Annotated in this window: 51 protein-coding genes, 1 tRNA gene and 1 pseudogene (2 of these 53 only partly in view); 34 read left to right on the forward strand and 19 right to left on the reverse strand. The window is 52.0% G+C overall.

Going from position 1 to position 57671, the window contains the following annotated elements; genetic code table 11:
• On the reverse strand, positions 1-1408 hold the 5' portion of the coding sequence (gene cimA / locus VK70_RS06730) for a citramalate synthase (RefSeq protein ID WP_046723032.1). The gene continues 212 nt to the left of window position 1, outside the view; the window shows 1408 of its 1620 coding nt (coding positions 1-1408); the start codon lies at positions 1406-1408; its stop codon lies off the left edge, out of view.
• Between the two features lie 289 nt (positions 1409-1697).
• On the opposite strand from cimA, the gene VK70_RS06735 reads away from it, so the two are divergent.
• From VK70_RS06735 to VK70_RS06745, 3 genes are all read left to right on the forward strand, one after another.
• Positions 1698-2993, forward strand: a complete 1296-nt coding sequence (locus VK70_RS06735) for a DNA polymerase IV (protein WP_025694965.1) — start codon at positions 1698-1700, stop codon at positions 2991-2993.
• A gap of 167 nt (positions 2994-3160) precedes the next feature.
• Complete coding sequence (locus VK70_RS06740) at positions 3161-3403, forward strand: ferredoxin (protein ID WP_025694964.1); 243 nt, start codon at positions 3161-3163, stop codon at positions 3401-3403.
• Positions 3404-3549: 146 nt separating this feature from the next.
• Positions 3550-4998 carry a L,D-transpeptidase gene (locus VK70_RS06745; protein ID WP_046723034.1) on the forward strand — a complete coding sequence of 483 codons (1449 nt, stop codon included), beginning with the start codon at positions 3550-3552 and terminating at the stop codon, positions 4996-4998.
• Here VK70_RS06745 and VK70_RS28505 read toward each other — a convergent pair.
• Complete coding sequence (locus tag VK70_RS28505) at positions 4995-5132, reverse strand: hypothetical protein (protein ID WP_169733328.1); 138 nt, start codon at positions 5130-5132, stop codon at positions 4995-4997. The two genes, VK70_RS06745 and VK70_RS28505, sit on opposite strands and share 4 nt — an antisense overlap.
• A gap of 183 nt (positions 5133-5315) precedes the next feature.
• Here VK70_RS28505 and VK70_RS06750 point away from each other — a divergent pair, with 183 nt between their 5' ends.
• The 6 genes from VK70_RS06750 to VK70_RS06775 all read left to right on the forward strand — a co-directional run bounded on the left by VK70_RS06750 (position 5316) and on the right by VK70_RS06775 (position 11085).
• Positions 5316-6413, forward strand: a complete 1098-nt coding sequence (locus tag VK70_RS06750; RefSeq protein WP_025694317.1) for a quinone-dependent dihydroorotate dehydrogenase — start codon at positions 5316-5318, stop codon at positions 6411-6413.
• A 132-nt stretch (positions 6414-6545) separates the two neighbouring features.
• The gene (locus VK70_RS06755) at positions 6546-7358 is read left to right on the forward strand and encodes a GTP diphosphokinase (protein ID WP_025694316.1); all 813 of its coding nucleotides are present in this window, start codon (positions 6546-6548) and stop codon (positions 7356-7358) included.
• A complete protein-coding gene (locus tag VK70_RS06760; protein ID WP_025694315.1) occupies positions 7348-7788 on the forward strand; it encodes a DUF309 domain-containing protein in 441 nt (146 codons plus the stop codon). Before VK70_RS06755 ends, VK70_RS06760 begins: the two co-directional genes overlap by 11 nt.
• Before the next feature lie 99 nt (positions 7789-7887).
• Positions 7888-9447 carry an RsmB/NOP family class I SAM-dependent RNA methyltransferase gene (locus tag VK70_RS06765; RefSeq protein ID WP_046723036.1) on the forward strand — a complete coding sequence of 520 codons (1560 nt, stop codon included), beginning with the start codon at positions 7888-7890 and terminating at the stop codon, positions 9445-9447.
• Positions 9448-10206, forward strand: coding sequence for a pseudouridine synthase (locus tag VK70_RS06770; RefSeq protein ID WP_025700186.1), 759 nt, complete (start codon positions 9448-9450; stop codon positions 10204-10206).
• A gap of 78 nt (positions 10207-10284) precedes the next feature.
• Positions 10285-11085, forward strand: a complete 801-nt coding sequence (locus tag VK70_RS06775; RefSeq protein WP_025700185.1) for a Cof-type HAD-IIB family hydrolase — start codon at positions 10285-10287, stop codon at positions 11083-11085.
• Between the two features lie 85 nt (positions 11086-11170).
• On the opposite strand, the gene VK70_RS06780 is transcribed toward VK70_RS06775, so the two are convergent.
• Positions 11171-12565: an RsmF rRNA methyltransferase first C-terminal domain-containing protein gene (locus VK70_RS06780; RefSeq protein ID WP_025700183.1), complete on the reverse strand. Its 1395-nt coding sequence runs from the start codon at positions 12563-12565 to the stop codon at positions 11171-11173.
• 326 nt (positions 12566-12891) lie between these two features.
• On the opposite strand from VK70_RS06780, the gene VK70_RS06785 reads away from it, so the two are divergent.
• Genes VK70_RS06785 through VK70_RS06795 form a run of 3 tightly spaced genes read left to right on the forward strand, consistent with a single transcriptional unit; the run spans position 12892 to position 18804 of the window.
• Entirely contained in the window at positions 12892-14028 is a 1137-nt protein-coding gene (locus tag VK70_RS06785) for a glycosyltransferase family 4 protein (RefSeq protein ID WP_025700181.1), read from the forward strand.
• Between the two features lie 5 nt (positions 14029-14033).
• Complete coding sequence (locus tag VK70_RS06790; protein WP_025700179.1) at positions 14034-15374, forward strand: metallophosphoesterase family protein; 1341 nt, start codon at positions 14034-14036, stop codon at positions 15372-15374.
• Between the two features lies 1 nt (position 15375).
• Positions 15376-18804 (forward strand): AAA family ATPase, encoded by a 3429-nt coding sequence (locus tag VK70_RS06795; protein ID WP_052755985.1) that lies wholly within the window; start codon positions 15376-15378, stop codon positions 18802-18804.
• On the opposite strand, the gene VK70_RS06800 is transcribed toward VK70_RS06795, so the two are convergent.
• Positions 18791-19900 carry a YkvI family membrane protein gene (locus VK70_RS06800; RefSeq protein ID WP_025699906.1) on the reverse strand — a complete coding sequence of 370 codons (1110 nt, stop codon included), beginning with the start codon at positions 19898-19900 and terminating at the stop codon, positions 18791-18793. The two genes, VK70_RS06795 and VK70_RS06800, sit on opposite strands and share 14 nt — an antisense overlap.
• 388 nt (positions 19901-20288) lie before the next feature.
• Between VK70_RS06800 and VK70_RS06805 the strand changes: the two genes are divergently transcribed.
• From VK70_RS06805 to VK70_RS06815, 3 genes are all read left to right on the forward strand, one after another.
• Positions 20289-20861 carry a xanthine phosphoribosyltransferase gene (locus VK70_RS06805; RefSeq protein WP_025699904.1) on the forward strand — a complete coding sequence of 191 codons (573 nt, stop codon included), beginning with the start codon at positions 20289-20291 and terminating at the stop codon, positions 20859-20861.
• A gap of 118 nt (positions 20862-20979) precedes the next feature.
• On the forward strand, positions 20980-21297 hold the full coding sequence (locus VK70_RS06810; RefSeq protein ID WP_025699902.1) for a hypothetical protein: 318 nt from the start codon (positions 20980-20982) through the stop codon (positions 21295-21297).
• A 141-nt stretch (positions 21298-21438) separates the two neighbouring features.
• A complete protein-coding gene (locus tag VK70_RS06815) occupies positions 21439-21654 on the forward strand; it encodes a hypothetical protein (RefSeq protein ID WP_025699900.1) in 216 nt (71 codons plus the stop codon).
• Positions 21655-21756: 102 nt separating this feature from the next.
• Here the strand turns inward: VK70_RS06815 and hisC (VK70_RS06820) are convergent, their stop codons facing one another.
• Together hisC (VK70_RS06820) and VK70_RS06825 are read right to left on the reverse strand one after the other, a co-directional pair.
• Complete coding sequence (gene hisC, locus VK70_RS06820; protein ID WP_025699898.1) at positions 21757-22872, reverse strand: histidinol-phosphate transaminase; 1116 nt, start codon at positions 22870-22872, stop codon at positions 21757-21759.
• Between the two features lie 192 nt (positions 22873-23064).
• Positions 23065-23499 (reverse strand): YhjD family protein, encoded by a 435-nt coding sequence (locus tag VK70_RS06825; protein ID WP_025693749.1) that lies wholly within the window; start codon positions 23497-23499, stop codon positions 23065-23067.
• A gap of 181 nt (positions 23500-23680) precedes the next feature.
• Here VK70_RS06825 and VK70_RS06830 point away from each other — a divergent pair.
• Positions 23681-23765, forward strand: a tRNA-Leu gene (locus tag VK70_RS06830).
• Between the two features lie 244 nt (positions 23766-24009).
• Positions 24010-25020 carry a hypothetical protein gene (locus VK70_RS06835; RefSeq protein ID WP_025693748.1) on the forward strand — a complete coding sequence of 337 codons (1011 nt, stop codon included), beginning with the start codon at positions 24010-24012 and terminating at the stop codon, positions 25018-25020.
• Here VK70_RS06835 and VK70_RS06840 read toward each other — a convergent pair.
• The 4 genes from VK70_RS06840 to VK70_RS06855 form a co-directional block, all read right to left on the reverse strand.
• Positions 25017-25730, reverse strand: coding sequence for a class I SAM-dependent methyltransferase (locus VK70_RS06840; RefSeq protein ID WP_025693747.1), 714 nt, complete (start codon positions 25728-25730; stop codon positions 25017-25019). The two genes, VK70_RS06835 and VK70_RS06840, sit on opposite strands and share 4 nt — an antisense overlap.
• Positions 25731-25777: 47 nt before the next feature.
• Complete coding sequence (locus VK70_RS06845; RefSeq protein ID WP_025693746.1) at positions 25778-26716, reverse strand: tyrosine-type recombinase/integrase; 939 nt, start codon at positions 26714-26716, stop codon at positions 25778-25780.
• A 471-nt stretch (positions 26717-27187) separates the two neighbouring features.
• On the reverse strand, positions 27188-28147 hold the full coding sequence (locus VK70_RS06850) for a TIGR03571 family LLM class oxidoreductase (protein ID WP_025693745.1): 960 nt from the start codon (positions 28145-28147) through the stop codon (positions 27188-27190).
• A gap of 14 nt (positions 28148-28161) precedes the next feature.
• Positions 28162-29367 carry an MFS transporter gene (locus VK70_RS06855; RefSeq protein ID WP_036637967.1) on the reverse strand — a complete coding sequence of 402 codons (1206 nt, stop codon included), beginning with the start codon at positions 29365-29367 and terminating at the stop codon, positions 28162-28164.
• A gap of 167 nt (positions 29368-29534) precedes the next feature.
• Between VK70_RS06855 and VK70_RS06860 the strand changes: the two genes are divergently transcribed.
• From VK70_RS06860 to VK70_RS06890, 7 genes are all read left to right on the forward strand, one after another.
• The gene (locus VK70_RS06860; RefSeq protein ID WP_036637964.1) at positions 29535-29870 is read left to right on the forward strand and encodes a winged helix-turn-helix transcriptional regulator; all 336 of its coding nucleotides are present in this window, start codon (positions 29535-29537) and stop codon (positions 29868-29870) included.
• A gap of 314 nt (positions 29871-30184) precedes the next feature.
• On the forward strand, positions 30185-31027 hold the full coding sequence (locus VK70_RS06865; protein WP_025693743.1) for an aldo/keto reductase: 843 nt from the start codon (positions 30185-30187) through the stop codon (positions 31025-31027).
• A 38-nt stretch (positions 31028-31065) separates the two neighbouring features.
• Positions 31066-32019 (forward strand): NADP-dependent oxidoreductase, encoded by a 954-nt coding sequence (locus VK70_RS06870; RefSeq protein WP_025693742.1) that lies wholly within the window; start codon positions 31066-31068, stop codon positions 32017-32019.
• Positions 32020-32095: 76 nt separating this feature from the next.
• On the forward strand, positions 32096-34012 hold the full coding sequence (locus VK70_RS06875; RefSeq protein WP_025693741.1) for an oxidoreductase: 1917 nt from the start codon (positions 32096-32098) through the stop codon (positions 34010-34012).
• A 279-nt stretch (positions 34013-34291) separates the two neighbouring features.
• On the forward strand, positions 34292-35419 hold the full coding sequence (hisC, locus tag VK70_RS06880) for a histidinol-phosphate transaminase (protein WP_025693740.1): 1128 nt from the start codon (positions 34292-34294) through the stop codon (positions 35417-35419).
• A 40-nt stretch (positions 35420-35459) separates the two neighbouring features.
• Positions 35460-36587, forward strand: coding sequence for an iron-containing alcohol dehydrogenase family protein (locus VK70_RS06885; protein ID WP_046723041.1), 1128 nt, complete (start codon positions 35460-35462; stop codon positions 36585-36587).
• On the forward strand, positions 36584-37780 hold the full coding sequence (locus VK70_RS06890) for a MalY/PatB family protein (RefSeq protein ID WP_025694612.1): 1197 nt from the start codon (positions 36584-36586) through the stop codon (positions 37778-37780). The genes VK70_RS06885 and VK70_RS06890 overlap by 4 nt, the downstream gene beginning before the upstream one ends.
• A gap of 102 nt (positions 37781-37882) precedes the next feature.
• On the opposite strand, the gene VK70_RS06895 is transcribed toward VK70_RS06890, so the two are convergent.
• From VK70_RS06895 to VK70_RS06915, 5 genes are all read right to left on the reverse strand, one after another.
• Entirely contained in the window at positions 37883-38269 is a 387-nt protein-coding gene (locus VK70_RS06895; protein ID WP_025694611.1) for a hypothetical protein, read from the reverse strand.
• 145 nt (positions 38270-38414) lie between these two features.
• Positions 38415-39587, reverse strand: a complete 1173-nt coding sequence (locus VK70_RS06900) for a serine hydrolase domain-containing protein (RefSeq protein WP_324607990.1) — start codon at positions 39585-39587, stop codon at positions 38415-38417.
• A gap of 111 nt (positions 39588-39698) precedes the next feature.
• Positions 39699-40832, reverse strand: coding sequence for an MFS transporter (locus VK70_RS06905; RefSeq protein WP_036639566.1), 1134 nt, complete (start codon positions 40830-40832; stop codon positions 39699-39701).
• A gap of 114 nt (positions 40833-40946) precedes the next feature.
• On the reverse strand, positions 40947-41258 hold the full coding sequence (locus VK70_RS06910) for an ArsR/SmtB family transcription factor (protein WP_025694933.1): 312 nt from the start codon (positions 41256-41258) through the stop codon (positions 40947-40949).
• A gap of 72 nt (positions 41259-41330) precedes the next feature.
• Entirely contained in the window at positions 41331-41729 is a 399-nt protein-coding gene (locus VK70_RS06915) for a carboxymuconolactone decarboxylase family protein (protein ID WP_025694932.1), read from the reverse strand.
• Positions 41730-41813: 84 nt separating this feature from the next.
• Between VK70_RS06915 and VK70_RS28855 the strand changes: the two genes are divergently transcribed.
• The 3 genes from VK70_RS28855 (at position 41814) to VK70_RS06925 (ending at position 43241) form a co-directional block, all read left to right on the forward strand.
• Positions 41814-41912, forward strand: a complete 99-nt coding sequence (locus tag VK70_RS28855; protein WP_233277777.1) for a MerR family DNA-binding transcriptional regulator — start codon at positions 41814-41816, stop codon at positions 41910-41912.
• Entirely contained in the window at positions 41902-42201 is a 300-nt protein-coding gene (locus VK70_RS06920; protein ID WP_248628187.1) for a MerR family transcriptional regulator, read from the forward strand. The genes VK70_RS28855 and VK70_RS06920 overlap by 11 nt, the downstream gene beginning before the upstream one ends.
• Before the next feature lie 149 nt (positions 42202-42350).
• The gene (locus tag VK70_RS06925; protein WP_082210212.1) at positions 42351-43241 is read left to right on the forward strand and encodes a divergent polysaccharide deacetylase family protein; all 891 of its coding nucleotides are present in this window, start codon (positions 42351-42353) and stop codon (positions 43239-43241) included.
• Here VK70_RS06925 and VK70_RS06930 read toward each other — a convergent pair.
• Positions 43228-43953: an N-acetylmuramoyl-L-alanine amidase gene (locus VK70_RS06930; RefSeq protein ID WP_025695122.1), complete on the reverse strand. Its 726-nt coding sequence runs from the start codon at positions 43951-43953 to the stop codon at positions 43228-43230. The genes VK70_RS06925 and VK70_RS06930 overlap by 14 nt on opposite strands.
• A gap of 177 nt (positions 43954-44130) precedes the next feature.
• Between VK70_RS06930 and VK70_RS06935 the strand changes: the two genes are divergently transcribed.
• Entirely contained in the window at positions 44131-44319 is a 189-nt protein-coding gene (locus VK70_RS06935) for a YqzE family protein (protein WP_046723044.1), read from the forward strand.
• A gap of 92 nt (positions 44320-44411) precedes the next feature.
• Here the strand turns inward: VK70_RS06935 and VK70_RS06940 are convergent, their stop codons facing one another.
• The 3 genes from VK70_RS06940 to VK70_RS06950 form a co-directional block, all read right to left on the reverse strand.
• Positions 44412-45482, reverse strand: a complete 1071-nt coding sequence (locus tag VK70_RS06940) for a hypothetical protein (protein ID WP_046723046.1) — start codon at positions 45480-45482, stop codon at positions 44412-44414.
• A 187-nt stretch (positions 45483-45669) separates the two neighbouring features.
• Complete coding sequence (locus VK70_RS06945; RefSeq protein WP_025696617.1) at positions 45670-46800, reverse strand: YqhG family protein; 1131 nt, start codon at positions 46798-46800, stop codon at positions 45670-45672.
• Positions 46797-48539, reverse strand: a complete 1743-nt coding sequence (locus VK70_RS06950; protein ID WP_025696616.1) for a DEAD/DEAH box helicase — start codon at positions 48537-48539, stop codon at positions 46797-46799. The genes VK70_RS06945 and VK70_RS06950 overlap by 4 nt, the downstream gene beginning before the upstream one ends.
• Before the next feature lie 539 nt (positions 48540-49078).
• On the opposite strand from VK70_RS06950, the gene VK70_RS06955 reads away from it, so the two are divergent.
• From VK70_RS06955 to VK70_RS27075, 6 genes and pseudogenes are all read left to right on the forward strand, one after another.
• A complete protein-coding gene (locus VK70_RS06955; protein WP_046723050.1) occupies positions 49079-51778 on the forward strand; it encodes an adenosylcobalamin-dependent ribonucleoside-diphosphate reductase in 2700 nt (899 codons plus the stop codon).
• A gap of 368 nt (positions 51779-52146) precedes the next feature.
• A complete protein-coding gene (locus VK70_RS06960; protein ID WP_144415194.1) occupies positions 52147-52704 on the forward strand; it encodes a DUF4256 domain-containing protein in 558 nt (185 codons plus the stop codon).
• A 71-nt stretch (positions 52705-52775) separates the two neighbouring features.
• Positions 52776-52939: pseudogene (locus VK70_RS28860) on the forward strand (DNA alkylation repair protein); the annotation flags it as partial.
• A 48-nt stretch (positions 52940-52987) separates the two neighbouring features.
• Positions 52988-53629, forward strand: coding sequence for a hypothetical protein (locus VK70_RS06965; RefSeq protein ID WP_155986959.1), 642 nt, complete (start codon positions 52988-52990; stop codon positions 53627-53629).
• Positions 53630-54407: 778 nt separating this feature from the next.
• The gene (locus VK70_RS06970) at positions 54408-54602 is read left to right on the forward strand and encodes a hypothetical protein (protein WP_025698517.1); all 195 of its coding nucleotides are present in this window, start codon (positions 54408-54410) and stop codon (positions 54600-54602) included.
• 430 nt (positions 54603-55032) lie between these two features.
• On the forward strand, positions 55033-57671 hold the 5' portion of the coding sequence (locus VK70_RS27075) for an S-layer homology domain-containing protein (protein WP_046723051.1). It continues 769 nt past the right edge of the window; only the first 2639 of its 3408 coding nucleotides appear in the window; it begins with the start codon at positions 55033-55035; its stop codon lies beyond the right edge, outside the window.

Raw genomic sequence — 57671 nt, forward strand, 5'->3', positions numbered from 1 at the left:
CCAGCACACGGACCTTATAGTCGGACAAGTGCATGTCTTTCAGCTGCGGGAAATGAGCCAGAAGCGCCTTGCGCAGCGCATTATCCAGAGCATTGACAGGGCCGTTGCCTTCACCGGCGGTATAAAGAGTTTCGCCGCCAACCTTCAGCTTGACGAAGGCTTCCGAGACAACCGGCTTTCCGGCGGATTTCTCTACGAGCATCTTGAACGACTCGAAGGTGAATAGTTCATTCATTTCGCCCGTCGCTTCACGGAGCAGCAGTTCGAGCGAAGCATCGGCGCCTTCGAACTGGTAGCCCTGATGCTCTAAATCTTTGATCTTGTCAATCACTTTGCGCGCCTGCTCGCTGCTAGGGTCAAGATTCAGGCCCATATCCTGCGCTTTGGACAGTACATTGCTCTGACCGGCCAGTTCAGAGACCAGCACGCGCTGCTTGTTGCCGACCAATTCGGGAGCGATATGCTCGTAGGTGCGGGAGTCACGCAGAATGGCGGAGACGTGAATGCCTCCCTTATGCGCAAACGCCGCACTTCCCACATAAGGCTGATTTACCGGCATATTAACATTGGCGACCTCGCTGACGAAGCGGGCCGTATTCGTAAGCTGCGGCAGAGAATCCGCGGGAATGCAGCTGTATCCCATCTTGAGCTGCAGTGTCGGAATGATGGAACAGAGGTTGGCGTTGCCGCAGCGCTCACCGTATCCGTTGATCGTTCCCTGCACCTGCCGGGCACCGGCCTCTATTGCGCTGAGCGCGTTGGCTACAGCAAGCTCGCAGTCGTTATGGGTATGGATACCAAGCGGCGCGCCGGGCAATTGAAGGGCCAAAGAAGAGATGATATCCCGGATCTCATGCGGCAGCGTTCCTCCATTGGTATCGCACATTACGAGCCAATCGGCTCCCGCTTCGCGAGCGCGCGACATGACTGCCGCAGCATACTCGGGATTATTCTTATATCCGTCGAAGAAATGCTCGCCGTCAAAAATGACTTCAAGCCCTTTGCTTTTTAAATATGCGATGGAATCGCCGATCATGGCGAGATTTTCCTCTAGACTGGTTTGCAGGGCGGTGTGAACATGGAAGTCCCATGATTTTCCGACCAGTGTCGCTGCCGGTACGCCTGCTGCCAGTATACGCTGAAGATTGTCATCTTGGTCCGCCTGCGTGTTCTTGCGGCGCGTGCTGCCGAATGCGGTGATTTTAGCGTTCAAATGAAGATCTTTCACTCTTTTGAAAAATTCGATATCCTTCATGTTGCTTCCCGGAATGCCACCTTCAATGTAGTGCACACCCAGATCGTCGAGCTTCTTGGCAATTTTCAGCTTGTCGTCCGCCGACAGACTGATTCCTTCGCCTTGGGTGCCGTCGCGCAGCGTTGTATCGAAGATGGAGATGGACTTAGACATGTGCGTCCTCCTAAAAGTTTTGATAACATAACTTCCGTGAGTGTACTTCGCCAAACTGGCATCGGAAGCATAAACTTAGCGGGAATGAATTTTTATATTATAGCATTTTTACGCTGGAATGTAACAGAGAACCTACACATTAATATTTAATTTTAGTAAAAAAGAGCGGAAAATTCCCGGCGGGCAGGCCTTTCAAACCGGATTGACCTGTTAAGCGGAGAGCGGTATGCTAAAAATTAGCAAGGAAATGGGCGCAGCATCAGTATGACTATGAAGGAAGAGGGCTGAAATGAGCGATAAGGTAGACCGGTATTATCCCGCCAGCGGCCGGGTTATACTGCATGTGGATATGAATGCGTTCTACTGTTCTGTCCATGAGGCCGAGAATCCGGAAGCCTATAAAGGCAAGCCGACCGCGGTGGCCGGAAGCGTGGAGCTGCGCAAAGGAATAATCGTCACCTGCTCCTATCCTGCAAGACGGCGCGGCGTATCTACGGGCATGCAGGTGCAGAGGGCCCTACGCGTGTGTCCGGAACTCATTGTCATCAAGCCCGATTTCCATCTCTACCGCCGTTATTCGGCAGCCTTCATGCAGATTGCCTACAGCTATACGCCATTGCTGGAAGCGGTATCCATTGACGAGTGTTATCTCGATATAACGGGGTCGCGCCAGTTTGGCACACCGCTGGAGATTGCCGGGACCATACAGAACCGCATCATGGATGAGCTTGGATTGCCATGCTCCATCGGAATCGCGCCCAACAAGCTGCTGGCCAAGATGGCCTCTGATCTCAAGAAACCGAGCGGTATTTCTATCTTAAGACTGCGGGATGTACCGAAGGTGCTGTGGAACAAGCCTTGCGGAGAAATGTTCGGAATCGGGGCCAAGACGGCGGATAAGCTGAAAAAAATAGGCATCTACAGCATCGGTCAGTTGGCTGCGGCGGATGAAAGTATGCTGCTTGACGTCTTCGGCGTTCTGGGCTCCTGGCTTAAACGCGCTGCGAATGGCATCGACGATTCTTCCGTGAATCCCGAGCGGGAGCAGAGCAAGTCGATTGGCCACACGACGACGCTGCCGGGGGATATCGCAGGGATAGCCGAAGCGCGGCCGGTGCTGCTCGCATTAAGCGACCAGGTGGCCAGAAGACTTCGTAGACAGAAGCTCGTCGCTTCCGGCGTTCAGCTTACCGTACGGACTCCTGATATGAAGACCATCACCCGTTCGCGGCAGCTGGAGGCTCCGACCGAGACGGCTGAGGATATATACAGAGCGGCCTGCGCACTGTTTCAAAAGCATTGGGATGAGGAGAAGCCCATTCGTCTGCTCGGAGTGACGCTGCACGGCTTAACTCCGAAGGAGGACTCCGCCATCCAGCTTGATCTGTTCGACTACGAGCGTCAGCCGAAAAAGGAATCGCTGAACCAGGTCATGGATATGCTGCGCAACAAATTCGGCGAGAATGCGGTGCTGACAGCGGGGATGTTAAGCGATCCGCACACGAATCTGCTGCGCAATCATAAGGCGCGCGGTACCTCGTTGCAAAAGGATCAGCTGCGCCGACCGCAGCAGGATGAGGAGTAGCTTGATTCAAGCTGTTTAGACAAAAGCGTGGGAATACGGATTGAAATTGCCGCCTTTTTATATTAATATGACAAGAAGAAACGACACTCGTCCGCCATGGAACGACAATCGTTAGAATAACAGCTTGCTTTGGGCGGAGCTGATGATTAGTAGGAGGCAAACGAATAATGGCTAAGTACACTTGGGTTGACAAAGATACCTGTATTGCATGCGGCGCTTGCGGCGCTACGGCTCCCGACATTTACGATTATGACGATGAAGGGCTGGCTGAAGTTATCTATGAGGGAGACGCCAACCACGGCGTGACCGACATTCCGGAAGATTTGTTCGATGATCTGCAGGATGCCGCAGACGGCTGCCCGACGGATTCCATCAAGATTGCGGATACACCTTTCAACAAGGAAGGCTAATTCTTCCGTTTTACGAATTTATTAAATGGATTCATGGAGAGACATCCCGATTCACAGATTTTATTGTGACAGGGGTGTCTTTTTGCTGTTTTTGGTCCGATATATAGTATAAATATTAAGCCTGTTCCAAGCACACGGAGGCAACGATGAAAAATTCACAGTACCTCAAGCAGTACGTACAGATGCATCCCGACAATAAAATGGCGTGGTATTTGCTGGGCAAGGAATATAAGAAAAACGGGCAGGAAGGTAAGGCGAATTACTGCTTTAACCAGGCCGGAGGCGTGTATGAGGCTTTTGAGCAGAGCAAAGTGCCGTCTGATATGCTGCGTGAATACGAGGAAGAATTGCTAAGGACGGCAAGGGATCGGGAGAAGCGGAATGGCAGAATACGCAGGTTGCTCCTGCTGGTGTCATTTCTGCTGCTCGTTCTGATGCCGGCTGCGGCTAAAGCGCCGGGCGACGGCTCGATGATGACGGCAGTCGAACCTGAGGGCCAAACGAATACCGTTCCGGCCGCGCAACCAGGAAGTAATCCTGATCAGGAGAAGGCCGGCGATCCAGCAGCGAATACACTTTTGTTCACAGCCCGGGAGGCTGGCGACGCAGCTTCCGCACGCGGTCTGGCCGGGCTGCTTGGAAGCGGCGGAGGCAAGGTTCCTTCCTTAACGGCTGTGCTTGGCATGCAGCGGTCGGGAAAATGGCTGCTCTGGAAGGAGCGGCTTCCCGTGGCCTATACCTTAGAGCGGAACGAGGGCGGCCGGACGATGATCCAGTCCTACGACGCCGCAGCATGCGCATGCAAGCCGCCGGATGCCGGGGAGCTGACTGACCGCGGGGCCGAGTGGCAGCGGCGCCAGGAACAGCTGGCTGCGCTCTGGAGCGCGCTGCATAGCTTTCGCGCCGCCAAGGGACGGCTGCCTGAATCGATCGGCGAGCTGACCGGCGATTTCCCGGGCAATTGGCTGGCCGGGACGACGCCGCTGATGGAGCGCGCCTTCGCGCCGCTGAAAGCCGAGGCGGAGCGAAAGAGCGAGAATGCGGCGCAAGGCGCTGCGGCTGGCCTGGACTCGCCGGGCGCGGATTCCGGAGCTGCTGCAGAGGCCGCGCCCTCAGCGGGCAATGGCGGAGCGGAGCTGCCATTCCTGTTACAGCCGCTCGCCATTCTCGTAGACAAGCAACAACACCGCTTGGCGGTAACCAGCGGCGGAATTATTATTCGGAGCTATGAAGTGGGCCTTGGAGGAACCCGGACGCCGGAAGGCAGCTTCGTCATTACCGACAAGGTCGTGAATCCGAATGGACATGACAACGGGGAATTCGGCAGCAGGGGAATGCAGCTCTCCGACACCAATTACGCCATTCATGGCACCAATGAACCGGAAAGCGTAGGCAAGGATGAATCATTGGGCTGTATTCGGATGAAGCGGAGCGATATTGAGGAGCTGTTCGATCTTGTTCCGAAAGGAACGAAGGTGCAAATCACCCAAGGGGGTCTTCCGCCTGGCGTAACGATGGGTTCAGAGAATCCGTTCTCCCTGAAAGCCGCCGGGAACCAGACCAACCCCCGCAAACAATACCATTGGCTGAATTAACTGCCGGTTACAATAAAGAGGACGATGAAAATAATGACAAGCAGCGCAATGCTGGCGCCGATCCACACAATGGCTTTGCGGTTGACCTCTTCTTTTTTCTGCTGTATTGTAGGCGGTTTGCGTTTGGTTGACATGTGAATCGACCATCCTTTTCTCTTGTATCTGGATTTCCCTGTGCTCTTCTATTGTAATGCGTTTACAAAAAAAATACTACACTCCCCATCCATCCTGCTTTTCGCGAGAGGACTAAAACTTTTCTTTTCCCGCGGAAAAGGCTAAAATTATAATGAAACTTTATGCCTGAAGGAGCGAGAATGGTGCTGTATCGAAATATTGCGAAACCTTTTTTCTTCAAAATGGACCCGGAAGCCGCACACCATCTCGTCATCGGGGGACTTGAAAAAGCAGCCGCCCTGCCCGGCGGACTCTCGGCCTTGCGCCTGATGTACGGCGTCCCGGAGACGCCGGAGCTGGCTGTAGACCTGTTCGGACTTCATTTTCATTCGCCCGTAGGGCTTGCGGCCGGATTAGACAAGAATGCCCAGGCGATTCCCGGATTTTCGTCAATCGGCTTTGGCTTTATGGAGGTCGGTACGGTGACTCCGAAGGGCCAGCCGGGGAACGAGCAGCCAAGGCTGTTCCGGCTTCCGTCTGATGAAGCGCTCATCAACCGGATGGGCTTCAATAATGAAGGCGCGGAAGTGATGGCGCGGCGCCTCAAGGCGGAGACTAGACGGACTATTCCGGTCGCGGTCAATATCGGACGGAATAAGACGACCGCCAACGAAGCTGCGCATGAGGATTACCGGAAGTGCATTCGGACACTGTATCCGTATGGTGATTTTTTTGTGGTTAATATCAGTTCTCCGAATACGCCGGATTTGCGCAGTCTCCAGCACGGAAGCGAACTGTCCCATTTGCTGTCGGAAGTTAAGCAGGAGATGGAGCTCCAGCGCGGGTCAAACGGCGTCCGTAAGAGCATTCTGGTCAAGATTGCTCCGGATGTAAGTAGCGCCGAGCTTGAATATATGGTGCATACGCTGACAGAAGCGGGAATGGATGGTATTATAGCTACCAACACGACGGTTCGCCGCGAGGGACTCACCCATGAAAGCGCGTCGGAAACCGGCGGACTCAGCGGAAAGCCGCTACGGGACAGATCGACGGAGATCATCTCCGCGATCTACCGGCAGACGAACGGAAAGCTGCCGATTATCGGTTCGGGCGGCATCTTCTCTGCCCAGGATGCCTATGACAAAATCCGGGCGGGCGCAAGCCTGGTCGAAATCTATACGGCTCTCATTTACGAAGGGCCGGAGGTGAACCGCAGGATACATGCCGGGCTGCGGAATCTTCTGAGAAGGGACGGCTTCCGGCATATCTCCGAAGCGGTGGGCGCGGACGTTCAAATATAAGGAAGTATAAGCTTCGCGCTTATCCAAAGCCTTATATTTTTCTATGAGAAACGGATGCCTGCCTCTTCAAGAGGACAGCGCAGCCGTTTCTTCTTAGCTGACGGCGGAGATGAAAGGACAGGAGGAAGGACGATGGACGGCAGAGATTGGGGCATTTTTATGCTTCCATATGAACAGACAGTGGAAGAGCTCAAGGTTAAATTCAAAACAATGCGCGCGGAGCTGAAAAAGCGCGAGGAATATACGCCGATTGAATTTGTAACCGGGCGGGTGAAGCGCCTGTCCAGCATTCTGGAGAAGGCGAAGCGCCTAAATGTGCGGATGGAGGATCTGGAGCAGGGGATTGAGGATATTGCGGGTATCCGGATCATGTGCCAGTTCGTGGAAGATATCCGGCGTGTGGCCGAGTATATCCGCGCCCGCAAAGACCTTGAAGTGGTATATGAGAAAGACTACATTACCAATTACAAGGAGAGCGGCTACCGCAGCTTCCACATGATCATCAGGTACCCGGTCCAGACCGCCCTTGGGCTAAAGATCGTGCTGGCCGAAATTCAGATCCGCACGCTGGCGATGAATTTCTGGGCGACCATCGAGCACTCCCTGAACTATAAATACCGGGAAAGCCTGCCGGATGAAATCAGGCTGCGCCTGAAGACGGCGGCGGAAGCCGCATCCATTCTGGATAGCGAAATGTCCAGCATCCGGGAAGAAATACTGGAAGCGCAGAAGACGTTCGAGGAAAATTCCAACACGACGACCCAGGTGCTTCATGCGATACATCAATTGTATTTCTACCATCTTGTCAATGAAGCGATCCGCAGCCAGGAAGAGTTCAACCAGATTTGGCAGCGTCAGGACATGGAAGCGATGAAGGAACTGCTCGTACGTGTGCGCGGAATGATTTCCCAAGCGAAGAAAGACGATTTGCCGGATGGGTTATGAACCTCTATATGTCGCTTATCTGGTCTACTTCAATCGGGACCGTGATTATTTCGAATGTCACGAGGTTCTGGAAGAGCTGTGGCTCTCCAAGGAACGCGACCCGCTGTATAAGGCGCTGCTGCAGATAGCCGTGGGGCTGTATCATTACCGCAATGGCAATGCGCGCGGCGCCATTATCATGCTGGAAGGAGCGGCGGCGAAGCTTCGGGAATATCCGGAGATTACGCTGGGCATTCATCTTGGCAAACTGGTCCGTGAGGCGGAAGACTATGTTCGGCAGTTAAAGGAGTATGATGATCTGGCTTATTACGATTTGACGATTGATATCGTGGACGGAGAGCTATCGGAGGCGGTTCAGGCCGCTTTGCCGGACATCAAGCCGAACATCCCCCAGCGCCGGGGACCCCATAGAGAGTCCGGCCGCCGCTGATCGGGCATGTGTTTATAAATTACTTACGGCTCAGGAACACCCGCAGGGGTGTTCCTGAGCTATTCAACCCCTATATACGATAATTGGGAGGACGGCAGCATGGCGGTACAACTTCCGCACTCCTTCTCCGAGCGGATGAAGGAGCTGCTGGGACGGGAATACGAAGCATTTTTGAAGACCTATGGGGAGATCCCGCATACGGGCATCCGTGTTAATACGCTAAAGATTACGGTGGATGAGCTGCAGCGGATCTCACCTTACCGCATGGAGCCGATCCCCTGGTGCCCCACGGGTTTTTACACAATCGAAGGCGCCAGACCCGGCAAGCATCCTTACTACCACGCCGGGCTTTACTATATTCAGGAGCCGAGCGCCATGGCGCCTGTCGAGCTGCTCGGCGTCCTTCCCGGCGAACGAGTGCTGGATTTATGCGCCGCACCCGGCGGCAAGTCGACGCAGATCGCCGCCAAGCTTCAAGGACAGGGAATGCTGATCAGCAATGACTTGCATCCTGAGCGGACCAAGGCTCTGGCCAAGAATCTGGAGCTGTGCGGCGCGAGAAACGCGGTCGTCCTGAACGAGAGCCCGGAGCGAATCGCTGCGGCATTCCCGGGATTTTTCGATCGCATCTTAATTGATGCGCCATGCTCGGGCGAAGGAATGTTCCGCAAGGACGAGGATATGGTTCGGCAGTGGGACGAGAATACGCCGGCCAAGTATGCCGGCATGCAGCGGGAGATTTTACGGGCGGCGGCGCTGGCGCTCAGACCTGGGGGGACGCTGGTTTATTCGACCTGCACCTTCTCGCCGGAGGAGAATGAAGGGAGCATCGCCGAATTTCTTGCCGCACATCCGCAGTTCTCGATCGTTCCAGTCCATGGCACAGGCTCTTTTTCCCCGGGGCTGGAACCGCTTCCGGGTACGGCCCGTTTATGGCCCCATAAGGTTAAGGGCGAGGGGCATTTTATTGCCGTGTTAAGACATAATGGGAAGCCGGAAGAGGAGAGCGGCGCCGATGCAGGGCCCGGCGACGGCGGCAAGTCTCTGCCGGTCGTGCCGCGTGGGGAAGCTGGAGGACGGAATGCTCAAGGCGGCCGGGCAGCCCTTGCCCGCAAGGACAAGTCATCCGTGGGTCGCGGCGACAGCCGAAACGGCAGGAACGGCCGTACTTCCTCCCGGGGCGATGGCAGGGGACGCAGTGCGGCCATTGCAACGGAGGGAGATATTTTAGCGTCCTATGCCGAGTTTGCCCGGGAGCAGCTTGGCTGGCAGCCGGAAGGCTTTCCCGTCCTATTCGGGGAGCATCTGTATTTGTCGCCGCTGCCGCGTGAAGCGCTGAATGGCCTAAGAACGGTGCGTCCCGGCTGGTACATAGGGCATGTCCGGAGCGGACGCTTCATTCCGGGCCACCCGCTCGCGACCGCGCTGACTCCCGGAGAGAGCCTGCGCAGCCTGTCGCTTGCCGGGGACGGGCCAGAGGCCGTGTCCTATCTGAAGGGGGAGACATTGTCGATTTCGGAGGACCGCCTGACGATTGCCCCCGGCACATCGCCGAAGGGGTATGTACTCGTCTGTATCGACGGATACAGCGCCGGTTGGGGGAAATGGCAGAATGGCATCCTCAAGAATGAATATCCCGCAGGCTGGAGGTGGACTTAGATGACAAAGTCAAAAGGCAGCGAAGGAAAAAAGCAGCGGCTGGATAAGATATTGTCCCATGTCGGCTACGGCTCGCGCAGCGAGCTCCGCAAGCAGGCCAAGCAGGGCCTCATCACCGTCAACGGCGTGGTCCAGAAAGACAGCGGCGCGCATGTCGATCCTTATAACGATACAATCGAGGTGGCCGGCGAGACGGTTCTTTACCGTGAGCATATTTATCTTATGATGAATAAGCCGCCGGGCGTGCTGTCGGCGACGGAGGACAAACGGGACCGGACCGTGCTGGATCTGCTGGAGGAGCGCTATGCGGTGTTCGAGCCTTTTCCGGTAGGGAGACTGGATAAAGATACGGTCGGATTGCTGCTGCTAACGAGCGACGGACAGCTTGCCCATGAGCTGCTGTCGCCGCGCAAGCATGTGCCCAAGACATATGAAGCCCTCGTGGAAGGCGAGGTCGGCCCGGACGATGTGGCGGCTTTTGCGGAGGGGGTCAGACTGGACGACGGTTATGTTACTTTGCCGGCGCAGCTGACTGTTCTGGGAAGGGAGCGCGGAAGGCAGGTCATTTCGCAAATCTCCCTGACGATTACCGAGGGCAAGTTCCACCAGGTGAAACGGATGTTCCAGGCCGTCGGGAAGAAGGTTATCTTTTTAAAAAGAGTTTCGATGGGCAATTTGCCTCTGGATGCGAATCTGCCCGAAGGCGCCTGCCGTGAGCTGACGAGCGAGGAGCTTAAACTGCTCGGTGCAGAAATTTAACAATTGAATGCACAAGCCGGAATGACGCCGTATTATAATTAAACTTAGAGATAAAAGATGCTCAGGGGATGGTGGAGAATGAAATACAAGCTTATAGCGCTAGATGTTGACGGTACGCTGCTAAATGACGATCATATCTTGAGCCCCGAGAACAAAAAGACGGTGGCCGAGGTCACCAGACATGGGGCTCGGGTCGTTCTCTGTACGGGAAGAAACCCGAAGAACGCCATTCCGATTATGCAGGAGATGGGACTGACCGGTTATGTGCTTGCCGATAACGGCGCCGTCACCGTGCGGGTAGAGGATCAGGAGGTCATACATCAGTACCCTATGGACGGACGCGGACTTGATCCGTATATTGAATATTGCCGCACACGCGATATCCATTTTGATGTAAATACCGCATTTGAGCTGTATGTCGACAATGTGGAGCATCTGACCCAAGAAGCCCACTTTATGTATGAGCATCTTCAGCTTGTTCCCGCGTCCTTGCCGGCATGGAATGAGTTTCGTGAACCGATTGTCAAATTCACCGTATTTTCCACAGCGGATATGATGGATGAAGCAGAGCGGGAGTGGAGCAAATGGATACGGTCGTTTAATATCCAGCGGAGCGGAGAGTTTTTCATTGATTTAATGCATCACGAAGCTTCAAAAGGCAATGCGCTGATGAATCTGGCTAAGCAGCTTGGCATCCGTCAGCAGGACGTGCTGTCTATCGGCAACTACTATAATGATATTTCGATGCTTACTTTCGCGGGCCTTGGGGTTGCTATGGACAATTCGCCCGTAGAAGTCAAAGCGGCGGCAGACGCGATCACCGGCACCAATAACGAAAATGGGGTATCGGAGGCTCTCATTAAATATTGCTTGTCTTAAGTCGGATTTTTCATAAAAGAGTGCTCCTTAGCCTAAGCGGCCAAGAGCACTCTTTTGTTAACAGGACGTATAATAGCATGTAGGTCTAAGGTTGGCGCAGTCCTTTCGGATAATGGTTTTTGAGTTGGCCGGAGCTTGCTTTCCCCCAGCCAAGCGGCAGATGGTCCACAGTGACCAGCGTCCAGCCCTGCAGATCGTCCGACACGGTCAGACTCTCGCCCCGCAGCCAGCTTCGTGCCTCGGGACTTTCCGGGTCCAGATCGAACGAACGCGCTGCCTGCTCCGGACAAAGAGCCATAGCGAGCGCATGCGCAGGCTCCAGTCTGTTCTTCTTCAAATGGGCGAGATGCAGACCTGCCCGGGGAATCCGCAGTCCGTGAAGCAGTTCCGGGGAAAAGGATTCGCCAAACGCAGAGGGGAGCAGGTAGAGCGACTCCCCGAACAGAAGCGGAACGCCTTCCGCCCGGAATCCCGGGATTTCTGCGGCAGCCCATTCCCGGAACTGCCGGAATGCAGTCTGGGCGGCGGCATCCGGTCTTCCGCCGATACGTCCTTTACCGCTCCGATTTCCGCGTTTCGCAGAGCCCTGTAACGGGTCTACGGTTGAAGGATCAGGAGCTCCACCCTTGGCCAGCAGGGCTACAAAATGCCCTTCGCCTCTATCCTGATGCGGCCACAGCCGTTTTGCCGCCAGCAGCTCCATATCGGGATAGGTTGCCGTAACCCGCGCGATCAACTCTTCATTTTCTTTCCTGTTGAACGTGCAGGTGGAATAGGCAAGCCGTCCGCCAGGCTTCAGCATAGTATACGCATCCTGTACAATATCCCACTGCCTGGCGGCGCACATTTCCACATGCTCCGGCGACCATTCGCTGATCGCGCCCTGATCTTTGCGGAACATTCCTTCTCCGGAGCAAGGGGCGTCAAGCATAATCCGGTCGAAGGTTTCCGGAAAAAGCCGGGCCAGATCGCCAGGATTCGCGGAGGTTACAAGCGTATGGGAAAGACCCAGCCGTTCCACATTTTCCGCTAGGATTTTGGCCCGTTCAGGATGAATTTCGTTCGATATGAGCAGTCCCTGCCCGTCCATCAGGGAGGCGATGTGGGTAGTCTTACCGCCTGGAGCGGCGGCGAGATCAAGCACCGTCTCACCGGGCTTGGGGTCCAGCAGTACGGCGGCGGACATGGCCGATGGCTCCTGGATATAATATAATCCGGCCTCATGATAAGGATGGCGTCCCGGACGCGAGGGCTCCTCGTAGTAATAGCCTTCGGGACACCAGGGAACAGGCTGAAGGCCGAATAGACGCGCAGTTTTTTCGGCAGCTTTTTTCCCCGAGGCTGTGCGGGTTTTTAGCCAATTCATTCTCAGGCCTTGGGTCTTTGGCGCTGCATATGTATCCAGAAAGGCGTCCGTTTCGCTTCCCAGCATCTCTCGGATCATGGCTGTGTAAGCTGCGGGCAGCATTTCCTTATTCATTGTTGCATTCTCCTTTTTTTCATTTTATTCAAGAGGAATGAAGCGTTGCGGCACAAGGCATTGCGGCTACACCTGCGAATGGTAACGGTTTTGTGTGTTGCCGTTTAGGGCGGATGCCGATAAAATCTAAGTAGGAACTTTAGCAGTGCCTGTGTACATATGCTTAACTATATCATAATTGCCAAGCAAGGCCGTTTTTGAAAATATAAGAATTTATAAGCTCTAACGCTTATATAGTGTTCTTCTATTTCTATGAGTAACGGCACCATCCCTGATGGGACGGTGAAGTTGTTTCTTCTTGGGCAATAGAAAAGGAGACTTACCATATGAATCTGCTGCAAGCGCTCTTCTTTCCGCCGGAGCAGCCCGGCGGTGTATCCTCAATGATTCCCTACTTGCAGGAACGCTTTCGATCAAGCCGCTGGGATATGGAACTGTTCTGGCTGCCCAAGCGCATCCGCGGAAAAGGCAGTGACGAAATCGTCTTTGAAACCTTCGATTGGACGCCTTACGGCGAGAGTCCGGTCGTACAAAAATATATCCAGACCTACCGCGATTACTTGTGGTGGACAAAGCTGCGCCTGAACAAGCGGTTCGATCTGATCCACGCGCATCATCCAATAGCCGGAATGGCTATGAAGAAAGCATTTCCGGATGTGCCGCTTGTTCAGACGGTCCACTCCAGCTACGAACGCGAGCTCATTCTGAACGGGAAAATTGCCGAGAACGGGCTGGAGCATGAGTTCCTGACTTTAATTTACCGGGAACTGGAGTATGTAAGCGACCGGCTGATGACCGTGTCACGGTCCTTTGCGGAATATATGTCGCATTATACGGAGAACCCTTCTCGCATTCAGATCATCCCGAACGGCTTTGACGAAAAAAGGTTCAAGCCGGTTGCGCATGAAAACGATGTCCCGCAGCTGGTGACTGTCACCCGTCTAGTTCCGGCTAAAGGGATTGATGTGCTATTCAACGCCTGCGCCGAGCTTAAGAAGCGCGGTCACGAATACGTGCTGCATATTATCGGTGACGGACCGTCCCGTTCCGATCTGGAGAATCTGGCGAGGTCGCTCGGTATATATAATGAGACCATTTTTTACGGCTATACCTTGCATCCCGAAGAATTTATGCCGTTTTTCGATATTTTTGTGCTGCCGTCCCGCGCGGAAGCCTTTGGCTCCGTATTTGCGGAAGCTGCGCTGAGCTGTCTGGCGCTCGTCGGAACAGAAGTTGGGGGTATCCCGGAGCAGATCGAGGACGGGATCAACGGCCTGCTTGTCAAGCCTGATGATGTGATTGCCCTGGCGGATGCGCTGGAGAAGGTCATCACAGATCCGGCCTATCGTTATGAGCTGTCCCGTTCGGCATGGGACAAAGCCAAAAATCTGTACTCCCTGACCCGCATCGCCAATGAGCTGAAAAAGACGTATCTGCAGCTTCAGACCGGCAGCCAAGAGTGAACGGCATGATCCCGTTTCGTTTTTTGCACGCCGCGGACTTGCATCTGGACAGCCGCTTTACCGGCTTATCTCATATCCCCGGACTCATTAGAGACTATCTGCGGGAAGCTGCCTTTGCCGCCCTAGGGCGGCTTGTTGCCGTGGCGCTGGAGGAAGAGGTCGATTTTGTCGTCATTAGCGGAGACGTCTACGATTCTGCCGACTCTTCGCTCCAGAGCCAACTGCGCTTTCAGGAAGCGCTGCTGGAGCTTTCCAGAAGCGGGATCGCGGTCTTCCTCATTCACGGCAATCATGATCCGCTGGACGGTCCGCGTCTTCAGATGGAGCTTCCGGATAATGTAACGGTCTTCGGCGCCGACAAGCCGGGACAGGTCACCGCCGTACGCCGCATTGATGGGCAGGAAGCCGCAGTCGTAAGCGGAATCTCTTATCCTACGGCCAAGGTGACGGAAAATACGTCGCTGCGGTTTCGGCGGAAAGAGGACAGCGGGCTGTTTCATATCGCGCTCCTGCATGCGAATGTCGATGGCGATCCGGCGCATGAGACATATTCTCCTTGTACCCGCAGAGATTTGATCGACTCCGGCTTCGACTATTGGGCGCTCGGCCATATCCATAAGCGCCGGGTTCTGTATGAACGTCCCTTTATCGTATATCCGGGAAATATCCAGGGACGCAGCGTCAAGGAGACAGGACCGAAGGGCTGCTGCATCGTGGATGTGGACGCCGCCGGAATCGCTGCCCTGCGGTTCAAGGAATTGGATGAGGTCCGTTTCCTGATTCGGGATATTTCGATTGACAATATGGTCAGGGAAGCCGAATGGATAGAGGCGGTGGAACGGGCGGTGGAAGAGATTCGGCAGGAGCATCCGAGCATGATGTCCGTCGTCCGTTTCCGAATCACCGGCCGGGGCGCCGTTCACCGCATTCTCTCGGAAAGAGGGGCGGCGGAAGATTTGCTGGATGAGCTACGCCGGCGTGAAGCGCTCCGGTCGGAACAAGGACGGTTTCATGGGCTTGTCTGGCCGGAAGGGTTCTCGCTTGAATCCGGAACCGAAGTTGACCGCGAACGCCTGCTTGCGGAAGACAGCTTTCTCGGCGAACTGATGCGGCTTGCGGCGGAAAGTACCGGGGACGACCAAATGCTGGACGAGCTCGTCCGGTCAGCGCTGGCGCCGCTTGGGGAGAATCGTGAGCTAAGGCGGATGCTGGCCGAAGCAGGTGAGGACGATATACGCGTCTGGCTGACGAGGGCGGCCGAAACGGCCGTGACCCTGCTCAGCGATGCCCTGGAACCGGATGAAGAAAGCAGTAATCGGCCCGGCAGCCGCCAAGGAGGTCGGTAAGATGAGAATTCAGCGGCTTGAAATTAGCGGCTTTGGCCGTCTTCACGCCAGGGAATTGGAGCTGTCAGCGGGATTGACCGTGCTGTACGGCCCCAATGAGGCCGGCAAATCTACGATGCTGCAGTTTATCCGCGCCATGCTCTTCGGAATTCCTGGAAGGAACTATCCAGCGGAGAGATTAGAGCCTGTGCATAGCGGCCTGCACGGGGGCTCCTTGACTGCCCGGGACGGACAAGGAAATGCCTGGAGCATCCGGCGGTATGCCGGAGGTTCGGAGGGCGGAAAGGGCGACAGGCTCAAGATTACGTTCAGCGGCATCGACGGAAGCGTGGAAGAGCTCGGACAGGAGGAACTGGAGAAACGCCTGCTGGGCGGCGTCTCCCGGAGCATGTTCCGCCAGCTCTTTGCGGTGACGCTGGACGAGCTTCAGGAGCTTGGAACCTTGCAGTCCGAGGAAATGAGCAGTTATTTGTTTCACGCGGGCATCGGCGGAGGAGGAGAGATCCTGCGGGCGGAGCGGCGTCTCCAGCAGGAGGCGGAGAAGCTCTACAAGCCCAGGGGTAGAACACAGGAAGCGGCGAAGACCCTCCAATCGATCGAGAAGCTGGAGCGGCAGATTGCGGAAAGCCGATCTTATCTTCCGCGTTACAATGACAATACCGCAGCGCTGCGAGCTGCGGAAAGTGAGCTTGAAGAGCTTGAGCGCCGCCGCAGGGAGGACGGGGCCAGGCTGACCCGACTGCGCAAAGCGCTCGACATCCGTGAGCTGTGGCTGAAATGGGAAGCCGCCCGCCAGGAATTGCGGGAGTTGCCGGACTTTCCGTCTTTCCCCGAGGATGCTCCGGAACGCTGGAGGGATCTGCTGACACGGACCGGTAATGCCGCACAGGCGGCGGCACGCGCCGAACGAAATGTCTCGGAACTGCAAGAGGAGCTGGCCGGGATTGCTCAGGACCCCCAGCTGGAAGCGCAGGGTCCCCGGCTGGAGCGACTTCTCCGCGCCCAAGGCGGCTATGAGAACCGGAAGACGGAGCTGCGGCGGCTGGAAGAGGAACGGAAGCTGCTGCGCGAGCATTTGCAGCGCATCCTGCGGAGCATACATCCCGGCTGGACCGCCGGGGAGCTTGCGGATTTCGCCGGCGCCGCAGCGGACCGTGAAGCCGCGCGCCGCTTCGGGGTTCAGTTCGCCGCTTATGACCGGCGAATGGAAGGTCTCGCCGCCGAGCGGCAGGCGCTGCGTGTGCGCCTTGCCGCAGCGCAGGCGGCGCTGCAGCAGGCGGAGCGCTCGCTTGCGCGGGAGCAGCGGGAAGGCGCCGCCTCATTCGCGGCGCTGCGGCCCATAAGCCCGCGCGAGACGGCGCGGCTGTGGGACGAGCTGCAGCAAGCCGCAGAGCGCTGGCGCGAGGCCCAGCTGCGGCAAGCACAGCCAGGCGCAGCTGGGGCCGCTGGCAGCGCGCGAACCGCCGCTGCCATAGCGCCGCTGCTGCCGCTGGCGGCCGCGCTCACCGCGCTGCTGCCGGCGGCGCTGTGGCTGACCGGAGCTCCGCCGGTCAGCGTCTGGATCGCGATCGGCGTGCTGGCCGCCGCCGATCTGGCCCTGCTTGCCGGCGGGCGCGGAGCGCGCCGGCAGGCCTCCCCGCCGCCCGTCAGCGGCGGGGAGGAAGCCGCAGCCGAGATGCTGCGGCTGCGGGGGCTGCTGCTCTCCGGGCCGGAGGCGGAGAGCAGGGATGCGCGACCGGAACGGAGGTCGCGCGCCTTGCCGGCCAGCCCGGATGCGGGCGGGCTGGAGGCGGGCATGAAGGAGCTGCGGCGGCTGATGGACGCCTGGACAGCCTGGCGCCAGCGCGCCGACCGGCTGAGCGGCGAGCGGGATCTCCGCCGCACGGAGGCCGATGCGCTGGCCGGTCAAGAGCAGGCGCTGGTCCGCGAGATGGACGCGGCTGAAGAGGAGTTCCGCGGTACTTCGGCGCGGTTCGAGGAATGGCTCCGCCGCCGCAACCTGCCGGAGGACTTGTCTCCGGAAGGGCTGCCCGACATTTTCAGGCTAGCGGAGCAGGGGAACGAGCTGCTGCGCCGGGAGGACGGGCTTGAGCTTCGTATAGCCGAGTTGAAGCGGGAAACTGCGGCGTTTGAAGAGGAATGCCTGCTTCTGATGGCGGAAGCCGGAGAAGCTGCGGAGGAAAGGGCTTCTGCCTCGGAAGAGGATGCGCGGAAGGCGAACGCAGACGTATCTCACGCTTCGTCCGTGATTTTATCTGATGCTGCATCGTCTGCTGCTTCGCCATCCGGCAATGGAGAGCCAGGTTTAACGCCGTCTGTGCCTACTGGCGCTCCACAACCGGATAATGCGCCATCCGAAATCCGGGTTAGAGCTGTATCGCTTCCCGGAGTGCCGTCTTCAGCCGCTGTACCGCCTGTCACCTCACCTGTTGCCCCCACGGCGCTTTCACCGATCCGCTGGCTGGAGGAGAGAGCAGCGGCATGGGAGATGCTTAAGACGGCGCTTCTACGCCGGGAAGACTTGATCTCCCGGCTGCGCGGGGCGAAGGAGGAACTGGAAGAGAGTCGACGGGAACAGGAAGCGCTCCGGCAGATTTGTGGTAATCTGCTGCGAGAAGGCGGGGCGAAAGACGGCGAAGACCTGCTTCGCCGGGCTGCTGCCCTGTCCCGGCGCCGGGAGCTGGAACGGTCGCTCCGGCACTCGGAGCTGGCCATGTTCGGAGGCAGGGACGAGGAAGAAAGGCAGGGACTTCTGGAGCTGCTGTCGCTACAGGACGCTTACGCACTGGAAGAAGAGAGGAAGCGGGAGGAGAGGGGCCTTGCCGAACTTGAGGAGCGAAGAAACGCGCTGCTTCAGCTTCGGGGCAGGCTGCTGCAGGAAAGGGAGAACCTGAAGAAGGTCTGCCGGGAGGATACAACGCTTCAGCAGCTGGAGGAGCAGAAGGCGGCGCTGCGGGGGATCGCCGAGCAATATGCCGTTTCCGCGCTCGCGGCTGAATTGATCAGCCGAACAAGACGGATTTACGAGCGTGAGAAGCAGCCGCAGGTTCTGGCCTTGGCTTCCTCGTATTTCGAGCGTCTGACCGGAGGAGAGTACCGGCGCGTCGTCATGACGCTAGGGAAGAAAGAGCTGAAAGCGGAGCACCGGGAAGCCGGCTTACTGGACAGCGGGCTGCTGAGCCGGGGAACGGCGGAGCAGCTGTATCTGGCCCTGCGTCTGGCTCTCGCGGGAACGATGGACCGGCAGGACCCGCTGCCGCTGCTGTTTGACGATCTGTTCGTCAATTTCGATGAGCGGCGTCTGCATGCGGCGCTTTCACTCCTTGGCGAGCTGTCCTCTTCCCGCCAGGTCGTGATGCTGACCTGCCACCGTCATGTCGCTGAGGCGGCGGCTCAGCTGGTGACGGATGCCTCCGTTATCTCCGTGTAGACCGCGGAACCGGTTTGGGGGCGGGCAGCAGCTCCGATTTTGGAGGTGCCACCGATTTGCCCGGCGGAACCATGGGAACGAGGATTAATTTGACCGCCCAGACGAGCGACAGCGCTCCGAACATCGGATAGAACAGCGCCAGCAGCGAGCTGAAGCCGAACTGGCTGAAGACATAGCAGGTCAGCATGACCGCAGGTGTAATGAAGGCGGACGAGATCGGCAGGCGTTGCGCCAGTTGTAGCGTGACCCCGTAAATATCGGCGACAAAGGTGCTGAATATTTCCAGAAAGATTAGCATCAGATACACAAGCTGTACCAGCGCTCCGAGACGGAAAGCAATGCTGCCCATCGGAATCTCAAACTTCAAGATGCCCGGCATATGCGCGCTCATGGCAAAATGCGCCGCCATCAGCATAAAGCCGATGCCCAGACCGCCGAGAATGCCGCCATAGATAAGCGGCCGTTCATTCTGGGTATGCCGGGCCATCGGAACGAGGACGGCCTGTGACATTCCCAAATTGAACGCTGTATACAGAAACGGTGACAGTCCGGCGGCAAAGGCGCTGCGTTTCGTGCCAAGCTGCAAAAAGTGATGCGCTCCCGGATGATCAAGCGTGTTGAAAATAATAATAAGCGACAAGGTCAGCATCAAGGGAACGACAATGCTGTTCATCTGCAGAATGCCGGAAATGCCTCTTTTCAGCAGAAGATAAGAGCCGATTACGGTCAGCACCAGCCCGGTTTGATAGTGGAGCCCGAGATGCTCCTCAAAAATCGCGCCCGCTCCGGCCAGCATAATGCTGTTCACTCCAATCAGAATAGCCAGGGTGAACAGGCTGATAATGCCGCCTACGTTCTTCCCGAACAGATGGCGGTTGAAATCCTCATAGGATTCCGCTCCGATCCGCTGGGCAAGAATCATCATTTTGGTGCCGAGCCAGATAAAGACCCCTGTGGCGAACACAATGGTCAGCGTTGCCCAGCGGCCGTACTGCGTGAAGAACTGGAGAATTTCCTGGCCGGTGGCGAATCCGGCTCCCACAATAGTGCCAATATAAGTAAAGGCGATTTGCAGCGTGCGGAGCATTTGTCTCATAATTCTCCCCCTAAAAGTTTTGCAAGCTTAAACCGCATCGGATATTCTTCGGCAAAACTGGCATCGGAAGCGTACACTAAGTTTTGCAAGCCTAAACCGTAAGGATTGCACTTTTGGCAGAACCGGCATTGAATGTGTACGCTTAATTTTGTAAGTATCAGCCGTATCCTTTGATTTTCTGGCAAAATTGGCACCGGAAGCAGAGGCTTGCCTACTTGTGAAGCCTAAAAATCAGTCTTTTGGATGCGCAATGCCCCATATGCTTGTGTACTCCGCATAGTACAGGTTATGATGTTGAGCAGAAGGACATGACTTCCGCCTGTTTTCGCCTGCGGGATTTTGACAGTGGAACGTCCGAACAAGAATGGATAATGGAGGCGTAAGCGTCATGGAAATATTGAAAAAGCGGATTTTGGAGGAAGGGGTTGTCGTTTCCGATCAGGTGTTGAAGCTGGACGGGCTGCTCAACCATCAGGTCGATCCCGAGCTGACAATGGAGATGGGACGGGAATTTGCGAAGCTGTTTGCAGACCAGGGAGTGACCCGTGTTGTTACCGTGGAATCCTCGGGTATCGCCGTTGCATTTGCCACCGCGCATGAATTGAAGGTGCCGCTTGTCTTTGCGCGCCGCAAGAAAACACTGCTGGCCGACCCTGATGCGCTGTGCGAGCGGGTTCCGTCGTTTACGAAGGGGATCGTCACGGACATTATGATTTCCCGCCAATTTATATCGCCGGAGGACAAAATTCTGTTCATCGACGATATTATCGCCAACGGCGATGCGGCGCGCGGCTTGATTAAGATCATTCATCGCTCGGGAGCGGAGCTCGTCGGACTTGGGGTCGTTGTGGAAAAATGCTTTGAGGCCGGTGCCCGTACGATCCGCGAACAGGGTGTACGTCTGGAATCGCTTATAAAAATCAAGTCCCTTGCCGGCGGAAGAATCGAATTCGAGCAGTAATCCATCGGGTTACAAATCGTGACGAATCTAAGAACAATGCCTATTTTTTTAACAATTGCTTTCCACCCCATACATTTTCATTTATAATAAAGTCAGACATAGGAGAGGAGGCGTCACAATGGGGAAAGAACCGGTGACAGAACAATTCTTTATTGATAAATTAACCGAGGCCAAGGATCACTTCGAGCGCGCGCTCGATTGCAAGCACACGGAGTTTGACGATCTGTATCCCTATATGATCGAACATCCTCAATTCTTTTGGTACAAACGATATGTTGCTTGGTCGGAACTTCTGACTATCGCAGGCTTGTGCGAAGAACTGGACTTCGCCTGGAGAGAGAAGTTTACAGCCAAACAAGTGGAGTATCTGGAACACCGTGTGATGTCCGCAAAAGTTCTGGACTTCTGGTTTGAGAAGAATGAAGCGCTGATATAGGTCAAACACAAAGAGGTGCATGATATGTGCATACCTCATTATTTAAATGAGACCCAATGATCTTTCATTGCGGTCTTTTTTATGTCATAATCCGATTCGGACACTTGCTATATGGTGCTCCGGATGAGAGGAGAACTTCGTATGATCAGCGATGAGCAGCTGAATGAATACCGCCTTTCAGGCGAGAAGATCCGGGTTATTCGCGATACTCTGGAGAGCAATGACGTGATCGGGATTGTTATTGCGTGGGACGACAGCCAGGTTATGATCCGCAGACCCAACCGGAGGGTGGTCAAGCTGGACCGGGGTTATATGTTTCAGCCCAATACCGAGCCGAGACGCAGTGTTTTTGAATAACGTGAGCAATAACAAGCTGACCAGCAACTGTAATTGAAACGGCTTTCGAGGTTTTATCTCGAAAGCCGTTTGCTTTTTCTCAAGACCGTTTGCTGATCATTCTCATTCATTTAGACTGGAGTCAGAGTTAAGCTCGATTCGTGATATTTTCAATTGAGTTCCACGAACGAGGCCCAGCAGCGCTTCATATAGAATATCCATTTCTTCATCCGTTCCAATCGTCACGCGCAAATATTTATCAATCCTGGGCCTCGGAAAAAAACGCACGAAAATGTTCTGTCCCCGCAATGCTTCATTTAGAGTATCGGCCTCTACCCTCGGGTGGGAGATTAACAAGAAATTCGTACTGGAGTCCACCACCTCAAATCCCGCTTGACGGAGGAGGGAGGTGATCCGGCTGCGGGTGGCTATAACGGTCTGAATATTCCGGGTGAACGTTTCCGTATCCTCAAGAGACGCTATGGCTCCCGCCTGGGCGATCCAGTCGACGGTGAAGCAGTTGATACAATCTCTGACGCGAATGAGCGCTTCAATTAAACTGCTGTGTCCCATCGCCAGACCGATCCGCAACCCCGCCAGCGACCGCGATTTGGAGAATGTGCGGATGACGAGCAGGTTGTCATATTTCGGAATCAGTCCAATTGACGTTTCTCCGCCAAAATCAATGTACGCTTCATCCACAATAACCACCGCCTGCTGATTTTGTTTCACAAGGGCCTCTATATCCTCTAGGGGAATGGCTTTGCCCGTTGGGGCGTTGGGATTAGCCATTATAATTCCGTCATTATTGATGAAAAAGCGGTCAACCGGCACATCGAAGCTTTCGGTCAGCGGAACCGTCCTGTACGATACCCCGAACAGCTTGGCGTACACTTCATAGAAATTATACGTAATATCGGGAAAAAGAATCATATCCCCCGGATCGAAAAAGGCCTTGAAGCAAAAAGCCAAAATTTCGTCGGACCCGTTGCCGGAAAAAATCTGTTCCGCTGGAATGCCGTAGTGGCGGCTGGCTGTTTCCCGCAAGCGGGAGCAATTCGGATCGGGATATAATCTCAGCTTGTCGGTAACGGCGGCTTTCATCGCATTGAGCACCTCGGGCGAAGGCGGGTAGGGATTCTCGTTCGTGTTTAATTTGACCAGTCTGCCTGCCCGGGGCTGCTCGCCCGGTACATAAGGCGCAATCCCCTTGATCGTCTCACTCCAGTATTTATTCATTGCCGTTCCTCCCAACTTCATAATCTGGTGAACGATGCGGATTCTCTATATATGTATATGTGCCAGGCGGACGTGGAGGAACCATGCTGATGAAAAGGGTGAGCTGCACAGCGGATGGAGAGAAAATAAAAAAACAGCCCATCACTTCCGTGATCGGGCTGGTACTATCATGATCATTATCCGACAGAATAATCAGATGGATACAGCCATATGGCTGGAATGCTCTTCCCGGGCTTGAATCGAGAACTCCCCGGCAAGTCCGAGATAGGCGCGCATTCTCAACGTCATCTCCCGCCGGAAGCTCTGCCATTCAATCTGCATCTCTCCGGCAATACCCCGGCACTTATACTCGGCTTCAACACCATGCTGATTTTGCCGAACAGTTGTAATAACCATATTCTGCGAATCAAGCTCACGCTTAACTTCCTGCAGCATAACAGCTGTCTTCTTCGCTCCGATGGAGACCAGTTCCATATAGAGCTGTGGCATTTTAAATAGGCCGCTCTTCCCGATGGCCCGGCAGTCGCGCTCGAACACTTTATGAATAAACGTTAGCAGCAAGTAGCTTCTGACAAGAGACAGTTCTTCTTGGGTTGCTTCCCGGTTACGCTTTGCAATCGTCGCCATCTGAATCACCTCAATTGTAGTATGCGAACCTTTGTTCTTATTATACATCCAATTTATTCGCGAAAGCAATATTTATACATTAATTTATGGAAAAATGTTATTTTAACAAATATATTGACTGGTGTTTGTTATCATGGTATGATCTCTCTTGTGGCCGCATAAGCGTGCTTCGAAAAAATACGCGGTCGTGGCGGAATTGGCAGACGCGCACGGTTCAGGTCCGTGTGGGCTAACCCCCCGTGGAGGTTCGAGTCCTCTCGACCGCATCATATTTTACAAACAAAACCCTTCATTTGAAGGGTTTATTTTTTTGGCTTTTAATAGGTCATTGGTATATGTTGGGGGATAAAATAAACGCGTGAACTAATTTATTTTGCATTAATTAAAAGGAAAATATCGGAAGATGTCGAATAATCATTTATAGTAGGATGTATTCTTGAAAGAAAAATTATTGGGTGATTTGAATATCAACATATCCTAATAACTCAGAATTATTTGGAGGTAGATTTTTTGAGTTCAATTTTGGAAAATCGTTATAAAATTAAACTTATAATAAAGAATGATGATGAAGATTATGTCCAAGCCCTAAAAATATACAATGATGAAACTCCTCCTGAGATAAAAACCGAAAGTAATCAGATTACTTATTGGATCAATAAGGATACAAGCAACTTTAACTTTAAATTCATGATTTTTACGGCTTATTTGGATAATGAAGTGATAGGATTTGCCGAAATCGCTTATTTTAATGTTCAGCCTAAGTTTGCATTAATTGATTATATGACTTTTAAAAAAGTCTACAAAGTTAATGCTGTATTTTTTCCGATATTTAACTTAATTCAAAATTATATGAATAACAATTCTTTACATGTGGATTATTGGATCACCGAGATTAATCATAAGGAGGACGGTGCAAATATTGATAAAGAGAGTGCTTTTTTCAAAAAATTAATATGCATTGAGAATTTCGGAAGTATAAGTACAGATTATTTTCATCCCTCTTTGGGAGATAATAACTATGAGAGTTCATTCATAGCCAGACTTTATATAAAAACAAATGATAGTCTTAAACAACTTTCAAAACAAACCGTTTTATTTATAATCAAAACAATATATTACTCTTATTACTGGGAGTGGTATAAGCCCTTTTCTACAGTTGATGCGATAAACAGTTATAAACAGCATTTGGATATCAATTTTGAAAAAATTAAAAAGAATTTAATTGATCAAGCCAATGTTTCTGTAGAATGTAGTAACTGCATGTTGGCAGAAGTTAATTCGCAATCAACTTCCGGAATAGTTCCTGCTAAAAAAGTAAAAAAGAAGTTTACTTTGCCCTTGATCCTAACTGCAGTAATTTTGTCTCCTTTAATTATCATGCTATTATACTATCAAATTTTTAAATTACTGGGATTTAATTTAGGTTCCACAACTATGACCCCAGCTGTAGCCACAATTCTGGGTGCTGCTATATCAGGCTCTATTGGTATCTGGTCAACGACAAGAAAAAAGAGTGATTAATGTTTACGACAAAGCATAATGATATTATGGCTTCGATGGGCTAGGAAAGGAATATATTGGAATAATGAATCTGCAATGGCAAATTTAGTTGCTGAATTTTCATTTTTTAAGAGTTTGTAAAAGAAATTACTCAGAATATGAAACCTTTTGGTTTGTAATGATTGCAGTCCACAGCTCTTCAGTATTTCTGTAATATAGTTCATCGAGTATACCCATAATATATGCTCTTCATTAAAATACTTAGTCTTTATGACAGCAGCAGATTCTTTATAAGCATCAGAATTAAAAAAGTCTATACTCCAACTGCTCTCAAATTCGAGTAAAAGATATCCACCGGGTTTTAGTATTCGCGATAGCTCAGAAATACATATTGATGCATCACAGTAGTTGATGACGCTTCCAACGCATATGGCAATGTCAAAAGAAGAAGCTGCAAATGGCATATTTTCTACGCTGGCAACGGAATACTTCGCGAATTTAGAAATGAACTTGTCGGTTATATCTAGATGGTGCATGTCGTACTTTAATCCGTATGTATTTCCCCCTGAACCTGCATTTAATATGTGCGGATTGTCTATAAAGATGTTATGTTTAGAAGCTATATATTTCTCGATTTCCTTTTTTGTATGGAGATGCCAGTTATCATCTTCTGGCCATATACTTTCCTGTGATTCATAAAACTCTTTTATTTGACTTGGATTTAATTTCATAGTTTAAAACCTCCAAATAATTCTGAGTTATTAGGAGGTTTTTTGCTTTATAATCTCAAATTATTCCTGGGGTTAAACTTGGTGAGGACATCCTTTTTTCGTTCTACAGATACTTCCGTATAGATTTGTGTAGTGCTGACGCTGGTATGACCAAGAATCTCTTGAACGGAGCGCAGATCGGCGCCGTTATTTAATAAATGAGTCGCAAAGCTGTGGCGTAAATAATGCGGCGTTGATTTTTTGCTGATATTGGATAGATCTCTGTACTTTGAGTAGATGTCCTCAATGGAATAAATAGAAAGCCGTCCACCGTATTTGTTAATGAAGAGTGCATTTGACTTGGGTTTGAGATGTTCTCGAACGCTAAGCCACATTTGAATTTTGTTTATGACCTCGCTGCTTGAAATGTACAGGAGGCGTTCCTTTCTCCCTTTTCCGAAAATTAGAATGGTTCGCTCCGCGAAATCGATATTCTCCAGATCAATCGAAACCAACTCTCCAATTCGGATTCCAATTACATACAACAGCTCGATAATGGCATTATTTCGTGTACAGATCCATTTTCTAAAAGATGTATGCAATTGCTTCATATGTTCCTGGGGGGAGTTTAAGAGTCTTTCAACTTCAGTTACGGATAATGTTTTAGGAATGCGTTTGGATGTTTTGAAATGTTTGCCGAAGCCAGAGACAGGAGAATCGGGCAATTCTTCTTTTTGCACCAAATAATTAAAAAAAGCTTTGATGCAGATATATTTTCTTTTGATGGTCGAATCCTTTAGCTGATTTTTGCCTGTCAGATCCTCCAGATACATGCGCAAATTTTGTTTGGTCACCGTGTTGAAGGATTGATGATTGTACCACTCAAGCAAGCCATTCATGTCTGAAAGATAGGCCTTAATCGACTTCAAAGACAAGTTGCGTTCCACGCTTAAATAAAGCTCGTATTGTTTTATGTATTTAGTCAAACGGGTGATAGTTAAATCCATGTTGCCTCCTGTTGGATGTTTTTTTGGTTGTTTTATGTATGGAAGAGGAACTTTAATTATTACGCAGCTTACTTCATTTGTGAAGTAAATGGATCGGTATTTTTCGGTGCTAAACCATTTGCTATTCGAAAGGCTGTTGCAAAGAGGGGCAGACGGGTTAACTCAAGGTTAGATAAATTCATAAATTGTTCCTGCGTGACGAGACCTTATTTATGAAATACAGAGGTGGGGGGGCAGATTTCGCAACTGGCAATCCTGGAGAAGGACCGAATGGTTTCCTGAAATGATATTTTTTGTTTGGTGAGGGAAAAGAAGTATGGGCCAAGGCTAATAAGCGCGAAGCCTAATTACGGTCTCACCGGCGATTTCATTCTAAGCCACATGCGAAAATGCGCATGTGGCTCAGAGTGATGAATCGGATGTTAGCACCGGTATGCCGGATGACAGAGGAAGCATCACTTAAAGATTTGGTTAACCCTTCATCAAATGCGGCGGGAAATGAGGCAGCACGTACTCGCCCAGCTCTTGAATAACTTCACCAGCCGGACGATCACTGTCAAACAGGGCGAAGAACAGGTGATTCACGCCAATGGAACGGTAGATTTCAAGCAATTCGACCAGTCTGTTCCGGCCTACGCGATATCCAAGCCGGATTGGGGTTTCCCTTTCATCCGGGTTTTCCGCCAGATCAAGATGCATGGGCATCGAGAAAGGGCGGAAGGCTTCATTCCCGTTGCGGTTAGACGAATCGCGCCATGCCGCTATGACTTCTTGCTGCCGCGCCGGCGCTTGCGGGTAGTACATCCAGCCATCGCCATTTTGACCAAGCCAATTCATGTCTTGCTGCGCAAAGCCGGTAACGATGGTAGGAATCCTGGTATCCAGTTTTGGAATAAGCGTGGTTCGTTCCATCTGGCCATAGCTGGAATGAATCAAGGGATATTCCTCATACAGTGCTTTTTGGAGATAGGAGTATGCTTCCCGGAACTGAGCGCCCCGGCTAGGGTGGTCTACTCCAAGTCCGCGAAAGTCAGCCTGCCGGTCTCCGGAGGAAATTCCCATGATCAGTCTTTGGGGAAACAGCGCTTCAATGGTAGCAACCTCCTTCGCCAGCCGAAGCGGATGGCGAAGAGGCAGTACAAGCGCGGAAGTCCCGAGAGCGATTTGTTTAGTCTGACTAAGAAGATGCGTGCCGTAAATCAAAATATCATAAATTTGTCCGACAGCCGGGTCCAGGAAATTCGGATCTTTCAAGATAACGTCCCGAAGCCAGAGTGCGGTAAAGCCGTAATTTTCAGCAGCTTGCGAAAGCTCCACCTGATGCGCCATCGTCGGTGCCTTCATCCGATAATTCTCCAGCGGGATGTGGAGACCAAGCGTTAGCTCTCCCTCTCGGTATATCCTTTGATAACTTGTATGATGATCAAACATATGTGCACCCCCAATTATTTCCGCTCAAGCTTGGCGGAAACCGCAGTGAGTATAATCGCAAGCATAACCATCAAAGCCCCGATCCATGGCGTATGCACAAGTCCCATAGTATCGACAACAATCCCGCCGACAAAAGCGCCAACCGCAATGCCGATGTTGAAAGCTGCAATATTTAGCGCCGAAGCAACGTCTACCGCCGAAGGAACATACTTTTCAGCCAGTTGGACAACATATAGCTGGAGACCAGGGACATTCATGAATGCGAACAATCCCATCAGGACGATGCCAATCAAGCCAGTGACTTTAAAGGGAATAAGGAACGTCAACAGAATAAGAACAGCGGCCTGCAAAATAAACATAAAAAGCAGCGCACGGATCGGATTTTTGTTGGCCCATTTACCGCCAACAGAGTTGCCGACTGCTACAGCAATACCATAGACGATCAGGATAATGTTAATCGCGCCTTGGCTAAATCCGGTAACATCGTGCAGGAGCGGGGTTAAGAAAGTGAACGCGACGAACGTTCCTCCATAACCGAGCGCAGTAATCAGGAAGCCCAGAAGCAGGCGGCCGTTCGTAATCAGCCGGAACATGTCCGAGAATTTAGCGGGCGGAGCTTGCTTCAAATTACGAGGGATGAGTATGGCGCTTGCAATGATCGCAATAACACCCAGCAGGGCGACGGCCCAGAATGTTGCTCTCCAGTCAAAAGCTTGACCGATAAATGTCCCTAACGGTACACCTGTAACAATGGCAATCGTAAGGCCGGTGAATACAAGCGCGATGGCACTGGCTTTTCTTTCAGGAGATACTAACTGAACAGCAATCGTCGATGCAATTGAGAAAAATACGCCGTGAGAGAATGCAGTTATGAAACGCGCAACGAGCAGCAGCCCAAATGATGATGACATCGCAGCGGTCGCATTGCCGATAATGAAGAGCACCATCAGCCACATAAGCAAAGACTTGCGGCTCATGCGATTGGTGAGCGCAGTAACGATAGGGGCCCCTACAGCAACCCCGAGGGCGTAACCTGTAATAAGAAGGCCGGCCAGAGTAATAGCGACATTCAAGTCGCCGGCGATGCTTGCAAGCAGACCTACGGGAACAAACTCGGTTGTTCCGATACCGAAAGCGCTGATCGCCAGGGCAAGGAGCGCCCAGTTTCCAGATTTTTGCGTCTCTTTGGTCTGAGACACGGATTGTGCAATGTTGCTCATATGAATTTCCTCCACTTTACTTATTTGCATCGAATCGAAGTTCCATGCATTGAAATTTTTATCTCATGGCGTTATTGTATAGCTGTACGACCAATATGATAAGTACGTACTTTTAAGTAATGTAGGCACTAAAAAGTACCCTACTCTGTCCAAGGAGGTGAACTGAAGTGTTCAATATTCCGGTTGAAGCTACTCTTGATGTGATTGGAGGCAAATGGAAAGTCGTCATCTTGTGTCATTTAGATAAAGGGGAGAAGCGGACCAGCGAATTAAAGAGATTAATGCCCGGCATTACGCAAAAGATGCTTACCCAACAATTGCGTGAGCTGGAAGAGGACGGAGTTGTGAAACGAAGCATTTACGAGCAGATCCCGCCGAAAGTGGTATACTCGCTAACCGAATACGGATGGTCTCTAAAACCAATTTTGGATACCATGTGCGCATGGGGGGAGAAGCATATCGAGCAGACGCCTGAGCCCCCAATCGTTGTATCTTCCAACTAGATTTTAGAGTAGCGTACTTAATTCAATATTAATCGGTCAAAGTGGACTGTGCATTTTATGCAGTCCGCTTTTTTTAGTTTTCGGGGTCCCCGCAAAGTACCTGGAGTAAACCTTGAAGTTAGGTGCCACTTTGTGCGCTATAGGTACTTTTAAGTACCTGCGGTACTAAAAAGTACGTACTTACTATAACGTTCTGTTGGATTTATAATGAGCCTGCAGCGGGGCGACAATCGAGATGAACCCGAGTTCCCCCGTAAATGAGGCGCCGCCTCAAGAAATTAACTCGAATAAATGAGAATGGGAGGAAAGATTCAGTGGTAAAAAATTTGCAAGATACAACTGCTCTGTATAATGGTGTGAGGATGCCGTGGTTTGGATTGGGTGTATTTAAAGTGGAGGAAGGTCCCGAACTTGAGGATGCGGTGAAGACAGCGATCAAACATGGATACCGCAGCATTGATACGGCAGCTATCTATGGAAATGAAGAAGGCGTCGGACGGGGAATTCAGCAAGGGCTTAAAGAAGCCGGGATTAGCAGAGAAGAACTGTTTGTGACTTCCAAAGTATGGAATGACGATTTGGGATATGAGTCAACGCTGGCAGCCTATGAGACGAGTCTCAAAAAGCTGAATCTGGAATACCTGGATTTATACCTGATTCACTGGCCGAAAGAAGGAAAGTTTAAAGATGCCTGGAGAGCGCTGGAAACCATTTATAAAGAAGGCCGTGTAAAAGCGATTGGCGTAAGCAACTTCCAAATTCATCATCTTGAAGAGCTAATGGTTGACGCGGAAATTAAACCCATGGTGAATCAAGTGGAGTACCATCCTCGGTTAACCCAAAAGGAATTACAGCAATATTGCAAGCAGCAAGGCATTCAATTTGAAGCTTGGTCGCCGCTCATGCAGGGTCAACTCCTGGATAATCCGGAGCTCAAAGCCATTGCGGATAAATACAATAAATCCATTGCCCAAGTCATTCTGCGCTGGGACCTTCAGAACGGCGTTATCACGATTCCTAAATCTACGAAAGAACATCGGATCGTTGAAAATGCCAGCGTATTTGATTTTGAATTAACAAAAGAGGATATGGAGCAAATTGACAGTCTGAATCAAAATCATCGGGTTGGCCCGGATCCGGACAATTTTGATTTTTAAGAAGAAGTATACCGGCAATAGTAAAAGGAGACTGTGTAATGATCGGAATTGGTATTGAGCAATACGGCGATGAACAGCAGCTAAAGACAGTAGTTGTACCTACAGAACCGTTAGGGCCGGATGACCTGTTGATCGCTATAAAGGCAAGCGGGGTAAACCCCGTTGACTGGAAAGTGCGGGAAGGGCTTCTGAGAGAAGACTTTCCGTACCAGCTTCCGCTTATTTTAGGCTGGGATGCGTCAGGTAAGGTGGCGGCTGTCGGCTCCAATGTGAAGGATTTTAAAGTGGGAGACGATGTCTTTTTTAGACCGGAAATGGAAAAACAGGGAACCTACGCAGATGAAATCGTGATCCCTGCAAGCCTGGTCGCACCGATGCCTCAAGGACTAACCTATGCTGAAGCGGCTTCGCTCCCCTTGGTAGGGCTCACGGTATGGCAGGCTCTTGTAGAAGCAGGGAATGTTCAGCCGGGGGATAAAGTGCTCATTTTAGCGGGAAGCGGCGGGATCGGTTCGATGGCCATTCAAGTCGCCAAAGCACTCGGCGCCTATGTGGCGGCGACAACAAGCTGCAAGAACATGGAATTCGTACGTGATTTGGGGGCGGATGAAGTTCTCGCTTATGACCAAGGCTTGAATACAACAACAGAGTTTGATTTTATGCTGGATACGCTCGGAGGCTCTTCTTATGGGGATGCTCTGAAATTTATGAAGAAAAATGCAGTGGTGGCTACAATCATTAGCGGGCGGGATGCCGTTCGTCCCGATTATATAGATGCAGTGGAAGAAGAGCGCCAGTTGACGGTTAAGTTCGTATTTACTCGTCCGGACGGAAGAAATATGAACCATATCCGCGAGCTTGTTGAAGCGCAAAAAATAAAGCCGGTTGTAGCCGAAGTTCTTCCGCTAACCATTGACGGAGCCAGAAAAGCTCACCGTTTAAGCCAAACAGGCAGGGTGCGGGGAAAGATCGTTTTGAGTAATAACAACTAATCTGCTTGATTAGTTGTTATTTTAAAATTTAATAAGTGCAAATTTTCACAATTAAAAAATAAGGAGAGAGCTCATCATGTTCACAAAGATTTTTGAACCGGGCAAAATAGGCAATCTGGAAATTAAGAACCGGCTGGTCGTCCCCCCGATGCTGACCGAATATGCCGCCGAAGACGGCAGGCTGACTGAGCGGTATATTAGATACTATGAGGAAAAAGCCAAAGGCGGCTGGGGCCTGATCATCGCCGAAGACAACGCGGTCGAACCCCGCGGGGCCGGTTTTAAGAATTTACCCGGGATATGGTCGGATGAAATTATGGAAGAGCATAAGGAATTGGTTGAACGGGTTCATAAGGCGGGAGCTAAAATAGCGGTCCAAATCTATCATGCGGGCAGAGAAGCCAGCAGTGCAGTCATGGGCATGCGGCCGATTGCCCCTTCGGCGATTCAAGATCCGACGCAGTCTGAAACTCCTGTTGAAATGACTACGGAAGAAGTAAAGGAGATGGTCGAGAAATTTGCTCAGGCCATCAGAAGATGTAAAGAAGCGGGCTATGATGCGATTGAGCTTCACGGCGCGCATGGATATTTAATCAATCAGTTCGTCTCTCCTTTCTCCAACAAGCGAACCGACGCCTATGGCGGAAACCTGATGAACCGGCTGCGGTTCCCGCTTGAAATTATAGCCAGAGCCAAGGAGTTGGTCGGCGACGAGTTCCCGATGATTTACCGGATTTCCGCCGACGAGATGGTGGAAGGCGGACTGACCATTGAAGATACGAAAGTCATCAGTCAGGTGTTGGAGCAAAGCGGCATTGCTGCCATTCATGCTTCTGCCGGCGTCTACAAGACTGGAGCGATCGTCTCCGCGCCGACAGCGATCAGAACGGCCGTGTTCTCCGACTATGCCAAAGAAATTAGAAAAGTGGTCAATATTCCAGTTTTTGCCGTCAATAAGATCATTTATCCGCATGTAGCGGAGTCGATTCTAAAAGAAGGCAAGGCTGATTTTGTGGCTATGGGCCGGGCTTCCACCGCAGATCCTCAATTCCCGAACAAGGTGAAGGAAGGAAGGCTGGATGAAATCATTTTCTGTATCGGCTGCAGACAGGGCTGTCAGTGGAGAATCGCTCAGCAAAACCCGGTGTCCTGCCTGGTTAACCCGCTCACGGGCAAAGAAGGCGAATATGAGGTTAAGGAAGCTGAAGTGAAAAAGAAAGTGATGGTCATCGGCGGCGGACCCGTTGGTATGGAAGCGGCCATTATCGCAGCAAAACGCGGTCATGATGTGACTTTGTACGATAAGAGCGACAAGCTTGGAGGACAGTGGCTTCTGGCTGCAATCCCTCCAGGCAAAGAGCTGCTGAACACCTTTACGGTATGGCAAAAGGGCGAGCTTGACCGTTCAGGGGTCAAAGTCGTGTTAAATACAGAAGTAACGAAAGCATTCGTAGAGCAAGTGAACCCGGATGAAATCATCCTCGCTTCGGGAGCCACTCCAATCATTCCTGGAATTCCAGGCGCAGACAAATCTCATGTATACACGGCCAATGATGTGCTGCTTGGAAAAGTGGATCTGCCAGATCAAGTGGTCGTTATCGGCGGCGGACTGGTAGGAGCGGAAACGGCAGAACATACTGCGGTTCACAATCGGAAGACCTCCATCGTTGAGATGCGTCCGGAAATTGCGGCCGACATGGAGCCGGCATCCAAAGAGTTCTTGATAAAATCCTTGAAGCATAATGAAGTGGCCGTACACGTCAATTCGAAGGTTCTGGAAATTACGGATACGCATGTTATCATTGATACGGAAAAAGGACAACAAGCGCTGCCTGCTTCTCTGGTCGTGTTGGCAATCGGATCAAGATCGAATAACGCATTGGCTTCAGAACTTGGAGAAAAGTACAACGTGAATGTAATTGGCGATGCTTCTGTTGTCGGGAAAGCTTTGGAAGGTATTAACCTTGCCTATAAGACAGCTTTGGCTATATAATCCCCGGTAGACTTAATAGAATGATTAACGGACTGCAGTAAATGTGAATTATTCATTTGCTGCAGTCTTTTTCAATATTTCGACTAAATTATGGATGGACAGACTCTTGAAATGATCAACACGCGGTGATATATTGTTTTTAGGTATAAAACATACTAAACATATTGGTGAAATAGTAATTACATATTCCTATCGCTGCCAACTGGAAAACCGGAGGCCCGTGTTAATGTCAATATTAATCGGGTCTCCTTTATTTTTAAATTTAGGAGGTTGAAGCTGATGTCTTCAGCGTTACCCTATAAGAAAGGTCTTCACGGCATTGATCCGTATATTCCAGGCAAGCGGCTGGAGGAGGTAGTCAAAGAGCTTGGGCTTCGACAGGTGATCAAGCTGGCTTCCAATGAGAATCCTCTGGGCTGTTCTCCCCATGTCACGGAAGCGGTGGCGGCTGTACTGCAAGCCCCCTCCCGCTATCCGGACGGCGGCAGCTCGGAGCTTAAGGCTGAACTGTCCCGGCTTACCGGGCTCGGGCCGCAGCAGTTCGTTATCGGCGCAGGCTCCTTTGAGCTGATTGCCTTTGTTGCGGAAACGTTCATCGGTCCGGGCGATGAGGCGATTATGCCGACTCCGTCCTTCTCTTGGTACGGTACAGTCACCAAGCTGCAGGAAGGCAGAATCATACAGGTGCCGCTAACAGCGCACCGTGTCGATCTGGACGCCATTAAGAGAGAAATTACAGATAAAACCAAGGTTATCTGGCTGTGCAATCCCAACAACCCCACCGGCACGATCTTTACAAGTGAACAGCTTAGCCGATTCCTCCAGGATATTCCGTCTTCCATTGTGGTCGCCATGGACGAGGCTTACTGTGATTTTGTAACCGGCGGGCAGGGCTACCCGGATACGCTCAATTGGATCGGGCAATACCCGAATCTGATCGTTCTCCGTACCTTTTCCAAGATTTACGGGCTGGCCTCTCTGCGCATCGGGTACGCCGCCGCAAGCGAGGAGACGGCCGGATATATGAACAGATGCCGCCAGATTTTCAATGTGAACGCAGTTGCCCAAGCTTCTGCTTTGGCCGGATTAAAGGACGCCGGATTTCGGGAGAGAGTCTACGAGAACAACCGGCTGGGGAAGGAATATTTCTACAAAGCTTTTGGAGAGCTCGGACTAGATTACATTCCAACGGAAGCCAGCTTCATTATGGTGCATACCGGGCAGGACAGCGATACCCTGTATCAGCAGCTTCTAAAGGAAGGCGTGATCATTCGTCCCGGCTCGGCTTACGGCATGCGGAAGTGGCTTAGAGTCAGCATTGGAACGATGGAAGAAAACCGCATATTTATAGAGGCGCTGCGCAAGGTGTTGAAAGCGCCGGAGGCGGCCGGAAGTTCAAAGAACTAACGCGTTAAGGGCTTAACTTATTATTGAAGGGAGAATAAATATGATCTTGGCAAAGGCTCCGGAGAAGTACTGGAACGAACCGGGAATTCTCACAAAAGGAGGAGAGATTATTGCCCCCATCGGCAAGCGGGCATGGATACTGGCGGGAAAGACGGCATTGTCCGTCGCCGGTGAGGCGTTACTGAAAAGTCTAGACGAAAGCGGCATTGTATACGAGATTCAAGTATATGAAGGCTACTGCACCCTGGAAGATATCGATATTCTCGCAGCGGCGGTGCAAGCTTCGGCATCCGATGTGCTCATTGGGATTGGCGGCGGCAAAATCCTGGATACCATCAAGGCGGTGGGCGATAAGCTGAGCCTTCCGGTTGTGACGGTGCCTACCATCGCGGCAACCTGCGCTGCATGGTCCGCCCTGTCCGTCAGTTATACCCGTCAAGGTACTCAGACCGGGGGAATCATACTGGAGAGATCGCCGAAGGTAGTATTGTCCGACACGGCAATATTGGCGGCTGCGCCGCCCCGCTATATAGCGGCCGGGATTGCCGACACGCTCGTCAAATGGTATGAAGCGGCGCCCAATGTGGGAAGCGGACCAAGCAGCATTCACGCCAGAGCGGGACTCGCGACCTCCAAGCTGGCGCTTGACATTCTGGAGGAGCTCTCCATCGACGCCTATCTGGCATCAGGCCGCGGGGAGGTTACGGATGCCATATCCGAGGTAACCAATACGATCATTTTTCTGGCAGGTCAGGCTGGCAGCTTGAGCAGCGGCAGACCGCAGGCTTATATTGCGCACGCCATTAACAACAGCCTGACCAAGCAGCATGAGACGCATATCCGGCTGCATGGCGAGAAGGTAGCGTTCGGTCTGGTGGTCCAGCTGTATCTGGAAGGCTACAGCCAGACTAAGATCGATAATGTCGCCCGTCTGCTGCATGCTCTAAGGCAGCCGCTGACCTTACGTGAGCTTGGATTTAAGGACAGCTTCCGGGAAAAAGCGGCGCTGATAGCCAACGGCGTTTCCCTTGACGAAGAAGCGGCGGCCGCGCTTCCCTTCAAGGTCAATGCGGAGCTTCTGGAGCAGGCTATCCTGAATACCGACCTAACCGGACAACGCATCGCAGAGCAGGAGCAGAACGCTTCAAGGCAGGTTCAGGCCGTATGACCCGGCCGCGCTTTGACTTTGACAAGCCGGTTGACAGGAACAATACCTTGTCGGCCAAGTGGAACTATGTCCAGGAATCCGTAGGCGTGGAGGATGCTCTGCCCATGTGGGTGGCCGATATGGATTTCGAGACCGTTCCCGAGGTTAAGGCTGCGATCCTGGCTAGAGCGCAGCATGGCATATACGGGTACACGGCACGCTCCAATGGCTACTATGATGCGATTATCGATTGGAATTTGAAGAGGCACGGATGGAAGGTGGAGAAGAATTGGATTACCCACAGCCCGGGCGTGGTCAATGCTTTGTTCACGGCGGTACGCGCCTACACCAAACCGGGGGACGGCATTCTCATTCAGCCTCCGGTTTACCCCCCTTTCTATCGCGCCATCAGCATGAATGATTGCAAGACCATCCTCAATCCGCTGAAGCTGGAGGGGGGCCGCTACGTTCCCGATCTCGCTGACTTTGCAGACAAGATCGGCAGCGGCAGGGTCAAGCTGTTTATTTTATGTAATCCGCACAACCCTGTGGGAAGGGTGTTCACGGAGGAAGAGCTTCGAGCCATGGGCGAGCTGTGCTTGAAGCATGGCGTTATCGTCATATCTGACGAAATTCATTCCGATCTTCTGTTCAAGCCGCACCGTCATATTCCATTTGCATCCATCTCGGAGGCATTTGCACAGAATACGGTCGTATGCACGGCTCCGAGTAAAACGTTCAATTTGGCGGGTCTCTCTACATCCAATATCATCATTCCAAATGATGAACTGAGACGCCGTTATGATGCAGCCAATGAGCAAGTGGCGCAAAAGAGCCATAACATATTCGGCGCAGCGGCCTGTGAAGCGGCATACAGGCATGGGGAGGAATGGCTGGATCAGCTGATGTCCTACATAGATGGAAACCGGCGGTATGCGGTGGAATTTATTGAAACTAGACTGCCGCAGCTGAAGGTGTACAATCCGGAAGGAACCTATTTCCTCTGGTTGGACTGCCGTTCGCTCGGTCTCGGTAATCAGGAATTGGAACAATTTTTACTGCACGAGGCGAAGCTCTGGTTCAATCAAGGACATACTTTTGGCAAAGAAGGAGACCGTTTTGTTCGAATCAATATCGGCTGCCAGCGTTCGACTGTGGAAGAAGCCCTGAAGAGGCTTGAGCATGCAGTTCACTCCCCAGTACAGCAGGGATAGCGCGATTAAACCTCTTGCTTTGCTCAAGGGAATTACAAAATCGGACACTTCCAACATCTCTGCAGATGGGGAGTGCCCGATTATTTTTTTTAAAACTGCTTATTAATATCCCCCGCCGTACCCATAGCCAGGATAGTAAGGATAAGGTGGATAGTAGTACGGATAAGGTGTGAAAAATGGAAATGCAAAGAAGAAAAATGGGAAACGGAGTCGGCGGAATCTGCGAAATCTCCTTGGACCAAAGCCAATTGCTCTGTAAGTATTGTCATTTTCCCGTTCTGCGGCATCGATCTCTTCAGGAACCATCATCGTGATGCCATCGTCGTCCATACCATCGATAATTCCATCAAACTGTGACCCGTCCCTCGACTGTGCAATAACATGGTAATTCATGTACTTTTGACATAGTGATTTTACATCGCCTCCCATTCCTCCCATTGGGTAAGCCGCCTTGCCTTGATTAGGATATGTTGGATTTGGATTCATCATTTGCTTTCCCTCCTTTACAACGTCATGATATTCGCCTATTCCGGAAAATGTTACTCTTAGAGAAAATACGAAAAAGCCTCCTGGTGAAGGGGGCCTTTTGCACTCATCATAGTCGAATATCGGCTGCCGTGTATAATTTCATTAATTATTGTATTCCTTCATAAATGGCATCGCGGAGATCTAGAGTAAACTGGCCGGACATCCCTTCCAGCGTGGTATTCGTAAACGCTGCAACGCTAAGCTTCCGGATAGGGTCTACGAACCAGGAATGGCCATATACTCCGCCCCAGCGCCACGTTCCCGGAGATTGCGGCGTCGCGGCGGCAGCCGTATCTGTCAGCACGGAGAACCCGAGGCCGAATCCGAAGCCCGGCGAGTCAGGGAGCGTCAATCCGGAAGTCTGGCTGCGTCCCATCTCCGCAATGAATGCAGGCGTTAACAGCGGGTTACCGCCGGTTCGCAGCGTTTCCAGAAGATGCAGGATGTCGCCCGCAGTGCCGATCATTCCCGCGCCGCCCGATGGAAAGGCAAGGGGGTCGAAGGCCCGTCCCGGATCGAGCAGAGTGCCGGATAGCCCTTCAGATTTACCGACAATATCAGGCTCGCGCATACGCCGAGGTTCGGGTGTATCATCCGCATAATTGGCAGCAAGCCGTTCCGGGTCAACGACATGGAACGCCGTGTCCGTCAAGCCGATCGGTTCCGTCACCAGTGATCTGACTGCTTCGGGGAGGGGTGAACCGTATACATTTGCTACAATCGCACCGAGTACATCCGCAGCGAGCGAATAGTTCCAGGCGGTACCGGGCGTGAAGAGTAACGGTACAGAAGCCAGCCGCCGTAAATTTTCTTCAAGTGAAAGGTTGGTACGATCCATTCCGTCGGAGACGCCAGCCTGGTGGTAAGGACCGTCCTCCGGTTCCAGAAAGCCGTAGCTAAGACCGGCCGTATGGCTCATCAGCTGGCGCAGCGTGATTATAGCCGGAGAGCCATCTGGCAACGTTGGTTTGAAGTAGGGAAGCCATGTGTCAATAGGCATATCAAGGTCAAGTCTCCCCTTGGAGACGAGTACCATTGCAGCGACCGAGACGACAAGCTTGGTTACCGAGGCAAGCCGGAACAATGCATCCTCACGGATGGGCAGGTTCTTCTCACGGTCTGCCAATCCGGCGGCGCGGCTATAACTAAGCTTACCGTCTAAAGCTATTTTCACTACCGTCCCAACCAACCGTTTTTCGGAAAGTGTGCGGTCAATAACTTCATCAACCCGTGCTTGCAGACCTGCTGCACCCATTTGATTTACTTCACAGTTACTCAAAGATTGTCCTCCTTCCAAATGTCAGGGATAAAGAATATTATGGACCGGTATCCAAATCAAAACAATATGCAAAATCGGATATGTACCAAGTAATAGTGATCACCAATAGTTTCAGAGATTATTGCGTTCCCGGAACCATACAATCTTAACAGAGATGCACACAAGTGCCAAAGCAGCAAAAAGCAAACCGCTCCCAATGATTTCGTTTATACCCAAACCGGAAATAAACCAGCCTCCCACCACTGTTCCTAGCGTAACTCCCAAGTTTGAAAAAGAGACATATAAACTGTTTGCAAATTCGGGAGCCTCTTGCGCTTCGGATGTCAGCCAGATTTGACTGACTATCAGCCCGCTGGTGTGAACGGCTCCCCAGAGAAGAATAGCGGCAATGACGAGAATAACGGAGCTTGATACAAAATAAAGAAACAGGTAGCAAAAGCCTAACGCTACAGGATAAAACAACACCGTTTTTACCATTTGAAAAGCGAGCAGCTTTCCCGCATACCAATTGCCCAGAACACCGCTGATTCCAAAAACTACAAGCATCAGGCTGATAAATGCCCCGTTCATATCGAATCTTTGCGTCAAATACTCGGAGAAATAACTGTATACAGAAAACATGGAGGAGAAGATAAAGCAGTTTGCAGCCATATTCAGCAATAGCGAGGGTTTTCGCAATATGCCGAGCTGGTTACTGAAAGAAGGATGGTTAATTTTTGCAGATGGAGAGGGAACCATGATGCCAATCCCTATACAAGCGATCCCGTTTACAATAGCGGAGAATAAAAAAGAAGTACTTAATGAGAATTGATTTGCGATATAAGAGTAAAGCGGAATTCCCAGGACCATGCCTATGCTGACTCCTAGAAATACTTTTGCACTTGCTTTAGCTGCTTCTTCATTTTGAGATAATGCCCCGGCCATTGCAAAAGCAATCGAAAAATAAACCGGGTGGAAGAAAGCGGGGAGTATACGGAGCAACAAAAGAATCTCAAAGCTGGGCGCAAAAGAGGAGACAAAATTAGAACCCGCAAATAATGCCATGATCCCTATCAACACTCTTTTTTGATTCAGTCTGGATAGCAGTAATGTCATCCAAGGACCAAAAATAGCAATAATGAACGCAAATGAACTTACAAGCATTCCGGCAGATACAGCAGATACATGGTACTTATTCATGACCATTGGTAAAGCTCCGACGATTCCAAGCTCCGTATAAATGATGCCAAATACCCCAACTGTAATAACGAATAGCTGCGTTTCTTCATACCATCCCGCCTTTAATCTTTATATATGCATATCTATAAATATAGATATATTACCAATAAGCAGACAACCCTAAATTTACAACGGGGCTGCCTATAAATGGTTTTTAATATAGTCGGTAAATTTACCGATGTTTTCTTCATTCCTGCGGTAGTAAGTCCACTGACCAAAACGTCTAGATTCCAAAAGCCCTGCATTTTTCATTAGCGTTAAATAGCTGGAGATCACGGATTGCGCAAGTCCTGTCTTCTCTTGAATGCTTCCTACACATATCCCTCCTTTGAAGTCGGCATCCGATGGCAGGTAGATTTGAGGACCAAAATGTACATCCGGACTCTTCAGCCAATCTAAAATTTGCACGCGGGTCTCGTTGGAAAGCGCCTTAAAAATTAATTTAGTATCCATACTGCTTATTATATCTACTTATCTAGATATTTCAAGATGTAGACCTGATTTTTCCGCTAAAAGCAGAGTCTCTCACTCTTGAGAATTCTCCAAGTTGATGTCCCTGTCGGCAAATACTTTCTTGGCCACGCCAACCGCGTTCAGCACCTTGGGAAATCCGGTGTAGGGGATGCATTGGATGAAGGTTTCAATGACCTTCCGGGGAGGGATGCCCACATTCAATGCGCCGTGGATATGCACCTCCAGCTGCGGCTCGCATCCTCCGGCCGTCAGCAGGCTGCTCAGCGTGATAAGCTCCCGTTCTGGAAGGGTTAGTCCTTCCCGGCAATAAATATCGCCAAAGGCAAATTCAATAATGTAGGTACCCAGGTCCGGAGCGATGTGCCGCAAACCGGCAATAACTTCCTCTCCGCCTCTTCCATCCACTTCCGCAAGCTTTTGCAAGCCGAGCTCATAACGGTCTTGTTCCATTGTATTTTCCTCCTCCATAAAATATAGTTAGAGCATATTAGCTGGAGCTAACTCCAGGTCAAGAGGTTTTTAAGGAGGGATTGCATGCATTATTCCATTGGCGAATTTGCGGATATGACGGCTTTAAGCATCGACACCTTGCGTTACTATGAGAAGGGAGCGGTTAATCCGGGTGGAGCGTGACGCGGCAGGCCGGCGCCGTTATACCGAGAAGGATGTGAGCTGGATACAATTCATCAAAAGGCTGAAACAAACCGGTATGCCCATTAAGCAAATTAAGGCATACGCGGCTCTGCGGTACGAGGGCGATGCGACTCTGCTCCAGCGGCTTCACCTGCTGGAAAGCCACCGTCTTGGCGTGCTGGAGGAAAAAGAGAAGTGGGAGACTAACCTGAATAAGCTGGAGGAGAAAATTCAAGTCTACAAAGACCTAATCGTAAATACGGGTCATCCCGCCAATTCGCTACGGTAACCCCGCAGGCAGCAGCCATAACGGATCAACCCTTTCTTTCCCCCGTCATAGCATAAGCTGTCAATTGTTGACTCCGCCTTCCCCACATAAATTTCCCTCTGCCATCAAACAATGAAACCAATATCTATGTTGTCAAGGGAGATGAAGTCATGAACAAGAATCGTTTACGCCATCCATATTCGGCCTATACGAAAGCCGCCGCCCTGCTGGTTATGGCGATAGGCCTTGTTATCGGCGGAGGCCACGGAGATGCGGCATTTCATACCGGGCGGACCCAGCCCGGTCAGTTAACAACGAATACTCAAGAGCCCTCCGCGAGGGGACACTCCACCGTCCATCCGCGTGTAGCCATTATCATCGATGACTTCGGAAACGGTATGCGGGGCACGGACGAAATGTTCGCTCTGCCGATCAAGCTTACTGTCGCGGTGATGCCGTTTCTGTCCACCTCGCAGGAGGATGCGTGGCGGGCTCATGAACGGGGCTTTGACGTTCTGGTGCATTTGCCGATGGAGCCCCGTAAAGGCAAGCCGGAGTGGCTTGGTCCGGGAGCCGTACTGTCCAGTTTAAGCGATCAGGAAATCCGTAAGCGAGTCGAGGCGGCGGTGGACAATGTGCCTTACGCGGTCGGGATCAATAATCATATGGGCTCCAAAGTTACGGGAGACGAGCGGGTCATGCGCGCCGTACTGTCCGTCTGTAAGGAAAGAGGGCTATTCTTTGTGGACAGCCATACCAATTACCGCTCGGTAGTCGGCCAGGTGGCTGAGCAGATGGGCCTGCCGCGAGTGGAGAATCATGTCTTTCTGGATGACACCCATACAGCCAGTCACGTAACCCGTCAATTGCAACGGGCGGGGAAGCGGGCGCTGGACCATAAATACTGCGTAACAATCGGTCATGTCGGAATTAAGGGCAAAGAGACCGCCGCAGGAATCCGCGGCGGCATTGATGATTTAAAGAATCGTGTACAATTCGTCGGAATTTCCGATCTGGTCAAGGACGAGTGGAAGTGGAGTTCCCCGCTTACGTTTCCATAAGATAGGCGGCAATGCCGCTCGATATCGCTTCAGCGATTTTCTCCTGGCCTTTGGAAGTCGTTAGCAAGGCCCGGTCGATCGGGCTGCTAATAAATCCAGCCTCTACGATAACCGTGGGGGCGGTTATTTTTTTCAACAGATAGAACGGCTTCCCGGGTTGGGTATTTAATTCTACTCCATAAAGTGCATTCAACTGATCCTGAATCGCATTGGCTAGCATGAAGCTGCGGCCTTCCTGACGGTACAGCACGATCGGTCCGTGCTTGGACTGAGAGCGTGCCCAGTTGATATGAATACTGACGACGACAGCGGCGGGCAGTGTCTCGGCAAGCTCCTTGCGCTGGGCCAAATCGCGCATATGGCGGGAGCGGCTGCGAAGCCACTTATTCTCATCGCTGGGGGCATAGTCGCCCAAACGGTTCAGGACGGCGTCAAATCCGTCCGCTCTCAGCATCAAGAATAGCTTACGGGAAATGGCGAGTGTCAGATCCTTTTCCAGGATGTCTGCGTGCGAGGTACCGCCGTCAATGCCCCCGTGACCGGCGTCAATCAGTATGATGCGGTGACCGTGCCCAATCAGTGTTTGATGTTGTTCAGACCGCCCGTCCGGTGAGGCGAAAGATGGATGGGCATTACCCGTCAGCAGCGTTCCCATAATCAGCAGGATAAACAGCCTCCTTGCCGGAGCTCTCCATTGGTTAGTCAGAATCAAGAGTTAAACCTCCCTGTGTAATCTTGAATCCGGAAGCAGTCGATCTGCTTCAGAGTCTGTTCTTTTTTGGTTAGATTGTGCTTCAAAAGGCAGAATTATGCGGCTGAGGCCTGTTTAGGGCGAGGATAAACCGTGCAAACTAACCATTAAGGAAGAAATATAGAGGAGGTGAGTGCAGTGGCCTCGGACGGTGAAGATCTGGTCAAATACATTACTGAAAAAGTGGTCGTCTATATGGAAAGTCCTCGCGACAGCCGCAGCCGGCACCGGGCCGGCAGACAGCCGTGGAGCCAGAAATGGTTCGGAATGCTGCCGCTCGGCTTGTCAATGTGGCGAAGCAGCCGGAAGGTTAGGGACAAAGGGTAGAGAGAGTGACATGTTATACAACAGCCCCATTTTCCGGCAAAAGCGGAGTATGGGGCTATATTGCTTTCTTCTATACAGTTGGACTATCGCATCTAGTGTGCCGCTTCTCCGTCACCGGAGACATAGGCCTGGAATGTGCCGCTTGCCTGAAGGGCGCCCAGCGGAACAAAACGCCGCCCGCCAATGCCTGAAGCGGCATAAGGGACCGTCCCGCCTCCGTCTGCTGCGGATCTTGTCCACAGCTGATAACCCGTAATCATGAGCGGGGCGCCCAAAATGTCGTTCGCTCCGGTATTGGACCGGAAGACAAGACCCGGCTGCTGCTCGAGCAGCTGTACGAATTCGCCTGCTGCCAGCGGAGCAAGCTTTGGAGACGTCAGCCACAGCAGATTATCGTAGGGATTTCCGGGGTGTCCGGTTAGGAACATCGGAGCGGCTGTAATTTCGGATAATGAGCCGGATGCCGTCAAGCCGTATCGCCCGGCTGCTTGAGCGCTTCTGGCGACCGCTTCAGCTTTGCTGTCGTCCCAAGGAAGGATCTCCGGGACGATGGCGTTCACATATAATACTTGCCCGTTTACCGTAACTTTCCAGTAGGGCAGAAGCGGCGCATACAGCGGAACTGGTTCAATGATTTCAAATAAAGAATGGATAAGGCCCTTCTGCGCCAAGAACAGGCGCAGCTCGGTGACGGAGTAGGGAAGTCCTTCGGTATCCGCCCCATATTCGCTTAATGTGTATCCGCCGTTATCCGAGGCGGTAATAATCATATATCCGATCCGCTTATCGCCGCTAATGAGGTTGACAAGCCAACCGTGGGTACCGGGTCCCAGCGGATGAATCGATCGTTTCGCCGTTTTCCATTCCTTAAAGGGGGCTTCATCCGCAAGCTTGTCGATCGCCTCACGAACAAAAGCTTTCAGGGAGTCCGGGACGGCGAGATCCTGCCGTTTGGGCAGCGGCGATAGGGCTGAATCGGACGATCCGGCAGCTTCCGCAGCCGCAATCTCCGTCAGTCTCAAGGAATTGGCGGCAGGAGCATCCGCAGCGGGAGGGCCGAAGGCAAATCTGGAAACGGCCGCTGTCAAGATCAATATAAGAATCAAGAGAAAGCAGACACGCATTGCGGGGATGGCACGCTTTCTTCTGCTGCTCGGGTTCATTTGCGTTTGTTCACCTGTCCTTCTATGGGCTGCCGGAGCCGCGGGCGGGACGACGTAGCCGTTTCTTCTTGGTTTCTACTACCCTACATTGTAGTGGACAAGCGCTGAAAAGGTTGTTGCAAGCTGTCGGGCTCATTCAAGGTGGATTCCATTTTTTTTGGCCGCTTTTAGCGAGCCGGGTCGCTTTCTATTGCTTACGGAGATGAAACAGGCCGTAGACGACCGGCGATACGGAAATGTTCGGTTCATACTGCCAAATGGTTTCTTTTCGGCGGCTGGCATGCTGTTCTTCGGTAGCAAGCCGCTTTTCTTCACCTTGTTCCTTCAGAAGCTCGATATAGTAAGCGTCAATAATTTCAAGCTCTCCTTGCAGACGCCGCCGCGCTGCCTCGGCCCAGCTGTAATCCTGACCGGAAAGCTTTGAGAGGATATGGCGTTCGAGCAAGCCGGCTCCCGAAGACAGGGAGATTTCATAAGGCTGGACGTGGACATTCTCCGGCAGGCGCGGAGTCAGCTCAAGCGGGTCCAGAATAGAGCCGAAGTTCTCCCTGACTTCTCCGGTAAGCAGCGATACGCCGATGAAATGTAGCTCTTCCCGTTTCAAATCGCAGCTGAGCTCCACCTTGAAGCAGACGGCGAGCCATGGCTCGTAGGCGGCGGAGAAAAGGGTCATCCGCTGGAGATTTCCCGGGGCTTCAAACAGATGCAGACATTTCCCCTCGGTCTGCGCCGCGGACCAAATCTGGCGCAGCCGCCTACTGCCAAACGTGATATCCTCGCGGCGGATTAGCCCGGGGCCTAGACGCGGCAGCACCGGTGTTACCCCGAAATAACGGGCAAGGAGGCCATCGTTCGGCCCGTTGTTAGCAGCCGAGTTCCCGGCGGCGCCGATTGGTGCGCCAGCGGCGGGGTTTGCCCCCGGATTGCTTCCGGCACCCGGCCCAGGATTTCCCCCGGACGGGCCAGCGCCAGGGCCTCTTGTTGCGTTCCCCCCCTGGCCTGCCGCCGCTCCGCTTCCCCAAGGCGTCTGACTAGCAAGCCCCCCGCTTCCCGGCCCGGTGCCGCTCCTTGGCGCGGGTATACTCGCCGCCGCATCATACTTCTCCGGGTCAAAGACGAAGGTAAAGGACAGTGTTTGCGGCTCCGCGCCGGTGCGCTCGACGAACCCCCAGTAGTAAGGCCGGTCGGTTAACATTTGATCGGCGCGGGGGGAGAGCTTTACGGTGACATGAACCGGCGATTTTTCAATGATCTGACATTCCGTCGCTTCCAGATAGTCCATAACATGCTTCTGCACCTGCTGGGCGGTCATGGTCATGGCGCGGCCTCGCTTTCACTGAGGATTCCATCCTTCAGCTCGGCCAGCGTCTGGCCGAGCTGCCCTACTTTGCTGCGGATTTCTTCGTCGCTTTCGGCCTCCAGCATAATTTTGTAGAGGCTTTTTTCCAGCGACTCTTTTTTCTCGAACCGTTCCAAAATCGTGTCCAGCCCTCCGATCACCGTCTCGAACAGATTGATTTTTTCATGCAGCAGATGCAGGATATGCTCCTCGATCGTCCCGGTGGTGGAGAGGTTGTGGATGATAACGTCGTTTTGCTGGCCCAGCCGGTGTACCCGGCCGATCCGCTGCTCGACCCGCATCGGGTTCCAGGGAAGATCGAAATTGATCATATGGTGGCAGAACTGCAGATTGATGCCCTCGCCCCCGGCTTCGGTAGCAATCATCACCTGGGCGCGTCCGCGGAACAGGTCCATCATCCAGTCTTTTTTGCCTCGGTTCATGCCGCCGGAATAAGGGACGGAAAGGATGCCGTGATTGCGGAAATACTGAAGCAGGTACTCCTGGGTCGCCCGGTATTCGGTGAATACGATTACTTTTTCGTTCATTTCTTTAATGAGGGAAATGGTTTTCTCCGCCTTCGTGTTCGCTTTTACCGTCCGGATCTGCTGGAGGAGCTCGATCATCCGTTCCCGGCGGGGCGAGTCCTCGGGGAGCTTTTTCGTCAGATTAACCAGCGTCACGAACACCGCGTCACGGCTGCTGCATACCTCCCGCTGCAAGGTGACGAGCGACAGCATGCTGCTTAAATTCCCGCCCGACTCCTGATACTGATCTTTGACAAAGGATGTGACCCCGTCATATAATGTTTGTTCTTCGGGTGAAAGTGTAAGGGGTACATTGCTGACCTTCCGCTTCGTAAAAGCCACCGGTCCTTCGCCCCTGCGGTTGCGGATCATCACCTTGGACAGCTCGTCCCGGAGCTGGTCTTCGTTCTTGGCCACGCGCTTGTCGACGACGAAATTCGCCGCAAAATCACCCTGATTCCCGAGCTGGCCCGGCTTCAGCAGCGTAATGAGATTGAACAGCTCGCCGAGGTCGTTCTGCACCGGGGTGGCGGTGAGCAGCAGGCAGTATTTTTTGCGGAGCTCCTGAACGAATTGGTAGTTGGTCGTCTTCTTGTTCTTCAGCTTATGGGCTTCATCGATAATGAGCATGTCGTATTCGCCGGAGATCAGGCGCTCCTTGTGGGGATCGCGCTTGGCCGTATCCATGGAGGCGACGACGATGTCGTTGTCCCAGGAGTACGCCTTTTTTTGCGCCACGGCCGAAATGCCGAACTTCGTATTCAGCTCCCGCACCCACTGAAGCACAAGCGAAGCGGGGACGAGAATCAGCACTTTGGAGACAAGCCCGCGCACCAAATATTCCTTCAGCACCAGGCCCGCTTCAATCGTCTTGCCAAGGCCGACCTCGTCCGCAAGAATCGCGCGTCCCGACATCTCGAACAGCACCTTGCGTGCCGTGTCGATTTGGTGGGGCAGTGGAGACAGCGAAGCCAGATGCTTCATGCACTGCAGCTCCTCGAAGCTCTCCACCAGGCCGGAAGCCTCGCCTTCCATCGCCAGCCGGGACAGCCTCCAGTCGCCCCAGGGGCCGCCTTTGTCCAGCCGGGATTCCAGGTCTTTCAGCCATTCACGTTCGAAGGAGATAGGCACGGGAAGAACGATATCCTGACCTTGTTCTTGCTTCAGGTTATTGCGGGGTACGTGAGTCATGAGCGCTGTCTCCTTCTGCGGGCCTATAGTTTACATAGTCAAATGTATAAGTAGTATGCGCGTAAAAGAGAGAATTCATAACTGCTATTTTTGGAGCCAGTCTCTAAAAACAGGAGAAACAAAGAGCAAATGCGGGCAGTTGCCGTGTTATTTCGCATGGGCCGCAATATTTCGACAAAGACTCTTTCCACAATATATGGTATAGTTTAAAGGCTAATTCACACAATATATTGTGACAAGTGCGGTGGAAGCCTTTTTAATCGGAGAAATGACCCGCCTATATAAGATGAACTTGAAAAATGACATCAGGGTAAGGAGTAACGAAGGGGAAGTTTGGAACTGTAGGAGCGATAGCGATCGCCTTTGTCTCTGGATTTCATCCGCCAAGAGCGGTTTAAATGAAGAAATCTGGGGACAACAGCGGCCGGAAGTCCAAATATTCCTCGTAGTTACGACTGACATCTGATGGAAAAATCTTAAGTTCATCTATATAACACAGAGATCGGAATACTAATCATACTTTCGGGAGGTTGTTTATATTGAGTACAGTGGAGCGCAGGCAGCGGCTGGAGGGGCTCAGCGAGAAAATCTTTTTGGACCGCTATGCCTGGAAGGACGCTGACACAAACAATGCCAAGGTGGGAGACGTGGTGCTTGTCCTGACCAAAGACGACCCAAAATTTCCTACCAAGGAAGTCGGGGAAATCGTAGAGCGCAGCGGCCGGACCGTGACGGTCAAGACCCGCAGCGGCGAGCTGGTTCAGTCCGAGGTGGAGAAGCTGACGCTCAATATCGAAAAAACACCGGAAGAAATGTGGGACCGCCTGGCGGGAGCCATGGCTTCCGTGGAGAAGACGCCGGAACTGCAGCGCGAATGGACGGATAAATTCCGCAGCATTCTGGATGACTGGAAGCTGGTTCCCGGTGGCCGGATCGCGGCCGGAGCGGGTGCGAGCGACGAGCTGACGCTGTTCAACTGCTATGTCATTCCTTCGCCAAAAGACAGCCGGGGCGGCATTATGGAAACTTTGTCCGAAATGACGGAGATTATGGCCCGCGGCGGCGGCGTTGGCATCAACCTGTCCTCGCTGCGTCCGCGCCGCGCCGTCGTCAAGGGCGTTAACGGTTCCTCCAGCGGGGCGGTATCCTGGGGCGGACTGTTCAGCTATACGACGGGACTGATCGAGCAGGGCGGCAGCCGCCGGGGAGCGCTGATGCTGATGATCAACGACTGGCATCCGGACGTGGTTGATTTTATTACCGTCAAGCAGACGATGGGCCAGGTGACGAACGCCAACCTGTCGGTGTGCGTCAGCAACAGCTTTATGAAGGCGGTCAAAGAGGATCTCGACTGGGAGCTCGTATTCCCGGATACGACGGAGCCGGACTATAACGAAGTCTGGGACGGCGATCTTGAGAAATGGAAGGCGGCGGGCCGCAAGGTTAATCATTACCGTACCGTCAAAGCGCGGGATATCTGGCATACGATCATTGAATCCGCGTGGAAATCGGCGGAGCCGGGCGTCGTCTTCATGGAATATTACAACCAGATGTCCAACAGCTGGTACTTCAACCCAATCATTTGCACGAATCCTTGCGGCGAGCAGGGTCTGCCCGGCTGGGGCGTCTGCAACCTGTCCGCGATCAACCTCTCCAAGTTCTATGACGAGGAGAAGCATGATGTGGCCTGGGACGAACTGGCGACGACAACCCGCTATTCGGTGCGCTTCCTGGACAATGTCATTGACAAGACGCCGTATCATTTCCCGGAGAACGAAGCCAATCAGAAAAAAGAGCGCCGCGTAGGTCTCGGAACGATGGGTCTGGCCGAGCTGATGATTAAGCTGAACATCCGATATGGTAGCCCGGATTCACTGGCGTTCCTGGACAAGCTGTACGGATTTATGGCCCGCGAAGCCTATCTGGCCTCTTCCGAGATCGCGGCGGAAAAAGGTTCTTTCCAGGCGTTCGACGCTGAGAAATACCTGCTGAGCGGCTTTATGAAAAATATGGCCGAGGTGTACCCCGAAGTCGGCGAGGCCATCGCCAAGCAGGGTATGCGTAATGTTACAGTCATTACCCAAGCGCCGACAGGCAGCACGGGCACGATGGTCGGCACATCGACCGGCATCGAGCCGTACTTTGCCTTCAAATATTTCCGTCAAAGCCGTCTCGGCTTCGACGAGCAGTTCGTGCCGATTGCAGAGGAATGGCTGAAGGCTCATCCGGGCGAAGAGCTGCCGAACTATTTCGTAACCTCGATGGACCTGTCCGCCAAGGATCACATCCGTGTGCAAGCCGCCATTCAGCGCTGGGTGGACAGCTCCATTTCCAAGACGGCGAACTGCCCGAACGATTTTACGGTCGAAGAGACGAAGGAACTGTACGAACTGGCCTTTGATCTCGGCTGCAAGGGCGTCACTATCTACCGCGACGGCAGCCGTGATGTACAGGTATTGCAAACGGAGAAGAAAGAAGACAAGAAGGACGCTCCGCTGAAGGAGACGGCGGCTCCGATTGCCGAAGCGGCAGAGGCCGCAGAGGTTAGTGCCGCCCAGGTTTCTACTGCGCCAGCGGCTCCGGTCAGCAGCGCATCCGCTGATTCCGGTTCGGCGTCAAGCGGCAAAGTTGTCGACAAGCAGTACAAGAAACGCCCGCAGGTGCTGCGCGGCGCGACCTATAAGATCAACACGCCGTTCGGCATGGCGTATATTACGATTAACGACCTGGACGGCACCCCGGCCGAAATTTTCCTGAACGTCGGCAAGGCCGGCTCCGACGTGTTCGCCATGGCGGAAGCGCTCGGCCGCGTCTGCTCGCTGTTCCTCCGTTACGGAGATCACGGCGAGAAGGTTGAGCTGCTGATCAAGCATCTCAAAGGCATCGGCGGCTCCGGAGCCATCGGCTTCGGCGCGAACCGCGTCGAGTCCATCGCCGACGCCGTGGCGAAGGCGCTGGAAACCCATGTGCAGCAAAGCGCACATGAAGACCACGCTCCCGCGCCAATCGCGGCAACGCTCGCGCTCGAGGATTTCGAGAGCGCGCTGAACGCCGAGCTGAAGGCCGGCGGCGCACCGGCAGCCCCGACCGTTGAGGCCGACCACGGCCACGGCGGACATGGGCACAGCCATTCGTCATCGGCTTCCCGCGACTTGTGCCCATCCTGCGGCACCGCCTCGCTGATTAACATCGAGGGCTGCAAGACGTGCGGGAACTGCGGGTACAGCCGGTGCGGGTAAGCTGAAGAACATTATCATATTGTTATGATTTTGTGATATTCCAGAATAAATTGGAATTGTAACATAATTCGTTAGACGATTTGTTGCAGAAATATTTAGAAATAAAGAAATATTCATTTGGCTTGTATAAATATACATTGGGCTGGGCAATTATGAATAATTGTCCAGCCCATTACTTTATCTAGGATGATTTATTTGCGCAGACGACCGATTAAAAGAATTTGATTTATATTAAATTCGGACTATGCTTATTTTGCTATTTAATGTTTTTTTATTATATGTTACTACTTAGGTACCCCTAGCTAGTAGTAGAAGGACATTAAATAATCGTTGATTTTAATGAAATTAAAGAAATAATGAAGGGGAATATGAACATGGAATTGTCAACGGAACAACGCGAAGAACTACTCCGGACATTGAAAGCCCGTTTTGAGAAAAACATGAACCGCCATCAAGGCCTTGTATGGGTGGACGTGCAAGCGAAGCTCGAAGCAAAGCCTGAGAAGCTGTGGTCGCTCCATGAAATGGAAAGAACCGGCGGCGAACCGGATGTGGTGGGTCAGGATGATCAGACGGGGGAATACCTGTTCTATGATTGTTCAGCGGAAAGTCCCAAAGGCCGCCGAAGCGTTTGTTTCGACCGTGAGGCGTTGGAGTCCAGGAAGGAACATAAACCGGAGAATAGCGCCGTTGACATGGCAACTGCCATGGGCATGGAGCTGTTAACGGAAGAGCAATACCGCGGGCTGCAGAAGCTGGGGAAGTTCGACCTGAAAACCTCCAGCTGGGTTCAAACCCCTGATAACATCCGAAAGCTCGGCGGAGCCCTCTTTTGTGACCGCCGCTACGACACGGTCTTCGTGTACCACAATGGAGCGGAATCCTATTATGCTGCCAGGGGCTTCCGCGGCTCTTTAAGAGTCTGACAGAGTGCAAGAAAAGTAAGCCGAGGGGGAGCGGGATGCAGGTCCGTTTGTCCTCGGCTTTTGATTGGCGGTACTTGCCGCTCCATTACCAGGCGGTCGAAACCCCAAGGCTGTCGGTCCGGTGGAAGTCCAGCGGAGCAAGAAACCCTCCAGCTTCCTAAACGCTTACGAGAATATCCAGAAGGCCGTGAGTAAAGGACAAATCGGCTTCAAACGCAAACATGTCAGGTGTTAAAGAAGAGGGGATGAATTACACACACCAATCGGAAGCGGGATGATCCAATTGAAACGCAGAAACAGCATCATTTCCTTTGGCGGTATTGCATTCATCATTTCCGGCCTGCTCTTTTTGGCCCAACAGCTCTTTCTTCTGCCTGTGCCCATCCCTCCGTCGGCAGAGGGAGAGCTCATGATGTGGCTGGCGGAGTGGAAGTTTCATATCGCCATGGCGGATGAACTGATTTTCTTCGCCACCTTGTCTTTGATCCCTTCCATCGCTGCACTCTACCGGGTACTGGCGGGGACCGACCGTATCAAAGCCGCGCTGGGGTGCGGTCTAATGGCTGTCACCATTCCGGTCCATCTCTTCATGACAATCGTCTTGGGCCGAATGGTCTATCCGGTGTATGACCTTGAACTTACCCCGGACATCTATAAGCTCGTGCTCAGTATGTATTACGGCGGCATGCATACCGCAGCGCTCATCCTGGGCACGGCGATTCTTCTGTTAAGCTTTGCCATCCGCCGAAGTCAAATTGGCAAGGGTGCAGCCTATGTCGGGTTTGCGGCAGGATTATTGCAGTTCGCCGGCGCGTATCCCTGGTTGATTGGATCTGCGATGAGTATGGTGATTCAGGTGGTTTGCACCGCGTGGTTCATCCTACTCGGGATCAGGATGCTGGGAGGATTGAAGGAAGCAAGGTGATAAGGTGAATCTATTGGAATTTCCATATCTCCTTTCCGGTGGTAAACTAATTATATGTATATTTATGCATAACAGTAAAATGGCATTATTTTATATTTTTCTATCGAATCCTGTAACAAAACTCCATTTCCGCCGCGGGGGTCTTCAGATTCTAATCAATTCTGCAACACCAAAAACGGAGCCAGCGGGTTTGCGGGGCTCCGTTTTCCAATTAATTCTGGAATATCACAATTTTTCATAGGAATCCCTTTCCATTATTTGTTGTACGAAACAAGGAGCAGTTGGCCCATTGGGGTATCTGCTCCTTGTTTTTTGTGCTTTTGTCAAAAGTAAATAAAGTATTAGACGTCCATGCCGCTAACGCGACAACATCAGAGGATGAAAGAAAGTTATTTCAAAACAGACTGAGATTGCGCAGCGGGCCACTGCCTGCTTTGGTATACGTGCGGCGTCGGGCGCTTCTCACGAATAAACATTTACATACCGGGTTGTAAGCCTCAGGCTCATGAAGGTTATGTGAAAAAAATACATTTTTATTTGAAGTTATACAGGGAATGATATACAGTTTAGCTGTAAGAATAGTCAGCTTTAGCTGATTGGACGCCAGTGTTGTCTGAAGCACACCTTTCTCCAGGCTATGATTACCGCGGAATCGCGCTGGGATAAAGGAACATATTCTGAGGTGAATGACATTGCGGACTGTGGTGGGATATCGCCGAGGAAGTCCGAGAAACAACCTATTAACCTATACTAACGAGGAACAAATGGAGGCAAAGCGGTGGACAACAGAGAAGAACAAGAAAAAAAGCAAATCGAAGAGTATAAGAAGAATCCGTTCATCAATTTTGCCGATTCGATTAACCGCTCTGTGATCGGCGATTTGGGAGCCTTGACAAGAGGGGGCTGCTTGGTCAGAATCGTGACAACCCTGGTAATCATCGGGGGATTGCTTGTCTTCTTATTTTTCAAATAACGTTGCTCCCCCTGGCCGATTACGGGTTACAGCTATGATCCATTGATCATGGTTTTTTTCTACGTCTGCAGGATGTGGAACAGCGCTACGAAAAGGCCATAAAGGTGCTCGGGGAAAAAGAACTTGAGCTTGAGATTCTGCGAGAACTGCTAAAAAAAGAAAGACCCCACTTACCCTGGTCAAGACCCCATTTAGTGGAATTGAAAAAACACGTAGGCTGCGAACTGGCGTAGGTACTCTACTGGCGTCAGTTTGTTTAGTTTACGTTGCGCTCTGGGCATTAAATATAGGCAGTCCCTTTTTTATGTCCAAATACGCATTTTCCAGGATTTACACAACCTATACAACGATCTAACATTCTACTTACGTTTCATTGCTAAACTTTTCCTATTGTCCCCAGTGACGAAAAAAAGATTAGAAGGAGATTAGGATGAGATTATTGAAGTACATAACAGCTATGCTGTTGGCTTTTCTGTTGGCGACGGGGTCTTTGAATGCGGCAGGACCTGTATTGGCAGCAGAGTCTTTGGATGCAGCGGTACCCGTCAGTAAGGTGACAGTAACATTCAATGGCGATCCCAAGACCTCCAAGGGATTCACGTGGTACACACCAGAGGCTTCTCAAGACAGCACTGTACAGGTAATTGAAGCGACCTATGGAAAAGCGGAGTTTGACACTGGCCTTACGTTCAAGGGAATAACCCAGGTATCTACAAACTCTCCTCTGGAGAATGTGCATAAAGCCGAAGCTACCGGCCTCAAGGCAGACACCGCTTATTATTTCCGTGTGGGGGACGCCGTGCTGAATGTGTGGAGTGAAGCGGGAACGTTCAAGACGGCGCCTGCAAGCGGAGCCTTCACGTTCATCGACCTGGCCGATACGCAGGCGAAGACCGAGGATGAAGCGATTCTTTCCTCCGAAACGCTGTCCAAAGCGCTGGCGACGGTTCCGAATGCCGACTTTGTGGTCCATAACGGCGACATTGTCGATAACGGAATCAAGGAAGAGCAGTGGAACTGGCTGATGGGCCACTCCCAGCAAAGCCTGCTGAACACAACGATTGTGCCGGCTGCGGGCAACCATGAAGACGAGAACTATGCGTTCTTCGAGCATTTTAACATCAAACCGGCCGCAGGCTCGGCCACAGAAACGGGAGCGTATTACTCCTATGATTACAGCAACGCGCATTTTGTGGTGCTGAACTCGAATGAGAACTCGGAGGAGTACGCGGATTTCTCTAAGGATCAGGTAGAGTGGTTGAAAAGTGATGTGACAGCAGCCAAAGCGGCAGGCGCCCAGTGGATTATTGTGAACATTCACAAGGGGCCGTACACGACATCGAACCATGCGACCGACAGCGACATTATGGGGCCAAACGGAGTCCGCAACAAAATTGCCCCATTGATGGCAGAGCTGGATATTGATTTTGTTTTTCAGGGGCATGACCATATTTACGCCCGCACCAAGCCGATTAAGAGCGATAACACCGCCGCCGCAACTGCGAAATTCATCGAATCGCAGAACGGCAAATCTGTGGAATACACGGTGAATCCGGATGGCACGATCTATCTGATCCCGGCGACAGCGGGACCGAAGGTCTATTACAAGAATCAAAAAGAAGCGCTTGGAGGAGACAAGTATTACGATCTGTTCGAGCGTGCGGAAGAAAATCATGCGGCGAAATACGGCCCGGACCCAAGCGACGCTACCCGTCCAAAACGCAGCCAGGTACAGAACTTCGTGGGCATCACGATTGACGGAGGCAAGCTGACGGCATTTACGTATGAAATTGATCAGAATGTGAATAACGCTGCTCCGTATCTGGTTGACCAGTTTGGTATTCAAAAGGATGTTGGAGTCAGCAAGGTGACAGTAACATTCAATGGCGATCCCAAGACCTCCAAGGGATTCACGTGGTACACACCAAAGGCTTCTCAAGACAGTGATGTACAGGTAATTGAAGCGACCTATGGAAAAGCGGAGTTTGATACCGGCCTTACATTCAAGGGAATAACCCAGGTATCTACAAACTCTCCTCTGGAAAATGTGCATAAAGCCGAAGCGACCGGCCTCAAGGCAAACACCGCCTATTATTTCCGCGTGGGGGACGCGGAGCTCAATGTGTGGAGTGAAGCTGGAACGTTCAAGACGGCGCCTGTAGGCGGAGCCTTCACGTTCATCGACCTGGCAGATACGCAGGCGAAGAGCGAGGATGAAGCGATCCTCTCCTCCCAAACCCTGGCCAAAGCGCTGGCGACGGTTCCGAATGCCGACTTTGTGGTCCATAATGGCGACATTGTCGATACCGGAACCAAGGAAGAGCAGTGGAACTGGCTGCTGGGCCACTCCCAGCAAAGCCTGCTGAATACAACGATTGCGCCGGCTGCGGGTAACCATGAAAACAAGAACAATGCGTTCATCGAGCATTTTGATATCAAACCGGCCGCAGGCTCGGCTACAGAAACGGGAGCGTATTACTCTTACGATTACAGCAACGCGCATTTTGTGGTGCTGAACACGAATGAGAACTCGGAGGAGTATGCGGATTTCTCTAAGGATCAGGTAGAGTGGCTGAAAAGTGATGTGACAGCAGCCAAGGCGGCAGGCGCCCAGTGGATTATTGTGAACATTCACAAAGGTCCGTACACGACCTCGAACCATGCGACCGACAGCGACATCATGGGACCAAACGGAGTTCGGACCAAGATCGCCCCGCTGATGGCCGAGCTGGATATTGATTTTGTCCTTCAGGGACATGACCATATTTACGCCCGCACCAAGCCGATCAAGAGCGATAACACCGCCGCTACGACCGCGAAATTCATCGAATCGCAGAACGGCAAATCTGTGGAATACACGGTGAATCCGGATGGTACGATCTATCTGATCCCAGCGACAGCGGGACCGAAGGTCTATTACAAGAATCAGAAGGAAGCGCTTGGAGGAGACAAATATTACAATCTGTTCGAGCGTGCGGAAGAAAACCATGCGGCGAAATACGGCCCGGACCCAAGCGACGCTACCCGCCCAAAGCGCAGCCAGGTACAGAACTTCGTCGGTATAACGAT

The sequence above is a fragment of the Paenibacillus durus ATCC 35681 genome, from assembly GCF_000993825.1.
Lineage (GTDB): Bacteria > Bacillota > Bacilli > Paenibacillales > Paenibacillaceae > Paenibacillus_AQ > Paenibacillus_AQ durus_B.

Coding starts and splice junctions, on each gene's coding strand:
- VK70_RS06735 (WP_025694965.1), top strand. CDS start 1,698: ATGAGCGATAAGGTAGACCGGTATTATCCCGCCAGCGGCCGGGTTATA.
- VK70_RS06740 (WP_025694964.1), top strand. CDS start 3,161: ATGGCTAAGTACACTTGGGTTGACAAAGATACCTGTATTGCATGCGGC.
- VK70_RS06745 (WP_046723034.1), top strand. CDS start 3,550: ATGAAAAATTCACAGTACCTCAAGCAGTACGTACAGATGCATCCCGAC.
- VK70_RS28505 (WP_169733328.1), bottom strand. CDS start 5,132: ATGTCAACCAAACGCAAACCGCCTACAATACAGCAGAAAAAAGAAGAG.
- VK70_RS06755 (WP_025694316.1), top strand. CDS start 6,546: ATGGACGGCAGAGATTGGGGCATTTTTATGCTTCCATATGAACAGACA.
- VK70_RS06760 (WP_025694315.1), top strand. CDS start 7,348: ATGGGTTATGAACCTCTATATGTCGCTTATCTGGTCTACTTCAATCGG.
- VK70_RS06765 (WP_046723036.1), top strand. CDS start 7,888: ATGGCGGTACAACTTCCGCACTCCTTCTCCGAGCGGATGAAGGAGCTG.
- VK70_RS06770 (WP_025700186.1), top strand. CDS start 9,448: ATGACAAAGTCAAAAGGCAGCGAAGGAAAAAAGCAGCGGCTGGATAAG.
- VK70_RS06775 (WP_025700185.1), top strand. CDS start 10,285: ATGAAATACAAGCTTATAGCGCTAGATGTTGACGGTACGCTGCTAAAT.
- VK70_RS06780 (WP_025700183.1), bottom strand. CDS start 12,565: ATGAATAAGGAAATGCTGCCCGCAGCTTACACAGCCATGATCCGAGAG.
- VK70_RS06785 (WP_025700181.1), top strand. CDS start 12,892: ATGAATCTGCTGCAAGCGCTCTTCTTTCCGCCGGAGCAGCCCGGCGGT.
- VK70_RS06790 (WP_025700179.1), top strand. CDS start 14,034: ATGATCCCGTTTCGTTTTTTGCACGCCGCGGACTTGCATCTGGACAGC.
- VK70_RS06795 (WP_052755985.1), top strand. CDS start 15,376: ATGAGAATTCAGCGGCTTGAAATTAGCGGCTTTGGCCGTCTTCACGCC.
- VK70_RS06800 (WP_025699906.1), bottom strand. CDS start 19,900: ATGAGACAAATGCTCCGCACGCTGCAAATCGCCTTTACTTATATTGGC.
- VK70_RS06805 (WP_025699904.1), top strand. CDS start 20,289: ATGGAAATATTGAAAAAGCGGATTTTGGAGGAAGGGGTTGTCGTTTCC.
- VK70_RS06810 (WP_025699902.1), top strand. CDS start 20,980: ATGGGGAAAGAACCGGTGACAGAACAATTCTTTATTGATAAATTAACC.
- VK70_RS06815 (WP_025699900.1), top strand. CDS start 21,439: ATGATCAGCGATGAGCAGCTGAATGAATACCGCCTTTCAGGCGAGAAG.
- hisC (WP_025699898.1), bottom strand. CDS start 22,872: ATGAATAAATACTGGAGTGAGACGATCAAGGGGATTGCGCCTTATGTA.
- VK70_RS06825 (WP_025693749.1), bottom strand. CDS start 23,499: ATGGCGACGATTGCAAAGCGTAACCGGGAAGCAACCCAAGAAGAACTG.
- VK70_RS06840 (WP_025693747.1), bottom strand. CDS start 25,730: ATGAAATTAAATCCAAGTCAAATAAAAGAGTTTTATGAATCACAGGAA.
- VK70_RS06845 (WP_025693746.1), bottom strand. CDS start 26,716: ATGGATTTAACTATCACCCGTTTGACTAAATACATAAAACAATACGAG.
- VK70_RS06850 (WP_025693745.1), bottom strand. CDS start 28,147: ATGTTTGATCATCATACAAGTTATCAAAGGATATACCGAGAGGGAGAG.
- VK70_RS06855 (WP_036637967.1), bottom strand. CDS start 29,367: ATGAGCAACATTGCACAATCCGTGTCTCAGACCAAAGAGACGCAAAAA.
- VK70_RS06870 (WP_025693742.1), top strand. CDS start 31,066: ATGATCGGAATTGGTATTGAGCAATACGGCGATGAACAGCAGCTAAAG.
- VK70_RS06875 (WP_025693741.1), top strand. CDS start 32,096: ATGTTCACAAAGATTTTTGAACCGGGCAAAATAGGCAATCTGGAAATT.
- hisC (WP_025693740.1), top strand. CDS start 34,292: ATGTCTTCAGCGTTACCCTATAAGAAAGGTCTTCACGGCATTGATCCG.
- VK70_RS06885 (WP_046723041.1), top strand. CDS start 35,460: ATGATCTTGGCAAAGGCTCCGGAGAAGTACTGGAACGAACCGGGAATT.
- VK70_RS06890 (WP_025694612.1), top strand. CDS start 36,584: ATGACCCGGCCGCGCTTTGACTTTGACAAGCCGGTTGACAGGAACAAT.
- VK70_RS06895 (WP_025694611.1), bottom strand. CDS start 38,269: ATGATGAATCCAAATCCAACATATCCTAATCAAGGCAAGGCGGCTTAC.
- VK70_RS06910 (WP_025694933.1), bottom strand. CDS start 41,258: ATGGATACTAAATTAATTTTTAAGGCGCTTTCCAACGAGACCCGCGTG.
- VK70_RS06915 (WP_025694932.1), bottom strand. CDS start 41,729: ATGGAACAAGACCGTTATGAGCTCGGCTTGCAAAAGCTTGCGGAAGTG.
- VK70_RS28855 (WP_233277777.1), top strand. CDS start 41,814: ATGCATTATTCCATTGGCGAATTTGCGGATATGACGGCTTTAAGCATC.
- VK70_RS06925 (WP_082210212.1), top strand. CDS start 42,351: ATGAACAAGAATCGTTTACGCCATCCATATTCGGCCTATACGAAAGCC.
- VK70_RS06940 (WP_046723046.1), bottom strand. CDS start 45,482: ATGAACCCGAGCAGCAGAAGAAAGCGTGCCATCCCCGCAATGCGTGTC.
- VK70_RS06945 (WP_025696617.1), bottom strand. CDS start 46,800: ATGACCATGACCGCCCAGCAGGTGCAGAAGCATGTTATGGACTATCTG.
- VK70_RS06950 (WP_025696616.1), bottom strand. CDS start 48,539: ATGACTCACGTACCCCGCAATAACCTGAAGCAAGAACAAGGTCAGGAT.
- VK70_RS06960 (WP_144415194.1), top strand. CDS start 52,147: ATGAACATGGAATTGTCAACGGAACAACGCGAAGAACTACTCCGGACA.